Here is a 57671-nt window from a genome sequence, read left to right as displayed (position 1 = left end):
CGCATCAACGACGACGCTCACCAGTGGGGCTGGATCGGTGAGGTCGTCACCGGCGACCCCCGCGTCCACGGCCGTGTCTACCTCGGCACCAACGGCCGAGGAATCCAGTACGGGGAGCCCATCTGATGCCCAGGGACAGGGAACCGACGCCCACGCGCAAAGACCGGGCACCGACGAAAACGGATCCGACGCCCACGCGCAAAGACCGGGCGCCGACAAAAATGGATCCGACGCCCACGCGCAACGCGCCGAGCCTCGCCGACGCCACCCGCGGCCGCATCCTCTTCGGGGGCGACTACAACCCCGAGCAGTGGCCCGAGGAGACCTGGCAGGAGGACGTACGCCTCATGAAGGAGGCCGGCGTCAACTCCGTCACCGTCGGCGTCTTCTCCTGGGCGAAGCTCGAACCGCGCCCTGGAGCACGGGAGTTCGGCTGGCTGGACCGGCTGATGGACCTGATGCACGAGCACGGCATCGGGGTCGTCCTCGCGACCCCCACGGCCTCACCCCCGCCCTGGATGGGCCGGCTGCACCCCGAGACGCTGCCCCGCGACGAGGACGGACGCGTCGAATGGTGGGGTTCCCGCCAGCACTTCTCGCACTCGAGCGCCGCCTACCGCCGCCACGCCGCCGCCCTCACCGAGGACCTGGCCGCCCGCTACGGCAGCCACCCGGCGCTCACGATGTGGCACATCAACAACGAGTACTGCACCTTCGACTACGGCGACGAGGCGGCCGCCGCCTTCCGCCGCTGGCTCCAGGACAAGTACGGCACCGTCGAGGCGCTCAACAGGGCCTGGGGAACAGCCTTCTGGAGCCAGGGCTACGACGGCTGGCACGAGGTACTGCCACCGCGCCACGCCCACTACATGAAGAACCCGACGCACGTGCTCGACTTCAAGCGCTTCACCTCCGACATGCTCCTGGAGTGTTACGCCGCCGAGCGGGACATCGTCCGCCGGCACACCCCGCACATCCCGGTCACCACCAACTTCATGCCGCTGTGGGTGGGCCAGGACGCGTGGAAGTGGGCCGCCGAGGAGGACGTCGTCTCCGTCGACAGCTACCCCGACCCGCGCGACCCCCTCGGCGCCCAGGACAACGCGCTGCTCCAGGACATGACGCGCTCCCAGGCCGCGGGCGGCCCCTGGATGCTGATGGAGCAGGCGGCCGGACCGGTCAACTGGCGCGGCGTGAACCACCCCAAGCCGCGCGGCCTCAACCGCCTCTGGTCCCTGCAGGCCGTCGCGCGCGGCGCCGACGCCGTCTGCTACTTCCAGTGGCGGCAGTCCCGGCAGGGCGCGGAGAAGTTCCACTCGGGGATGGTCAGCCACGCGGGGGAGCGGGGCCGCACCTTCCAGGAGGTCAAGCGGATCGGTGCCGAACTCGCCCGTATCGGCACCGAAGTGACGGGGACGCCCGTGCTGTCCGACATCGCGATCCTGCACGAGTGGAACTCCTGGTGGGCGGGCGCGCAGGACGGCCGCCTCTCGTCCGAGGTCGACTACGCCGAGGTCGTACGCGCCTGGCACCGCGCCCTGTGGGAGGCCCACCTCACCACGGCCTTCGCTCACCCGGAGCACGACCTCACCGGGTACCGCCTCGTGGTCGTACCGCAGCTGTACCTGCTGACGGACGCGGCGATCGACAACCTCCTCGCGTACGTACGCGGCGGGGGCACCCTCGTCTGCGGATTCCTCACCGGAGTCGCCGACGAGGACGACCGGGTCCGGCCCGGCGGCATGGACGCGCGGCTGCGCGAACTGTTCGGCATCCGCACCCTGCACGAGTGGTGGCCGTTGGACGCGGGGTCGACCGCCGAGTGCGAGGGCTTCCGCGGCACTCTGTGGTCCGAGGAGATCGAGGCCGAGGACGGCGTCGCGGCGGCCCGGTACGAGGGCGGCGAGCTGCACGGGCTGCCGGCCGTGCTCCGCAGGGGCGGTGCCTGGTACGTCTCCACGCTTCCCGAGCCCGAGGCGCTGCGCGACCTGCTGGCCCGGATCGCGGAGGACGCGGGGGTCCGGCCGCCGCTGGACGGCCTTCCCGCCGGTGTGGAGGCCGTACGCCGGGGCGGGCTGCTGTTCCTCCTCAACCACGGGCGGGACGCGGTCACCGTCTCGGTGCCCGGCCGCCTTCGCGACCTGCTCACCGGCGCCGACGTCGCCAAGACCGTGGAGCTGGGCCGGTACGGCGTGGTCGTACTGGAGGAAGCCCCATGAGCGCGCCCGCCCGCGGCACCTGGGAGCCACTGCCCGCCGCCCGCTGGGAGGACGCCTTCCTGAGCGGGAACGGCACCCACGGCGCCATGGTGTTCGGTGATCCGAACAGTGACCGCGTCATCGTCAACCATCACCGTCTGGTCTGTCCGAACGGCAGCGCGCAGGCGCGCCCACCCGCTCTCGCCGGGCGGCTCGCCGAAGTTCAGGACCGGTTGCTGGCCGGAGACGTCACGGCGGGGGAGGATTTCACCGACGGGCGGCCGCTGCTGTGGGTGCAGCCCTACCACCCCGCCTTCCAGGTGCGACTGCGCCGTCCGGCCGCGGAGTGGTCCGGGTACCGGCGCGAGGTCGACTTCAGCACCGGCGTCGTCGGCGCCGAGTGCGGCAGCTGGCGCAGCGAGGTCTTCGTCTCCCGCGCCGACGATGTCGTGGTCCAGTACGTGACGGAGTCCGACCTCACCGTCGAGGTGACGCTCGACCACCGGCTGCCGGGTGCGCCCACCGGTCTGACGGTGGGGCACAGTGCCGTCCTGGCCCCGGACGGCGCCCTCCTCACGCTGCGCGCCCGCTACCCGGACAGCGGCCTGGCGTACACCGGAGTGACGCTGGTCGTCACCGACGGACCGACCCGGGCCGCGCTCCCCGGCGTACGGGTCGAGGGCGCGCGCTCGCTGCTCCTGCTCACGCGGGTACGGCGGCACGCCGGGGAGCTGGACGTCCTGGCCGAGGCCCGCGCACTGCGCGCCCTGCTGCCCCGGCGCGACGGCCACGCCGGCACCGACCCCGGCCCCGACGCCTTCGGCTACGCCCGTCTCCTCGCCCGCCACACCGCCCTCCACCGCTCCGCCTACCTCCGCACCGCCCTCGACCTGCACGCCGACGACGCCGAACGCGCGCTCCCCGGCTCGGAGTTGCTCCGCCGGCCCAAGAGCCCCGCCCTCCTGGAGCGGCTCTTCGCGGCGGGCCGCTATCACCTGCTGTCCGCCGCCGGGACGCTGCCGCCGCGGCTGACCGGGCTGTGGACCGGTGACTGGGACACGGCATGGTCCGGGGCGTTCACCACGGACGCCAATCTCAACCTCCAGACCGCGTCGGCCGCCGCAGCCGCACTCCCGGAGGTCACCGAGGCCCATGCCGCCCTGATCCACGGCCAGTTGACCCACTGGCGCGAGAACGCCCGCACGGTCTTCGGCACCCGTGGTGTCGTCGCTCCCGCGCACACCGACGGCGAGTCCGCTCTTGTCCACCACCTCAGCCGTGAGTACCCGCTGCACGTGTGGACCGCCGGCGCCGACTGGCTCCTCAAGCCTCTCGTGGACCACGACGAGACCGGCGGCGCACGCGACCCGCGCCTCGGCGCGGCCCTCGCCGAAGTGGCGTACTTCTACGAGGACTTCCTCACCCGCACCGACGACGCCGGCCAACTCGTGATCGTGCCGTCGTACTCCCCGGAGAACCGGCCCGCGAACGCCGGCTGGGTCACCCTCAACGCCGCCATGGACCTCTCCGCGGCCCGGCACGCGCTGCGCACCGCGGCCGGCTACCACCCCGGAACCGAGGACGCCGAGCGCTGGCGCGCGCTCGCCGGCCGGCTGCCGCCGCACCGCGTCAACGCCGAGGGCGCCCTCGCCGAATGGGCCTGGCCCGGCCTCGACGACACCTATGACCACCGGCATCTCAGCCACCTCTACGGCGTCTGGCCGCTCGACGAGATCAACCCGTACGACACCCCGGAGCTCGCCGCGGCGGCCCATCGCGCGCTCGAGCTGCGCGGCACCGAGAACGACTCCGCGCACGGTCACCTCCACCACGCCCTGGTGGCGGCCCGGCTCAGGGACGGGGCCCGGGTGGCGGGAGCCCTCGACAACGTCCTGGCCGGGGACTACTTCCACACTTCCCTGATGAGCGCGCACTACCCGAACCGGCACGTCTACAACGCGGACGCCGCCCACACGTTGCCCGCCGTGCTGATCGAGATGCTCGTCCAGTCGACGCCCGAACGGCTGGTGCTGCTGCCCGCGCTTCCGGCGGCGTACCCGACGGGCCGGCTACGTGGCGTCCGCACGCGGTTCGGGGCGGAGATCGACCTCACCTGGAGCCCGCGCGAAGCCACCGCGGTCATCCGCCCCGCCCGTACCCACCGCATCGAAGTCCGGACTTCCCTCGGCGCCGCACCACTCGACCTCGTCGCCGGAGAAGACCACGTCCTCACCCTGGGGGCGTGGTGACCCCCGCAACTCCCCCCACCCATGGAAGGGACACCATGGCAACACGCACGCTGAGCAGGATCACCAAGGCGATGCTGGCCCCCGCCCTCGCGTTGGGCGCCACCGTCGGCCTCGCCTCCGCCCCCGCCCAGGCGGCCGTCTGGAACTCCTGCGACCAGTGGGGCAACACCACCCTGAACGGCTACACGCTCTACAACAACATCTGGGGCTCCGGCGCCGGCAGCCAGTGCATCTGGGCCAACTCCGGAACCAGCTGGGGCGTGTGGGCGAACCACCCGAACACCGGCGGCATCAAGTCCTACCCCAACTCCAAGAAGGTGATCAACAAGTCGATCACCTCACTCGGCTCGCTCTCCAGCAGCTACAACGTCACGGTCCCGTCGTCCGGCGCGTACAACACGTCGTACGACATCTGGGACACGGACTATGACTACGAGATCATGCTCTGGGTCAACAGGACCGGCGCCGTCGGACCCCTCGGCACCTCGCAGGGCAACGTGACGCTGGGCGGTCACACCTGGACCGTCTACAAGGGCGACAACGGTGCCAACGAGGTCTTCTCCTTCGTGCGCACCTCGAACTCCAGCTCCGGCACGGTGAACGTCCTGCCGATCCTGAAGTGGATCAAGGACACCAAGGGCTGGTTCGGCGACGAGACCATCGGCGACGTGCAGTTCGGCTTCGAGATCACCTCGTCCTCGGGCGGCCTCGACTTCGCCGCCAACAACCTGACGGTCAGCAGCAGTTGATCCGCGGATGAGAGTGCGGCCAGCCCCTCACGGGGGACCGGCCGCACTCGGCTATTCGGCCACGGGCAGCCGCGCCCCGTCCCGCAGGAACAGCGGAATGCGGTCCAGCGGGGCGTCGACCGTCACGGCCGAGCCGCCTTCGTACGTCTCACCCGTCCACGCGTCCGTCCAGAACGAGCCCGCCGGGAGGTACGCCGTGCGGGCCGTCGCGCCCGCGGTGAGGACCGGCGCGACGAGGAGGTCGGGGCCGAAGAGGTACGCGTCGTCCACCGGCCAGGCGGCCGGGTCGTCCGGGAACTCCAGGAACAGCGGCCGCAGCACCGGAAGTCCCTCCTCGTGGGCCTCCCGCATCACCTTCAGGACGTACGGCTTCAGGCGCTCGCGCAGCCGCAGGTACTTCTCCAGGATGGCGCCGGCCTCCTCGCCGTACGACCAGACCTCGTTCGGGCCGCCGGTCATGTCGGGGCCGAGTGGCATGCCGGGATCGCGGAAGCCGTGCAGGCGCATCAGCGGGGACAGCGTGCCGAACTGGAACCAGCGGACCATGACCTCGCGGTAGGCCGGATCGTCCGGGTCGCCGCCGTGGAAGCCGCCGATGTCGGTGTTCCACCAAGGGATGCCGGAGAGCGCGGTGTTGAGGCCGGCGGCGATCTGGCGGCGCAGGGTCGCGAAGTCGGTGCCGATGTCGCCGGACCACAGGGCGGCGCCGTAGCGCTGACTGCCCGCCCACGCCGAGCGGTTGAGCGTGACGACTTCGCTCTCCCCGGCGGCCAGCAGGCCCTCGTAGAAGGTGCGGGCGTTCTCGCGGGGGTAGAGGTTGCCCACCTCCAGGCCCGGGCCCCCGTGGTAGCGCAGGTTCTCCTGGAAGCCCGGTTTCAGCTCCGGCTCGCAGGCGTCCAGCCAGAAGGCCGTGATCCCGTACGGGTCGAGGTAGTTGTCCTTCACCCGCGACCAGAGGAAGTCGCGCGCCTGCGGGTTCGTCGCGTCGTAGAAGGCCACCTGGACGGTGGAGGCGACCTCTTTGTCGGGCCAGTCGGCGTGCGCCATCGGCCCGTACTCGGTGCCGATGAAGTAGCCGCGCTGTTCCATGAGGTGATGGTTCTCCGAGAGGGGGGACACCGACGGCCAGACCGACACGACCAGCTTGACGCCGAGTTCCGCCAGCTCCCGCCGCATCGCCGCCGGGTCCGGCCACTCCGCCGGGTCGAACTTCCAGTCGCCCAGGTGGGTCCAGTGGAAGAAGTCGCAGACGATGGCGGACAGCGGCAGGCCCCGGCGTCTGTACTCGCGGGCCACGCCCAGCAGTTCGTCCTGGGTGCGGTAGCGCAGCTTGCACTGCCAGAAGCCGGCCGCCCACGCGGGCAGCATCGGCGTACGGCCGGTGACGGCGCTGTAGCGGCGCTGACCGTCGGCGGGGGTGCCCGCCGTGATCCAGTAGTCCAGCTGACGAGCGGAGTCGGCGACCCAGCGGGTGCCGTTGCCCGCGAGTTCCACCCTGCCGATGGCCGGGTTGTTCCACAGGAAGGTGTAGCCGCGGCTGGAGACGAGCACCGGGACGCTCACCTCGGCGTTGCGCTGGACCAGGTCCAGGACCGCGCCCTTCTGGTCGAACAGCCCGTGCTGGTGCTGCCCGAGCCCGTACAGCTTCTCGCCCTCGTACGCCGCGAAACGCTGCTCCAGACGGTGGTGGCCGTTCCCGGTGGGCGTGTAGAGGCGCGCGCCCGGCCACCAGAAGTGGGCGCGTTCCTCGGCGAGGATGTCCGTGCCGTCCGCCGTGCGGACGAAGCGCAGCTGTCCCTCGGCACTGACGCACACGGTCAGCGCGCCGACCGTCAACTGCCCCTGCCCGTCCTCGATCTTGACGGTGTACGAGGTCGAGGGGGGCTCGTCGAGGAGCGCGCCGGGGAGTGCTTCGAGCACCGGGCCGCCGAGGCGCGCGCGGACCCGGACCGCGTCCGGCCCCCACGGCTCGACGCGGACGGTCTCCTGACGGCCGCTCCACTCCAGTGCGCCGTCCCGCTCGCGGAACGTGCCGAGGGTCGGGGAGGACTGCGCGAGGCTGACCGCGCCTTCAGCGGACTGGTTTTCGGCAGGCTGATTCACGTGGGGTGCTCCTGGAGTAAGGAGTGGCGAAGTGACCCGGCGCGGCTCTGGCGGGCCGGGACAGGGTGGGTGCCCTCAGGTGCCCTCACCCGAAGGGCGCGGCTCATCGGTGCCGGACCCTTGGAAGGACGTACGGCTCGGTGTACGGCGCCCCGCGGCGGGGCGTTGGACGTGGTGGGTGGCGTGGTGGGGTGTCGTGGTGGGTGGCGCGTGGTGGGCGGCGCCCCGTGGCAGGGCGTACGACGTGGTGTGCCGCGTGTTGCGCGGTCTGGCGTTGCGGCGCCCCGGGGCGGGTGCCGGGTGTCCGGCGGCGCGGCGCCCACGGCGGGGCGCCGAGGGTCAGACGGTCGGAGCCGGGCCCGTGCTCGCCCGGACCGTCAACTCGGGGGCGATCAGCACGACGTCGTCCTTGCCGTGCCCGTCGAGCTTGGCGATCAGCTGCTCCACGGCGTGCCGGCCCATCTCCTGCGCGGGGATGGCGACCGAGGTCAGCCGCACCGAGGCCTGGGTGGCGACCTGGTCCGGGCAGATCGCGATCACCGACACGTCCTCGGGCACGGCGCGGCCCTGCCGGCGCAGCAGCGCGAGCAGCGGCTCGACCGCGGACTCGTTCTGCACGACGAAGCCCGTGGTGCCCGGACGCTCGTCGAAGACCCGGGCGAGCGTCAGGGCCATCGCGTCGTACCCGCCCTCGCAGGGGCGGTGCAGCACGCGCAGGCCCAACTCCCGTGAACGGGACCGGAGTCCTTCGAGCGTGCGCTCGGCGAATCCGGTGTGCCGCTCGTAGACCGCGGGCGCCTCGCCGATGACAGCGATGTCACGGTGGCCGAGCGTCGCCAGATGGTCGGCGCACAGCGCGCCCGTCGCGCCGAAGTCGAGGTCGACACAGGTCAGTCCGGAGGTGTCGGCGGGCAGCCCGATGAGTACGGACGGCTGATCCGTCTCGCGCAGCAACGGCAGCCGCTCGTCGTCGAGTTCGACGTCCATCAGGATCATCGCGTCGGCGAGCCCGCTGCCGGTGACCCGGCGGACCGCGTCGGGACCCTCCTCGCCGGTGAGCAGCAGCACGTCGTACCCATGGGTGCGGGCGTTGGTCGCCACCGCGATGGCGATCTCCATCATCACGGGTACGTACATGTCGGTGCGGAGCGGAATCATCAGCGCGATGATGTTGGACCGGCTGCTCGCCAGGGCCCGGGCGCCCGCGTTCGGGTGGTAGCCGAGCTCCTGGATGCTCCGCTCGACCCGCAGCCGGGTGCCCGCGGAGATGGACCGCTTGCCGCTGAGGACATAGCTCACCGTGCTCGCCGAGACTCCGGCGTGCTGGGCGACCTCGGCGAGGGTGACCATCCGGCTCTCCAAGCTTGTGAAGCGCTTCGACAGTGCGCGTATTGCGGACAGGGGCGAGTGAGGGTGGCTCGACACTAGCTCGGTGGAGGAAGTCGTGTCCATAGTTGTCGAAGCGCTTCGACAACGAAATTCTTGAAGGCTCGGGGCGTCCTTCCGGGGGACGGTCGGTGGCCACTGAGGGGCGCGCCCACCGACCGTCCCCCGGAAGGCCCCCCGACGCAACACCGTCGTCCGCGCCTCTCCGAGCAGGCGAAGACGACGGCCGCCTCCACGCTCGCCCTCGCGGCCACCACGCGTCACGATCGCCAGGGCGGCCGAGGACAGCGGGCGACACCGGCCGGAAGGTGTACTCCTTCGTCCGCCGTGCGCACACCACCGAGGTCGACCTCGATCTGGACGACTTCACCCAGGCCCTGGTCCGCCGCAGGCTTTGACCCTCAGGGGGCGCGCATTGGGCCGAACGCTGCGCGAGGACTGGTGGGGTCACCCCGAATCGGGTACATACGATCGAGTAGCACCGGTCGGTAACGATCGCGCCGGAGAACGGCGTACGAGCCCAAGATCCCTATTCGCGGCGAGGTGAGCCTCATGTCCGCAACACCCCACCAGCCCACAGTCACCGAACGTGAGGCCCGACAGGTCGCCGAGGCAGCGCGCGAACAGGACTGGCGCAAGCCCAGCTTCGCCAAGGAGCTGTTCCTCGGCCGCTTCCGGCTTGATCTGATCCATCCGCACCCGATGCCGGCCGACGAGGCCGCGCAGCGCGGCGAGGAGTTCCTCGCCAAGCTGCGCGACTTCTGCGAGACGAAGATCGACTCGGCCCGCATCGAGCGCGAGGCGCAGATCCCCGACGAGGTCATCGACGGGCTCAAGGAGCTCGGCGCCCTCGGCATGAAGATCGACACCAAGTACGGCGGCCTCGGCCTCACCCAGGTGTACTACAACAAGGCGCTGGCCCTGGTCGGCTCCGCGAGCCCGGCGATCGGCGCGCTGCTGTCCGCGCATCAGTCGATCGGCGTACCGCAGCCGCTGAAGCTCTTCGGCACCCCGGAGCAGAAGGACACCTTCCTGCCGCGCTGCGCCCGCACCGACATCACGGCCTTCCTGCTGACCGAGCCGGACGTCGGCTCCGACCCGGCACGGCTCGCCACGGCCGCCGTGCCGGACGGCGACGACTACATCCTCGACGGAGTGAAACTCTGGACGACCAACGGCGTCGTCGCGGACCTCCTCGTCGTCATGGCGCGCGTCCCGAAGTCCGAGGGCCACAAGGGCGGCATCACGGCGTTCGTGGTGGAGGCCGGCTCCGAGGGCGTCACCGTCGAGCACCGCAACGCCTTCATGGGCCTGCGCGGTCTGGAGAACGGCGTCACCCGCTTCCACCAGGTCCGGGTCCCCGCCGCGAACCGCATCGGCCCGGAGGGTGCGGGTCTCAAGATCGCCCTGACCACCCTCAACACGGGCCGGCTCTCGCTGCCCGCGATGTGCGTGGGCGCGGGCAAGTGGTGCCTGAAGATCGCCCGCGAGTGGTCCGCCGCCCGCGAGCAGTGGGGCAAGCCGGTCGCCTTCCACGAGGCCGTCGGCTCGAAGATCTCCTTCATCGCCGCCACCACCTTCGCGCTGGAGGCCGTCCTCGACCTGTCCTCGCAGATGGCCGACGAGGACCGCAACGACATCCGCATCGAGGCCGCCCTCGCCAAGCTGTACGGCTCCGAGATGGCCTGGCTGATGGCCGACGAACTGGTCCAGATCCGCGGCGGCCGCGGCTTCGAGACCGCCGAGTCGCTCGCCGCGCGCGGGGAGCGGGCGGTCCCGGCCGAGCAGATCCTGCGCGACCTGCGCATCAACCGCATCTTCGAAGGCTCCACGGAGATCATGCACCTGCTGATCGCCCGCGAGGCCGTCGACGCCCATCTCTCGGTCGCCGGTGACCTCATCGACCCCGACAAGTCCCTCTCGGACAAGGCGAAGGCGGGCGCGAACGCCGGAGTCTTCTACGCCAAGTGGCTGCCGAAGCTGGTGACAGGGGCGGGCCAACTCCCGCGGTCGTTCCACGAGTTCAACCAGCAGGTGGACCTCTCCCCGCACCTGCGCTACGTCGAACGCAGCGCGCGCAAGCTCGCCCGCTCCACCTTCTACGCCATGTCGCGCTGGCAGGGCCGGATGGAGACCAAGCAGGGCTTCCTCGGCCGGATCGTCGACATCGGTGCCGAACTCTTCGCGATGAGCGCGGCCTGTGTCCGGGCCGAACACCTGCGCACCACCGGGGAGCACGGCCGCGAGGCCTACCAACTCGCCGACGCCTTCTGCCGGCAGTCCCGCATCCGCGTCGACGAACTCTTCGCGCGCCTGTGGACCAACACCGACGACCTCGACCGCAAGGTGGTCAAGGGCGTCCTGTCGGGCACGTACACCTGGCTGGAGGAGGGCATCATCGACCCGTCCGGAGAAGGCCCGTGGATCGCCGACGCGACGCCCGGCCCGAGTAAGAGGGAGAACGTCCACCGCCCCATTCGCTGACCCTTCTGCCAGGAACGCGCTGCCGTCCCCGCGCCCATTCCGCCGTCTGCCGCGCCGAAGTCGTGCGTCACCGGTGAGCGGAACGGCGACGGGGACGGCGGAGTGCGCCGTCTTGAACCTCGGCGCCACGGCGCCGGGCGCGGAGACGGGGCGTGCGCCCACCCGCCCGAGCGGCACGGCGGCGCGCGTCCTGGCAGGTCCAAGGCGCTGCGCCGCCGCAGGAGCTGACCGGGGGTCAGCAGTACTTGTCGCTCGGATCCCGCGTCGTCCACGAGCACGAGTCGACCTTGGAGCCGCTCGCCCTGGTGAGCGTGGCGGTGTCGCTGGTGTTGTTCCAGACGTACGCGCGGCGGCCCTGGTACTTGTTCGACGCGGTGTCCGTGCCGCTGCCCGTGTGCACCTTCATCGTCTTGCCCGCCCCGATCTTCACGTTGGGGAAGGTGTACTTGTGGTTCGCGAGGTCCTTCAGGATCCAGCCCTTGAGCGAGATCGCCGAGGAGCTGGTGTTCTTGATCTGCACCCACTCGCCGTTGAGGCTCGAGTTGGAGCGGTTGTCCGAGCCCGGGCTGTCGAACCAGACGTGGTAGATCGTCACACCGCCGGCCGCCTGAGCCGGAGTGCTGAGAAGAAACGTGCCCGTCAGTGCCACGGCGCCCGCGAGCGCGGGCAGGGCAGCGCGTATCCGCATGAGAACCCCCCAGGGTGTCGTCCACCGGCCGGTCGTCCACCGGCCAGGGATGAAGTGTTATCACATGATCTTCACGCCGGATTCACAAAGGGGGATGTTGCCTCCCCTGGTGCCTCGGGGTGGTAATGCGAGAGAGCTCGGAGCGGGAATGCGGCGAGAAAAGGGGAGCCCTGTCCTGCCGGGGACGCGCTACGGCCACAATGGGGGGATGAGCGACAGTCCAGCCCCCCTCGCTGATCCGCATCTCGTCTTCGACCCCGTGGACGGAGTCCGGGATGTCGTGATCCTCGGCTCCACCGGCTCGATCGGCACCCAGGCCATCGACCTCGTGCTGCGCAACCCCGACCGGTTCCGGGTCACCGGGCTCTCCGCCGCCGGCGGCAGGGTGGGACTCCTCGCGGAGCAGGCCCACCGGCTGCGGGTGCGAACGGTCGCCGTCGCGCGCGAGGACGTGGTCCCGGCGCTGCGCGAGGCCCTGACAGCGCGGTACGGAGCGGGGGAGCCGCTCCCGGAGATCCTTGCCGGGGCTGACGCCGCCACCCAGGTCGCCGCCTCCGACTGCCACACCGTGCTGAACGGCATCACCGGTTCCATCGGCCTCGCGCCCACCCTCGCCGCCCTGGAGGCGGGCCGCACCCTCGCGCTCGCCAACAAGGAGTCGCTCATCGTCGGCGGCCCGCTGGTGAAGGCGCTCGCCAAGCCGGGCCAGATCATCCCGGTCGACTCCGAGCACGCCGCCCTGTTCCAGGCGCTCGCCTCGGGCACCCGCGCCGACGTGCGCAAACTCGTCGTGACCGCCTCCGGGGGCCCCTTCCGGGGACGTACGAAATCGGAACTGGCCCATGTCACCCCCGAGGCCGCCCTGGCCCACCCCACCTGGGCCATGGGACCGGTCATCACCATCAACTCCGCCACCCTGGTCAACAAGGGACTGGAAGTCATCGAGGCGCACCTCCTCTACGACATTCCCTTCGATCGGATTGAGGTGGTCGTGCACCCGCAGTCGTATGTCCACTCGATGGTGGAATTCACGGACGGATCGACGATCGCCCAGGCGACGCCCCCCGACATGCGCGGGCCGATCGCCATCGGCCTCGGCTGGCCCGAGCGCGTCCCGGACGCGGCGCCCGCGTTCGACTGGACCAAGGCGTCGAGCTGGGAGTTCTTCCCGCTCGACACCGACGCGTTCCCCTCGGTCGGGCTCGCCCGGCACGTCGGGCGGCTCGCGGGCACGGCTCCGGCAGTGTTCAATGCGGCCAACGAGGAGTGCGTGGACGCGTTCCTGAACGGCACCCTGCCGTTCAACGGGATCATGGAGACCGTGACACGGGTGGTCGAGGAACACGGCACCCCGGACACGGGAACTTCTCTGACCGTCGCGGACGTCCTCGAAGCGGAGACCTGGGCGCGCGCCCGGGCCCGGGAACTGACGGCACAGACGACAACCGCGGAGGCTCGTGCATGACGACCCTGATGATGATCCTCGGCATAGTCGTCTTCGCGGTCGGCCTGCTCATCTCGATCGCCTGGCACGAGCTGGGACATCTGTCGACGGCCAAGCTCTTCGGCATCCGCGTGCCGCAGTACATGGTCGGCTTCGGGCCGACCATCTGGTCGCGCAAGAAGGGCGAGACCGAGTACGGGGTGAAGGCGGTCCCGCTCGGCGGCTACATCCGCATGATCGGCATGTTCCCGCCCGGCCCCGGCGGCAGGATCGAGGCCCGGTCGACCTCCCCCTTCCGCGGCATGATCGAGGACGCCAGGTCGGCCGCCTTCGAGGAGCTCAAGCCCGGCGACGAGACCCGCCTCTTCTACACGCGCAAGCCGTGGAAGCGCGTGATCGTGATGTTCGCGGGCCCCTTCATGAACCTCATCCTCGCCGTCGCGATCTTCCTCGGCGTGATGATGACGTTCGGCGTCCAGACCCAGACCACCACGGTCGGCAAGGTCTCGGACTGCGTCATCCAGCAGAGCGAGAACCGCTCCAAGTGCGAGTCGAGCGATCAGGCCGCGCCCGCCAAGGCCGCGGGCCTCAAGGGCGGCGACAAGATCGTCGCGTTCAACGGCAAGGCGGTCGACGACTGGTCGACCCTCCAGTCCGACATCCGCGCCAATCCCGGCAAGGACGTCACCATCACCGTCGAGCGCAAGGGCCAGAAGGTCGACCTGACCGCCCACCTGATAAAGAACCAGGTCAGCAAGACCGACGGCAACGGCGGCTATGTCGAGGGCAAGTACGTGTACGCCGGCTTCCTCGGCTTCACGCCCGCCTCCGGCATCGTCCAGCAGTCCCTCGGGCAGTCCGTGAACCGCATGGGCGACATGATGCAGAACGGCGTCGAGTCGCTGGTCGCGCTGCCCGGCAAGGTCCCCGACCTGTGGAACGCGGCCTTCGGCGACGGCCCGCGCAAGGCCGACTCCCCGATGGGCGTGGTCGGCGCGGCCCGCGTCGGCGGCGAGGTCTTCACCCTCGACATCCCGCCCTCGCAGCAGGTCGCGATGATGCTGCTGCTGGTCGCCGGCTTCAACCTCTCCCTCTTCCTGTTCAACATGCTCCCGCTGCTCCCGCTCGACGGCGGGCACATCGCGGGGGCGCTGTGGGAGGCGCTGCGGCGCAACACGGCGAAGGTGCTGAGGCGGCCCGACCCCGGTCCGTTCGACGTGGCGAAGCTGATGCCCGTCGCCTACGTGGTGGCCGGGATCTTCGTCTGCTTCACGATCCTGGTGCTCATCGCGGACGTGGTCAACCCGGTGAAAATCTCCTAGCAAGGCACTGTTTTCGGCGGCCGGGCACCCTGGGTGTCCGGCCGCCTTCCATTGGGTGGGTTTAGGGGCGGGATGTGCTCGCGCGTGTGCCCGTGCCGTAATCTCGAAGCCTGGAGCCCACGATTCCGGGACCTTGATCCACAACTTGGGGTTGCACAGCAGATGACTGCGATTTCTCTCGGCATGCCGTCCGTTCCGACCAAGCTGGCCGAGCGCCGCAAGAGCCGGCAGATCCAGGTCGGAACCGTGGCCGTGGGTGGAGACGCACCCGTCTCGGTGCAGTCGATGACGACGACGCGTACGTCGGACATCGGGGCCACGCTCCAGCAGATCGCCGAGCTGACCGCGTCCGGCTGCCAGATCGTCCGCGTCGCCTGCCCCACGCAGGACGACGCCGACGCCCTCGCGACCATCGCCCGCAAGTCCCAGATCCCCGTCATCGCCGACATCCACTTCCAGCCGAAGTACGTCTTCGCGGCGATCAAGGCGGGCTGCGCGGCCGTCCGCGTCAACCCCGGCAACATCAAGCAGTTCGACGACCAGGTCAAGGAGATCGCGCGGGCCGCGAAGGACACCGGCACCCCGATCCGGATCGGCGTCAACGCCGGCTCACTCGACAGGCGACTGCTCCAGAAGTACGGCAAGGCGACGCCCGAGGCGCTCGTCGAGTCCGCCCTCTGGGAGGCGTCCCTCTTCGAGGAGCACGACTTCCGCGACATCAAGATCTCGGTCAAGCACAACGACCCGGTGGTCATGGTCAACGCGTACCGTCAGCTGGCCGCCGCCTGCGACTACCCCCTCCACCTGGGCGTGACGGAGGCAGGCCCCGCCTTCCAGGGCACGATCAAGTCGGCCGTCGCCTTCGGCGCCCTGCTCTCCGAGGGCATCGGCGACACGATCCGGGTCTCCCTCTCGGCGCCGCCCGCCGAGGAGGTCAAGGTCGGCCTCCAGATCCTGGAATCCCTGAACCTCAAGCAGCGCGGCCTGGAGATCGTCTCCTGCCCGTCCTGCGGCCGCGCCCAGGTCGACGTGTACAAGCTGGCCGAGGAAGTCACCGCCGGCCTCACCGGCATGGAGGTCCCGCTGCGCGTCGCCGTCATGGGCTGCGTGGTGAACGGCCCCGGCGAGGCCCGCGAGGCCGACCTCGGCGTCGCCTCCGGCAACGGCAAGGGCCAGATCTTCGTCAAGGGCGAGGTCATCAAGACCGTCCCCGAATCGAAGATCGTCGAGACCCTCATCGAGGAGGCGATGAAGATCGCCGAGCAGATGGAGGCGGAGGGAATCGCTTCGGGCGAGCCCTCGGTGTCGGTGGCCGGCTGAAGATCTTCGGCCCGTCCGGCGTTCGCGGACGAGGCAGTTCAGGCCGATGGCGCGGGTTCTGGGGGCGGCAGTTCCCCAGGTGTACGGGACGGGCAGGGGCGGAGGGGGCGAAGAGACCCCGTCCCGCCCAACCGGCGGCGCGGCCCAACCTCGCCAGGTACAGTGCGGAGATCAGCAGACCGTATGGTGAGGCCCCCGCACGTGTTGACCCAGACCACCACCAGGGTCCTCGAACCGAGTGACCTGGACGCCGCGCTCGCCGTCCTCGACCGCGAGCCGGTGGCAAACGCCTTCGTCGCTTCCCGGGTACAGATCGCCGGCCTCGACCCCTGGCGGCTCGGCGGCGAGATGTGGGGCTGGTACGAGGACGGCATGCTGCGCTCCCTGTGCTACGCGGGCGCCAACCTGGTTCCGATCTGCGCCACCCCCCGTGCCGTGCGCGGTTTCGCCGACCGGGCGAGAAGGGCCGGCCGGCGCTGCTCCTCGATCGTCGGCCCCGCCGAACCCACCACCCAGCTCTGGCGGCTGCTCGAACCGAGCTGGGGCCCGGCCCGCGAGGTCCGCCGCCACCAGCCGCTGATGATCACCGACCGGCTCCCCGCCGACATCGCACCGGATCCCTACGTCCGCCGCATCCGCAAGGACGAGATGGAGACGATCATGCCGGCGTGCGTGGCGATGTTCACCGAGGAGGTCGGCGTCTCGCCGCTCGCCGGCGACGGTGGGCTGCTCTACCAGGCACGGGTGGCCGAACTCGTCGGCGCCGGACGGTCGTTCGCCCGTCTCGACCAGAACGGCAAGGTCGTCTTCAAGGCGGAGATCGGCGCCGCCACCACACAGGCCTGCCAGATCCAGGGCGTCTGGGTCGCGCCCGAGTACCGGGGCCAGGGCCTCGCCGCCCCCGGCATGGCCGCCGTCATGCGGTACGCGCTCGCCGATGTCGCCCCCGTGGTCAGCCTGTACGTCAACGACTTCAACACGGCGGCCAGGGCGACTTACCGCCGCGTGGGCTTCCAGGAAGTCGGTGCGTTCATGAGCGTGCTCTTCTAGCCGCCCGTTCGAAGGGCCGCTCAGACGCTCGGACATGACCTGTAGTCTCCCGGCATGGTGCGCTTTCCCGGTCAGGGCCCCCGCAACCCCGACAACGTGGTCGTCGGCCCGCTGGATCTCGCCGCGCGCGTCGACGAGGCACTTGCCGTTCAGGCCCTCGCCTTCGGACTCGGCGCCGACGAGATCGCCGTACGCCGTCATATCGTGCTGCGCCACCTCGCCTACCCGGGAGCCCGCGCGCTCGGCGCGACGACGGTCGACGGACGGCTCGTCGGCTTCGTCTACGGCATGCCCAACGACCGTACGCACTGGTGGTCCACCGTCGTCGAGCCGTATCTGCGCGCTCAGGGCCGCGACGGCTGGCTCGACCACTCCTTCGTGATCACCGAACTGCACGTCCACCCCCACTACCAGAATCACGGGATCGGCCGCGGCCTGATCACCGGCATCACGGACACCGCCGCGGAACCCCGCTCGATCCTCTCCGCGATCGACACCGACAGCCCGGCCCGCGGTCTCTACCACTCGCTGGGCTACGAGGACCTCGCGCGGCAGGTCCTCTTCCCCAGCGCGCCGAAGCCGTACGCCGTCATGGGCGCCCCCTTGCCGCTGCGCAGACGTTGACCCCGTGCGGGGTGCCTCCTGGCCCCTCCCACGCGCCAACCGATTTCCACCGGGATGGACCGCCCGGCTAACCTCGCTCCCATCACCCTTACGCAGCAGGAGTCGAGAACCATGGCCCAGGTCCAGCGCATGTCCCGTTTGATGGTCAAGACACTGCGTGACGACCCGGCAGACGCCGAGACGCTCAGCCACAAGCTGCTCGTCCGCGCCGGCTACGTGCGCCGCAACTCCGCGGGCATCTGGACCTGGCTGCCGCTGGGCAAGAAGGTCCTCGACAACATCTCCCGGGTGGTCCGCGAGGAGATGGACGCGATCGGCGCCCAGGAAGTCCTGCTGCCCGCCCTGCTCCCCAAGGAGCCGTACGAGGCGTCGGCCCGCTGGGAGGAGTACGGCGACCTCCTCTTCCGCCTCAAGGACCGCAAGGGCGGCGAGTACCTGCTCGGCCCGACCCACGAGGAGATCTTCACCCTGGTGGTGAAGGACCAGGTGGCCTCGTACAAGGACCTGCCGGTCATGCTCTACCAGATCCAGACCAAGTACCGCGACGAGGCGCGTCCCCGTTCGGGCGTCCTGCGTGGCCGCGAGTTCCAGATGAAGGACTCGTACTCCTTCGACACCACGGACGAGGGCCTCGCCGAGTCGTACGCGCTGCACCGCGCCGCCTACCAGAAGATCTTCGCCCGCCTCGGCCTCGACTACCGCATCGTGTCGGCCGTCTCGGGCGCCATGGGCGGCTCGGCCTCCGAGGAGTTCCTGGCCCCCGCCGCCGCCGGTGAGGACACCTTCGTCGACTGCCCGGCCTGCGACTACGCGGCCAACACGGAGGCCGTCACCTTCAAGCTGACGCCCGTGGAGGCCGAGCACGGCCCGGTCGAGGAGCTCGACACCCCCGACACCCCGACCATCGAGACACTCGCCGAGCACCTCGCTGTCCCGGCCTCCGCCACCCTCAAGAACCTCCTGGTCAAGGTCGACGGCGAGATCGTCGCCGTCGGCGTCCCCGGCGACCGCGAGGTCGACCTCGGCAAGCTGGGCGAGCACCTCGCCCCCGCCGTCGTCGAACTCGTCACGGCCGAGGACTTCGAGGGCCGCGACGACCTGGTACGCGGCTACGTGGGCCCGCAGGGCCTGGAGAAGGTCCGCTACATCGCCGACCCGCGCGTCGCGCCCGGCACGGCCTGGATCACCGGCGCCAACAAGGTCAACACGCACGCGAAGAACGTCGTCGCCGGCCGGGACTTCGAGGTCGACGACTACCTGGACGTCGTCGTGGTGGAAGAGGGCGACCCCTGCCCCCAGTGCGGCACCGGCCTCAAGCTGGACCGCGCCATCGAGATCGGCCACATCTTCCAGCTCGGCCGCAAGTACGCCGACACCTTCCAGCTCGACGTCCTCGGCCAGCAGGGCAAGCCGGTCCGCGTGACCATGGGCTCGTACGGCATCGGCGTCTCCCGCGCGGTGGCCGCGCTGGCCGAGCAGTCGGCGGACGAGCAGGGCCTGTGCTGGCCCAAGGAGATCGCTCCGGCCGATGTCCACGTGGTCGCCGCGGGCAAGGCCCTGCAGACCGAGCTGGCGCTCGATGTCTCGGAGAAGCTCGGTGCCGCGGGCGTACGCGTCCTGGTGGACGACCGCGCCGGTGTCTCCCCGGGCGTGAAGTTCACGGACGCCGAACTCATCGGCGTACCGAAGATCCTCGTCGCGGGCCGCCGCTCGGCCGAGGGCGTCCTGGAACTGAAGGACCGCCGCACCGGTGAGCGCGAGGAGCTGACCGTCGACGAGGCGATCGCCCGCCTGATGGCGTAGCCGCAGCACCTCTCCTCCTCTCGCATGCTGCTCCCGGCCGTAGGACGTGACAGAGCGTCATCCGGCGGGGAGCAGCCGTGGCAGGCGGCAAGCGCGGGGGCCGCCACGGCGGTCCGCGGAGGGGCGCGGCGTACGGCGGCAGCGGGGCGGTGACGCCGGCGGTGGGGCGGTGACGTGTGCGGCGGCCGGGCTGTGCGCCCTGGTGGGTTCGATGCCCGCAGCCGTAGCCGCAGCCGCGGTTGTAGCCATAGCCGCAGCGGCAGCGGCAGCGGCAGCGGTAGCCGTACCCGTAGCCGCAGCTCCCGACCCGACGTCGTGGTGCAGCACGGGTTCATTGAGACCGACCGGAGCCCGCTGCCCGGCCGTGGCCGTGGCCCTCGCCCTCGCCCTCGCCCTCGCCCTCGAACACGAACTCACTGGACAGCGGGCTCGCGACAAGGCCGTCATAGCCAGCCGGCGAACTCCAGCAGCAGCTCCGCGTCCCGTGGTCGCCCGACCCGGCGCGCCCGTACCCCCGACTCGACCGCCCGGAACAGGGTCCAGCCGCGCAGCCGCTCCTGGTCCACGTCCAGGGACTCGGCGAGCCGCTTCACCCGCCTCCGGGTGATCGACGAGCCGGAAGGGGAGGCGATCAGGTCCTCCACCCGGTCGCGGACCAGCCGGGCCAGATCGAAGGCGCACTCGCCGACCACCGGGTCGGGGCCCACGGCCAGCCACGGCATCCGCTCACCGGCGAGGACCTTGCTCTGCCGGAAGGTGCCGTGCAGCAGCCGCTCCTCGGGCGGCTCGGCGATCAGCCCCTCGCGGGCGGCGAGCGCCGCCTCCACCAGGGCGCCGACCTCGGCGTCGGCGCTCGCGCTCGCCCGCATCGCCTCGGCCTGCCGTCCGGTCCGCTCGGCCACGGTTTCGAACACATGGGCCGCGGGCGGCTCGACCCACAGCCGCCGCAGCGTCCCCGCCGCCTCCAGCAGCGCCTTCGCCTCCGGCAGCGAGCGCACGGACATGTCCGGGTGGAGCCGCTCCAAGAGCAGCACGCCGTGCGTGTCGCCGGGGTTGAGGAGACGGACCGCGCCGCGTCCGTCCCAGTGGGCGAGCGCGGCCCGCTCGCTCTCCGGACGGGCCCGTTCGGGCGCCAGCTTCAGCACCGCGGGCGTCCCGTCGACCTGCCGTACGAGCACGACCAGGCTGCTGCGTCCGCCCGGTGCCTGCACCCGCTCCACCGTCAACTCGCGTAGATCGACGGCCTGTTGAGCCAGCTCGGACACCTTGTCCAGCCAGTCGCCGGCCCCGCCGCCTCCGTTGTGCCGCGTCTCGTTCTCGCCGAGCGCCCGCACGAGGCGCTGCGGCGGTTCGAAAGCCATACGCGAGGTGTTCCCTTCCAGGTCGCGTTACGTCTGCGGGGGTGCCGACGCGGACGGGGTGGCCGCCCGTTCGGCGAGCCCAGGGAAGGCTACGCTCTCGCCGCGCCAGCGCACCGCCCGCACCGCCGCCTCCCGCAGCGCCTCGGCGGCCGTACGCCGCCGGTCGCCCGAGGAGGCGCGGACGAGGTCGGAGTACACCCCGGCGACGCGCTCCTCCAGCTCGGCAGCGAGCCGCACCGCCGTGGCGGAGTCCTTCACGGCGAAGGGCAGCGCGTACGCCGCCGCCGATGCCTCGGGCCGGCCGCCCAGGTCCCGCACGGCCCGCACCAGCTCGTCCCGCCGCGCCCGGTGGGCGTCGTACGCCGTCCGCGCCTCGTCGCGCCGGGCCTCGGCGATCTTGCCGCCGACGACGCCGTATCCGTAGACGGCGGCGTGCTCGGCGCTCAGCGCGGCCTGCAGGGCCTTCAGCTCGGCTTCCTCGGCGCTCTTGGCTTCTCCCGCGCCTTTGGCATCTCCCGCGCCTTCGGTCGCTCCGGCGCCCTTGGTCGCTCCTACGGTCCCGCTCACTTGGCCCCCTCCGTCAGCAAGTACACGTGCGCGGCTCCGGCCGCGGCCACCGAGGCCAGCAGCCTGGCCAACTCGCCGGGCACGTCCAGCAGGGCCTTCGCGCGTGCGTCCGCCAGCGTGCGCTCGGCCGCGGCGAGACCGGCGAGGGCGTCCTTCTCGTGGACGGGGACGGTGGGGGAGGCGCTCGGGGAAGCAGAGGCAGAAGTAGAGGCGGAGGCCGACGGGGACCCCGCCGGAGCGGCCGCCCCGCTCGCCCCGCTTGTGCCGCCGAACGCCTCCGCGTGGCGTACGACCTCCGCCCGCAGCGGCCGCAGCCGCTCCGCCAGTGCCGGATGCGCGGTGATCACGGCGGCGTACCGCTCCGCGAGCGCCCCGCTGTCGCGGGCCGCACGCGCGCGTGCCCGGTCGGCGGCCGAAGGGCTTCCGCCGGTCGTGTCGGTGGACGACTCGTGGGCGGAACAGCCCACGAGCACGAAGGCGCCCGCGGCCGACGCGAGCAGGCTCCTTCGGCGCGGCCCCGAGGGGGTGCGCGGCAGCAGGGGGTACGGCACGGCAGACGTCCTCGGAAGGCTCGTACGAAAGGAAGGGCGAGACGCCCGTGATCACGGTACCCGCGCCGGAGGCGATCGCCTGCCAGCGGCTCTCCTGTGCAGGGGCCCGGACGGGGTTTTCGCCCGCTCCGCCCCTTCCCGTCAGGGTACCCGGGGGCGCCGCCCCCGGACTCCCGCCAAAAGATCCCGCCGTTCCCCGCGCCCCTGAAGACCGCACTCCGGTGGACGGCAACACCCTCCGCGACCGGATACCCTTTGACCTGACGCGCGACCAACCCACAACAGCACACGCGGCCGAGGAGTCACCCGGATGAGCACCACCCAGAGCGAGAGGCTGCGAGAACTGCTGGAACCGCTCGTCAGCTCCCAGGGACTCGATCTCGAAGAGGTCGAAGTGGACTCGGTCGGACGCAAGCGTGTGCTCCGCGTGGTCGTCGACTCCGACGAAGGTGCAGACCTGGACGCGATCGCCGATGTGAGCCGCGCGCTCTCGGCGAAGCTCGACGAGACGGACGCGATGGGCGAGGGCGAGTACACCCTCGAGGTCGGAACCCCCGGTGCCGAGCGCGAGCTCAAGGAGCACCGTCACTACGTACGCGCCACCGACCGCCTGGCGAAGTTCCAGCTCGGCGACGGCGCGGAGCTGGTCGCCCGGATCCTGGCCGTGGACGATGCCGGTGTCGACGTCGAAGTGCCCGGCGTGAAGGGGCGCAAGCCCACCGCCAAGCGGCTCGCCTTCGAGGACATCGCCAAGGCGCGCGTCCAGGTCGAGTTCAACCGTAAGAACAAGAACGAAGAGAACGCAGAGGAGGCGTAGCCGTGGACATCGACATGAGTGCCCTGCGGGGTTTGGTACGGGAGAAGGAGATCTCCTTCGACCTGCTGGTCGAGGCGATCGAGTCGGCCCTCCTCATCGCCTACCACCGCACCGAGGGAAGCCGCCGCCACGCGCGCGTGAAGCTCGACCGGGACACCGGCCATGTGACCGTGTGGGCGAAGGAGGACCCCGAGGACCTGGAGGAGGGGCAGGAGGTACGCGAGTTCGACGACACTCCGTCGGGCTTCGGGCGTATCGCCGCCACCACCGCCAAGCAGGTGATCCTGCAGCGACTGCGGGACGCCGAGGACGACGCGACGCTGGGCGAGTACGCCGGGCGTGAGGGCGACATCGTCACGGGTGTCGTGCAGCAGGGGCGCGACCCCAAGAACGTGCTCGTGGACATCGGCAAGCTGGAAGCCATCCTGCCGGTGCAGGAGCAGGTCCCCGGCGAGACCTACCAGCACGGCCTGCGCCTGCGCTCGTACGTCGTACGGGTGGCGAAGGGCGTGCGCGGTCCGTCCGTGACCCTCTCCCGTACGCACCCCAATCTGGTGAAGAAGCTCTTCGCGCTGGAGGTGCCGGAGATCGCCGACGGGTCCGTCGAGATCGCCGCCATCGCGCGCGAGGCCGGCCACCGTACGAAGATCGCCGTACGGTCCACCCGCAGCGGTCTGAACGCCAAGGGTGCCTGCATCGGCCCCATGGGCGGGCGCGTCCGCAATGTGATGGCGGAGCTGAACGGCGAGAAGATCGACATCGTCGACTGGTCGGACGACCCGGCCGAGATGGTGGCGAACGCGCTCTCTCCGGCCCGGGTCTCCAAGGTCGAGGTCGTCGACCTCGCGGCCCGCTCCGCGCGCGTGACGGTCCCCGACTACCAGCTGTCGCTGGCGATCGGCAAGGAGGGCCAGAACGCCCGCCTCGCCGCCCGCCTCACCGGCTGGCGTATCGACATCCGCCCGGACACCGAGCAGCCCCAGGAACAGGCCGGGGAATAGATCCAAGCCGCAGGTGGCTCAGATCACGACAGTTATCTGCGCGACAACTGTTCGATTCATGCCCCAAAGGGGTGAGGTCGGTACGGGGAGGTAGACTTAAGAGTGTCTGGCCGGACGCGAGCCCGCGCATGCCCTGAACGCACCTGTGTGGGGTGCCGGGAGCGAGCGGCCAAGAAGGACTTGCTGCGCATCGTGGCGGCCGAGGGCGAATGCGTCCCCGATCATCGCGGTACGCTGCCCGGCCGGGGTGCGTATGTGCACCCCGCCCTGGTCTGTCTCGACCTGGCGGTTCGCCGCCGGGCGATCCCACGGGCGCTGCGTGCCCCGGGACCGCTCGACACCAAGGCGTTGCGCCTCTATGTCGAGCAGGCAACACCGTAAGGAGTGTCGTACGGAACCCCCGTGCGGCCCTGGTACCCGCGAGTTGGAAGTAGGTCGAGATTGCGATGAGCACTCGATGAGCACGCGATGAGTACGCCCATGAAGTAGCGACGGTCCGGACGCAACCCGGACCTAAAAGGAGCGAAGTGGCTAAGGTCCGGGTATACGAACTCGCCAAGGAGTTCGGGGTTGAGAGCAAGGTCGTCATGGCCAAGCTCCAGGAGCTCGGTGAATTCGTCCGTTCGGCTTCCTCGACGATCGAGGCGCCCGTAGTACGCAAGCTGACTGACGCCCTCCAGCAGGGCAACGGAGGCGGCAAGCCCGCCGCCGCACGCAAGGCTGCCCCGGCGAGGCCGGCAGCCCCCTCTCCCGCGCAGGCCGCCCGTCCGGCTGCCCCGCGCCCGCCGGCCCCGAAGCCGGCCGCGGCCGAGAAGCCGGTGGCCGCTCCGGTCACCCCGGCTGCTGCGGGCCCGCGTCCGACCCCGGGTCCCAAGCCCGCGCCGAAGCCCGCTCCGGCGTCTCCGGCTCCGGCCGCCCCCGAGTTCACCGCGCCCCCGTCGGCTCCCGCGGCTCCGGCCGCAGGTCCCCGTCCGGGCGCTCCGCGTCCCAGCGGCCAGGCTCCGCGTCCCGGTGCCCGTCCGGCCGGTCCCGGCCAGGGCGGTCAGGGTCGTGGCGACCGTCCCGAGCGCGGCGACCGTCAGGGCGCCCCGCGTCCCGGCGGCCAGGCTCCGCGTCCCGGCGCCCGTCCGGCCGGACCGCGTCCGGGCAACAACCCGTTCACCTCTGGTGGCTCCACCGGCATGGCGCGCCCGCAGGCGCCCCGTCCGGGCGGTGCCCCGCGTCCCGGTGGCGCAGGCGCCCCGGGCGGTCCGCGTCCGCAGGGCGCAGGCCAGGGTGGTCCCCGTCCCCAGGGTGGTCCCGGTGGCGCTCCGCGTCCCCAGGGCGGTCCGGGCGGTGCCCGTCCGACTCCGGGCGGTATGCCCCGTCCGCAGGGCGGTCCCGGTGGCGCTCCGCGTCCCGGTGGCGGCCCCGGTGGTAACCGTCCCAACCCCGGCATGATGCCGCAGCGTCCGGCTGCGGGCCCGCGTCCCGGCGGCGGTGGCCCCGGTGGCCGCGGTCCCGGCGGTGGCGGCGGTCGTCCCGGTGGTCCCGGTGGCGGCGGCGGTCGTCCGGGCGGCGGCGGCTTCGCCGGTCGTCCCGGTGGCGGCGGCGGTGGCGGCTTCGCGGGTCGTCCCGGTGGCCCCGGTGGCGGTGGCGGCGGTTTCGCCGGCCGTCCGGGTGGTCCCGGTGGCGGCGGCGGTGGCCGTCCCGGCTTCGGCGGTCGTCCGGGTGGTCCCGGTGGCCGTGGTGGCACGCAGGGCGCCTTCGGCCGTCCCGGCGGTCCCGCGCGTCGTGGCCGTAAGTCGAAGCGGCAGAGGCGCCAGGAGTACGAGGCCATGCAGGCCCCGTCCGTCGGCGGCGTGATGCTGCCTCGCGGCAACGGACAGAGCGTCCGCCTGTCGCGCGGTGCGTCCCTCACCGACTTCGCGGAGAAGATCAACGCCAACCCGGCGTCGCTCGTCGCCGTGATGATGAACCTCGGCGAGATGGTCACTGCCACGCAGTCCGTCTCCGACGAGACCCTCCAGCTGCTCGCCGGCGAGATGAACTACGTCGTCGAGATCGTCAGCCCGGAGGAGGAGGACCGCGAGCTGCTCGAGTCCTTCGACATCGAGTTCGGCGAGGACGAGGGTGGCGAGGAGTTCCTCGTCGCGCGTCCGCCGGTCGTGACCGTCATGGGTCACGTCGACCACGGTAAGACCCGCCTCCTCGACACCATCCGCAAGACGAACGTCGTCGCGGGCGAGGCCGGCGGTATCACCCAGCACATCGGTGCGTACCAGGTCACGACTCAGGTCAACGAAGAAGATCGCAAGATCACCTTCATCGACACCCCGGGTCACGAGGCGTTCACCGCCATGCGTGCCCGTGGTGCCAAGTCGACCGACATCGCGATCCTCGTGGTGGCGGCCAACGACGGTGTGATGCCCCAGACGATCGAGGCGTTGAACCACGCCAAGGCGGCCGACGTGCCGATCGTGGTCGCGGTCAACAAGATCGACGTCGAGGGCGCCGACCCGACGAAGGTGCGCGGTCAGCTCACCGAGTTCGGTCTGGTGGCCGAGGAGTACGGCGGCGACACCATGTTCGTCGACATCTCCGCCAAGCAGGGCCTCAACATCGAGGCTCTCCTGGAGGCCGTGGTCCTGACCGCGGACGCCTCGCTCGACCTGCGGGCCAACCCGGAGCAGGACGCGCAGGGTATTGCGATCGAGTCCCACCTCGACCGTGGCCGCGGTGCCGTCGCGACCGTCCTGGTCCAGCGAGGCACCCTGCGGGTCGGCGACACCATGGTGGTCGGCGACGCGTACGGCCGTGTCCGCGCGATGCTCGACGACAAGGGCGAGAACGTGGAAGAGGCGGGTCCCTCGACCCCGGTCCTCGTCCTCGGTCTCACCAATGTCCCGGGCGCCGGCGACAACTTCCTGGTTGTCGACGAGGACCGCACGGCGCGTCAGATCGCCGAGAAGCGGGCGGCGCGCGAGCGCAACGCCAACTTCGCCCGCCGGGGTGTCCGGTTCTCCCTGGAGAACCTGGACGAGGCCCTCAAGGCCGGTCTGGTGCAGGAACTCAACCTCATCATCAAGGGCGACGCGTCCGGTTCGGTGGAGGCTCTCGAGTCCTCGCTGCTCCAGCTCGACGTCGGCGACGAGGTCGACATCCGTGTCCTGCACCGCGGTGTGGGTGCGGTCACCGAGTCGGACATCAACCTGGCGACCGGCTCCGACGCCATCGTCATCGGCTTCAACGTCCGCGCTGCGGGCCGCGCGGCGCAGATGGCGGAGCGCGAGGGCGTCGACGTCCGGTACTACTCGGTGATCTACCAGGCCATCGAGGAGATCGAGGCGGCCCTCAAGGGCATGCTCAAGCCGGAGTACGAGGAGGTCGAGCTCGGCACGGCGGAGATCCGCGAGGTCTTCAAGTCGTCCAAGCTGGGCAACATCGCCGGTGTCCTGGTCCGCTCGGGCGAGGTCAAGCGCAACACCAAGGCGCGCCTCATCCGCGACGGCAAGGTCATCGCGGAGAGCCTCAACATCTCCGGGCTGCGTCGCTTCAAGGACGACGTCACCGAGATCCGCGAAGGCTTCGAGGGTGGTATCAACCTCGGAAACTTCAACGACATCAAGGTCGACGACGTCATCGCGACGTACGAGATGCGGGAGAAGCCGCGCTCGTAAAGCGACTGTGTGAGCTGGCCGGCGGTGACAAGTCACCGCCGGCCAGCTCGCCGCTTTTAGGGGCGCGGGGAACTGCGCGACAAGCCCCCACCGGCCGACGGCCGAAGGACAACCCAGGGGGCCTGGGGCGCAGCCCCGGAAGGACGGGACGGGTAGGGGCGGCGGGGGCGAAAACCCCGTCGAGCGAGCCGGGCGTTCGTTGTACGGTTCTGATGTCCCCGCCAAGCATTTGGCTGGGCCATCTACCCCGTACCGGCGGGACATCCGGATACACCTATGTACGTGGGGACACTGTCCTTCGACCTGCTCCTCGGCGACGTCCACTCGCTCAAGGAGAAGCGCTCTCTCGTCCGGCCGATCGTCGCCGAACTCCAGCGGAAGTACGCGGTGAGCGTCGCGGAGACGGGCAACCAGGACCTGCACCGCAGGGTCGAGATCGGCCTCGCGGTGGTCTCCGGAGACACCGAGCACCTCACCGACGTACTGGACCGGTGCGAGCGGCTCGTCGCCGCGCGACCGGAGGTGGAACTGCTCTCGGTACGACGCAGGCTCCACAAAGACGAAGACTGATCGAACAAGCAAGGCGAAGAAGGAGACGGACCAGTGGCCGACAACGCGCGGGCTAAGAGGCTGGCGGACCTCATCCGAGAGGTGGTGGCCCAGAAGCTGCTGCGCGGGATCAAGGACCCGCGGCTCGGCACCCACGTCACCATCACGGACACCCGGGTCACCGGGGACCTCCGGGAGGCGACCGTCTTCTACACGGTGTACGGGGACGACGAGGAGCGCGCGGCAGCGGCCGCGGGCCTGGAGAGCGCCAAGGGCGTGCTCCGCTCGGCCGTCGGCGCGGCGGCGGGCGTGAAGTTCACGCCGACGCTGACCTTCGTCGCGGACGCCCTGCCGGACACCGCCAAGACCATCGACGACCTGCTCGACAAGGCTCGTGCCAACGACGCCAAGGTGCGCGAGGTCTCGGCGGGCGCCACCTTCGCCGGCGAGGCGGACCCGTACAAGAAGCCGGGCGAGGACGACGAGGACGACGCCGCCGAATGACGCAGAAGCACCGGACGCCCGACGGGCTTGTCGTCGTCGACAAGCCGTCGGGCTTCACTTCGCACGACGTGGTCGCCAAGATGCGCGGGATCGCCAGGACCCGCCGCGTCGGACACGCGGGCACCCTCGACCCCATGGCGACGGGCGTGCTCGTGCTCGGCGTCGAGAAGGCGACCAAGCTCCTCGGGCACCTCGCGCTCACCGAGAAGGAGTACCTGGGGACCATCAGGCTCGGGCAGAACACGCTCACGGACGATGCCGAGGGAGACCTCACGTCGTCCACGGACGCCTCCGGCGTCAAGCGCGACGCCATCGACGCCGGGATCGCCAAGCTGACCGGCGCCATCATGCAGGTGCCGTCCAAGGTCAGCGCCATCAAGATCGACGGGGTCCGCTCGTACAAGCGGGCGCGCGAGGGCGAGGACTTCGAGATCCCGGCCCGCCCGGTGACCATCTCGTCGTTCGCGGTCTACGACATCCGGGACGCCGTCGCCGAGGACGGCACGCCCGTCCTGGACCTGGTCGTCTCGGTGGTCTGCTCGTCCGGCACGTACATCCGGGCGCTCGCCCGCGACCTGGGCGCGGACCTGGGCGTCGGCGGTCATCTCACCGCCCTGCGCCGCACCCGCGTCGGCCCCTACAAGCTCGACTCCGCGCGCACCCTCGACCAGCTCCAGGAGGAGCTGACCGTGATGCCGATCGCGGAGGCCGCCGCGGCCGCCTTCCCGCGCTGGGACGTGGACGCCAAGCGGGCCCGGCTGCTGCTCAACGGCGTACGCCTGGAGATGCCCGAGGAGTACGCGGGCAAGGGCGCGGTCGGTGTCTTCGACGCCGAGGGCCACTTCCTCGCGCTGGTGGAGGAGCAGAAGGGCAAGGCGAAGAGCCTGGCCGTGTTCGGCTGACCCCCTGAGCGGGGCCGGGGGCCGGAAGAGTCCGCCCGTGGAGCGGCGGTCACGGGGTTTCGTGTCCGCCGCTCCACGGTCCCCCCTCGGTTCCCCCACCCAAGGGTGTATCCATCCGCCCTCGTCTATTCACCCCTTCGGGCAGGCGCTCGGAGTGAATCGAGGGAGTGGAAGGGGGCGCGTTCGTCACGCGATCTGTCCCGCTGATCATCCCGCGCCTACCGTCGGAAGCAGGAGCACGGCGGGGAGGTTCGAGCATGGCGGGACGGGGCCCGCGGACCGGGGGCCGACAGGTGACCGACGATACCCGGGACACACGTGACGAGGCGCTGGTACGCGTCTGCGACCTGGCGGGCCGCCCGCGCGGCACGGGTTTCGTCGCCGATCACCACGGCACGGTGATCACCAGCCACGAGTCGGTCGACGGCCTCGCCTGCCTCGTCCTGCACGCCCCCGGCGACCGCACCTGCGTGGTCACCGCCGACGCCGTCACGCCCCTGCCCGACGCCGATCTGGCCCTCGTACGCACCGAAGGTCTCGGCCTCGACCCGCTCCCCGTCACCGTGCGGGACCGCGTCGAGACCGGCACGTACGTACGGATCGCCGCCGGCGGCTGGCGCGAGGCGCGTGTGCTCGGCACCTCCGACGTGACCTACACGGCGACCGACCGCTTCCATCTCCTGGGCGACGCCCTGGAGTTGGCGATCGGGACGGCGGGCGCGGACGCGCTCCGGCTGGGCGGCGGGGCGGCCGGCGGACCTGTCCTCGACGCCTCGACCGGGGCCGTGGTGGGCGTCCTCGGCACGGCGCTGAACACCGCACACCGGGCAGCGGGGTTCGCCGTCCCGCTGCGGGGCGTGCCGGGACCCCTGGCCGAGCTGCTCGACCGCAACGCTGCGACCGTCCCCGCGTACGGGGCCGATCTGAACCTGGCGGGGGTCCTGGAGCTCACGGCGACCTCGGTGGGCTCGGACGGCCCCGGGGCGGCGACGGCGGTGGGACCCGGCGGCCCGGCCTCCGGACCGGTCGAACGCGCCGCCGTCGTCCGGGAGTTCGCCGCCTTCGAGAACGGCCCGGCCGCCGTCCTCGGTCTCGTCGGGCCGCCCGGCAGCGGCCGTACGACGGAACTGGCGGCCCTTGCCGCCCGCCGCACCCGGGGCGCCGAACCGGCCCCCACGCTGTGGCTGCGCGGCGCCGACCTCCGCACCACGGACACCTCCGTGGCGGACGCGGCGACGCGTGCGCTGGAGCGGGCGGGGCGGATCGTGGCGTCGTCGGGGGAGGCTGCGGGAGAGGCGTCCGGGGCGGATGTGCTGCCCCCCGCCGGCTACGACGGTGAGCTGGGGGACATCGGTCCCGAGCGGTTGGCCCGGGTGGCGCGGGACGCGGGGCGGCCGCTGCTGCTCCTCCTCGACGGTCCCGAGGAGATGCCGCCCGCTCTGGCCCACCGGCTGCCCGAGTGGACCGAGGGGACGGCCGGCTGGCTGCGGGAGACCGGGGCGCGGCTCGTCGTCGGGTGCCGGGCGGAGTTCTGGGAGCGGGCCGGGGCGTCGTTCCCGGGGGATCTGCTGCACCGGGCCGAGGGCGGCTCGGAGCCGTTGATCCCCTCCTGTGTGTGGCTGGGGGACCTGACCGAGGAGGAGGCCCGGCGGGCCCGGTCGCGCGCCGGGATCCCCGAGGGCGCGCTCGCGGAGGCGGACGCGCGGCACCCCCTGACGCTGCGGCTGCTCGCCGAGGTGCGGGCCGCGCTGCCGGACGCCCCCGCGGAGCGGCTCGACCGGGACGAGGTCTTCGCGGCGTACCTGGACCTGATGTGCCTGCGCGTCGCCGTCCGGCTCGCCGCGGCGAGCGGGCTGCGCGGGACTGCCGTACGACGGCTCGCCGCCCGGGTCTCCGGCCAGGTGCACGAGGCCGCGCGCCGGTGCCTCGGCCCGGGGCAGGGCGAACTGGACCGCGCGTCCTTCGAAGCCGTCTTCCCGTGGGGTCCCGCCCAGGGGCGCCGCCTCGCCGGCACCACGGGCTGGGCCTCAGCCGTCCTCACCGAGGGCCTCCTGGTCCCCGCGGGCAACGGCTACCGCTTCGCCCACGAGGAACTCGCCGACTGGATCCAGGGCACCCACCTGGACCTGGACGCGGCGCTGCACGCGTTGGTCCATCGCGAGCGCGGCCCGGACACCGGGCGGGTGGCTTCGGCCTCGCGGGTGCGGGCCGCCCGGCGCTCCCGGTCCGACGCCGGGTCCTCCCCGGCGCCCACCCTCTCCGTCCCCCGCCACCGCATCGGCCCCGTCGTCGAGACCCTGCTCCTGATGGCCCGTCAACAGGGCACCGCGGAGCTTGCCCTCCGTCTGGAGGACCTGGTCCATGCCGTGGACGACCTGCTGCCGGAGACGCCCGGCCCGCTCGGTGACCCCGCCTGGTGGGCGACCCATCTCTGCGTCGACGTGCTGCTGCGGGTGCCCGACGCCACGCCGTACGTCGGTGTGCTGCGGCTGCTCGCCGAGCGGGTCGCGCGGTGGCGGGAACGGGGGAGGGGTGTGCCGGGCGAATTCGGGCCGTCCTTCTGGGAGTCGACACCACTGCCGGAGACTGAACGGATCGACCTGCTGAGGCGCTTGGTGGTCGCCGACGAGGCACGGCGTACCGCGGACACGGCACACGGTCACGCGGCACGGCATGCGGCGGACGGTCGGGAGGCGCGGCATGTGGCGGACATGGCGCACGGTCATGAGGCGCGGCATGCGGCGGACGCGGCGCACGAGACCGGCGGCTCCGGCGCGCACCGGGTCCCCGAGCCTCGTACGCCAGAGGCGCCTGACGGCTCCGGTGGGGTCCGGTTCCGTTCCGGAGACCCCGCCGACGTCTCCGGTGAGGTCCGGTTCCGTTCTGGAGACCGCGCCGACGCCTCCGGTGGGGTCCGGTTCCGCGCAGGAGACTCCGCCGGCGCCTCCGGCGCGGACCCCGTTCGAACCCGAGCACACCCCGCCGCGTCGGCCGGCCCGACTGCCCCCACCACCCCCCGTTACCTGGACGCCGTGGCCCGTCTCCTCGTCGCCCGCCCCGCTGCCGTACAACATCACCTCACGCACTGGTTCGACGACGAGCGGCCGCTCCCGGCGACCCCGCACGCGACCGTGGCCACGGCCGCGCAGGCGTTGCTGTACGCGCATCGGCGGCAGGCGCTGGACGATCTCGCGGAAGCGTTGGTGGACAGCGCGCACCGGCGGGGTGACGAACTGCTCGCCGTACTCGCCGAGGAAGAGCCGTCGGCCATGTGCCGGGCGGTGGACCGCTGGGCGCACGACGAGCGGCCGGCCCGGCGGGTGGCGGCGGTGGCGTACGGGTTGCGGGCCGCCCCCTTCGTACGGACCGAGGCCGACCGGGAGCTGCTGCGCTACGCCGCGCTCGCGCTGCTGGCCCGCCCCGCCGACTGCACCCTGCACGGCGGAGCGCTCGGCCTCCTCGTCCGGGATCCGTGGACGCGCGCCCGGTATCTGCCGGGGGCCCTGGAGCGCTTCACGGCCGGTGACCCCCAGGTGCCCGCGAGCGCCCTGGTCGCCGCGCTCACCACCCACCCGGACCCGGTGCTCGCCGCCTTCCGGACCCGGCTGCGCACGCCCGGCCCGGACACGGACGAGGTGCTGCGCACCCTCGCCGACGTCACCACGCCCGCGCTCGCCCGGCGCGTCGCCGCGCTGGTGCGGGAAGTCGTGGAGCTGCGTCCGGAAGCTGCCGCGGACGTGGCTGCCTATGTCGATCGGCGCCTCGCCTACGGGTCTGCCGCACGCTCGGTGCTCTTTCCACTGGTCAGCGGTCTCGTGGAGGGCTGCCCCGCGCCGGTGCGGGCGGCGCTCGCGGCCGTGCTGGCGGCGCCGGGCGGCCGCGCCTCGCGCCCGCTGCGGCGCGAGCTGCTGGATCTGCTGCTCGCGCACGAGCGGGATCCGGCCGTCCTGGACACTCTCCTGAAGGCCGCCGCGGACGGTCTGGAGCGCAGGGGCGAGGAGCCGACGCGTGAGCTGGTGCACCGCGCGGGCCTCCTCCTCGTCCGTACCCCGGCCGGAGCCACGGGCTTCGACCGCGGTCTCGTCGACCTCGCCCGCCACGTCCCGGGCTTCGCCACCCTGGTGGCCCGCTGGCTGAACGGCGCGCCCGAGGAGTGGGCCGCGGTGGTCGGCCCGAGCACCCGCCGCATGATCGAGAACCTGGCCGGGGTGCGGGTCCCCGCCTGAGCCGGGGCCCCCGGCCGAGGGATGCGTCACAGGTCGATGCCGATGCAAGCCGAGCGCACGCGGCATGGCACCCTTAGAGCTGCGAATGAGGCAATCACGGACACGGGTTCGACAAGGAGCGGTCACAGTGCAGCGCTGGCGTGGCTTGGAGGACATCCCCGAGGACTGGGGGCGCAGCGTCGTCACCATCGGTTCCTATGACGGGGTGCACCGCGGACACCAGCTGATCATCAAGCACGCCGTGGACCGCGCCCGTGAGCTGGGCGTGCCCTCCGTCGTCGTCACCTTCGACCCGCACCCGAGCGAGGTCGTGCGCCCTGGCAGCCACCCTCCGCTGCTCGCCCCGCACCACCGCCGCGCCGAACTGATGGCCGACCTTGGCGTGGACGCCTTGCTCATCCTCCCCTTCACCACCGAGTTCTCGAAGCTGTCGCCCGCCGACTTCGTGGCCAAGGTCCTGGTCGACAAGCTGCACGCCAAGGCCGTCGTCGAGGGCCCCAACTTCCGTTTCGGCCACAAGGCCGCGGGCAATGTCGACTTCCTGCGCGAGCAGGGGGAGACGTACGACTTCGAGGTCGAGGTCGTCGACCTGTATGTGACGGGTGACGCCGGGGGCGGCGAGCCCTTCTCCTCCACCCTCACCCGGCGGCTCGTCGCCGAGGGCGATGTCGAGGGCGCGCGCGAGATCCTCGGGCGCCCGCACCGCGTCGAGGGCATCGTCGTACGCGGCGCCCAGCGCGGCCGTGAGCTGGGCTTCCCCACGGCCAACGTCGAGACCCTCCCGCACACCGCGATCCCGGCCGACGGGGTCTACGCCGGCTGGCTGCACGTCCAGGGCGAGGCCATGCCCGCCGCGATCTCCGTCGGCACGAACCCGCAGTTCGACGGCACCGAGCGCACGGTGGAGGCGTACGCCATCGACCGCGTCGGCCTCGACCTGTACGGCCTGCACGTCGCCGTCGACTTCCTCGCCTACGTCCGCGGCATGGCCAAGTTCGACTCCATCGAGGCGCTCCTCGAGGCCATCGCCGACGACGTGAAGCGGTCGCGCGAGCTGATCGAGGCGTACGACGGGGAGTACCAGGGGGAGTGATCCTCTCCGCTACGGCGATGGGGGCGGCCCGCGCCCAGTGGCAGGCCACCTGCGTCCCGCCGCCCCCGTCGAGGACCTCCAGGTCGCGGCCCCGGCACGCGTCCGCGACGCCCGCCCGTTCCGCCTCGCCGCTCGCCAGGATCTGGCAGCGGGCGTGGAAACGGCAGCCGGAGGGGATGCGCGAGGGGTCCGGGGGTTCGCCGGTCAGCACGACCGGATCGCCGGGCGCCTCCGGGAGAACGGACAACAGGGCCTGGGTGTACGGGTGTTGCGGTGCGGTCAGTACCTGCTCGACCTCGCCGGTCTCCACGATCCGGCCGAGGTACATCACCGCGACCCGGTCGGCGATGTTCCAGGCCAGACCCAGGTCGTGGGTCACCACCAGTGCGGACAGGCCGAGTTCGGCGCGCAGGCGCAGCAGCAGGGCCAGGATCTCGCCGCGTACCGAGGCGTCCAGGGAGGCCACCGGCTCGTCGGCGACGATGAGTTCCGGCTCCAGGACGAGCGCGCCCGCGATGACGACGCGTTGCCGCTGGCCGCCGGACAGCTCGTGCGGGTAGCGCAGGAAGAAGCGCTCGGGAGGACGAAGGCCGGCCCTGGAGAGGGCTTCCGCCACCGCTGCCCGCTCGTCGCCGCCGTACCCGTGGATGCGCAGGCCTTCGGCGACCGCGTCGTACACCGTGTGCCGGGGATTGAGTGAGCCGCTCGGATCCTGGAGGACCAGTTGAACGCGTTTGCGGTAGGCCTTCAGCGCGCGTGAGGAGTAGTCGAGCGGCTTTCCGTCGAAGGTGACGTCGCCACCGGTCGGCGGGACGAGGCCGAGGAGCGAGCGGGCCAGCGTCGTCTTGCCGCACCCCGACTCGCCGACCAGCGCCACGATCTCGCCGGGCCGGATGTCGAGGTCGACGCCGTCGACGGCACGGGCCCGGGCGGCGCCGTGCCGGCCGGGGAAGGAGACGTGCAGGCCCCTCGCGCTGAGGAGAGGCCCGTCCGACACGGGCGTGGCCGCCGTCATGGGCGTGGTCGTCGTCATGAGGTGCCGCTCCTCGCCTCTTCGGTGCCCACCGGGGTGGCCGGCGCCGGGACATGGACACAGGCCGCCCACCGGCCCGCCCCAGCGTCCCGCAGCGCCTGGTCGTCCGTCGCGCAGGCGCCCAGCGCCACCGGACACCGGGGATGGAAGGTGCAGCCCGACGGCAGCGCCGACGGATCCGGCGGGTCGCCCGGCAGCCCGCGCGGCGCGAACCGCGACGCCGTGTCGCCGATGCGCGGGAAGGCGGCCGACAGCGCCTTGCCGTAGGGGTGTCGGGCATCCTCGTACACCTGCTGGGCCGGGCCCTCCTCGACGACGCGGCCCGCGTACATCACGGCGAGCCGGTCGCAGGTGTCGGACAGCACCGCGAGGTCGTGGCTGATCATGATCAGCCCCAACTCCTGCTCGGTGACCAGTTGTTGGATCAGGCGCAGGATCTGTGCCTGGATCATCACGTCGAGCGCGGTGGTCGGTTCGTCGGCGATGACGAGCTGGGGGTCGCAGGCCAACGCCATGGCGATCATGACGCGTTGCCGCTGGCCGCCGGAGAGTTCGTGCGGGTAGGCGTCCGCACGGGCGGCCGGCAGGCCCACGTGTTCCAGCAGATCGCCCGTCTTCCTCCTCGCGCCCGCCGCGGTCGCCTTCTTGTGCAGCAGGATCGGCTCGGCGATCTGGTCGCCGATGCGGTGCACGGCGTTCAGGGAGTGCATCGCGCCCTGGAAGACAATGGAGGCGCCCGCCCAGCGGACCGCCCGGACCCGGCCCCACTTCATCTTCAGAATGTCCTCGCCGTCGAGCAGGACCTCCCCGCTCGTACGCGTGCCGGCGGGCAGCAGCCGCAGCAGCGCGAGCGCCAGGGTTGACTTGCCGCAGCCGGACTCGCCCGCGATACCGAGCTTCTGGCCCGCGTCGAGGGAGAGGTCCACACCGCGCACGGCGGCCGCACCGCTCGCATACGTCACTTCGAGGTTTCTGACCTCCAGCAGCGTCAACGTGCCACCCCCAGCTTGGGGTTGAGGACCGACTCGACCGCGCGCCCGCAGAGGGTGAACGCCAGCGCCACCACCGCGATGGCGACCCCCGGCGGCACCAGGTACCACCACTTGCCGGCGCTGACCGCCCCGGCCTCCCGCGCGTCCTGGAGCAGCCCGCCCCATGACACCACCGTCGGATCGCCCAGGCCGAGGAACGCGAGCGTCGCCTCGGCGAGGATCGCGGAGGAGATGATCAGGGTCGTCTGGGCCAGCACCAGCGGCATCACATTGGGCAGCACATGCCGGGTCATGATGTGCCAGTGGCCGCCGCCGAGCGCCTTGGCCCGCTCGATGTACGGCCGCGACTCCACGGCAAGGGTCTGCGCCCGCACCAGCCGGGCCGTCGTCGGCCAGGTCGTGACGCCGATCGCCAGGATGATCGTGCCGAGCGAGCGGGTCATGACGGTCGCCAGCGCGATCGCGAGGACCAGGGTCGGCATGACCAGGAACCAGTCCGTGATCCGCATCAGCACGGTCGCGTACCAGCCGCGGAAGTGCCCGGCGGTGATCCCGATGAGCGCGCCGATCGCGACGGAGAGCACGGCCGCGAGCAGCCCGACGAGCAGCGAGACCCGGGCACCCCAGACCACGAGACCGAGCAGAGTGCGCCCGAACTGGTCCGTGCCCAGCGGGAATTCGGCGCTCGGGCTCTCCAGCGGCCGCCCCGGCGCGTTCGTCACGCTCTGCACGTCGGAGCCGACGGTCAGCGGCGCGGTGAGCGCGATGAGCGCGAAGAGGCCGAGCGCGGCGAGCCCGAAGACGCCCGCCCGGTGGGTACGGTACTGCCGCCAGAAGCGGGCGGCGGAGTGGCGGCGCCGCTGCCAGGCGAGAGTGCGCGGACTGGCGGCGGCCACCGGCGGAGTTGCTTCCGTCGTCATCGGCCCGTCCGACTCGGTCGTGGTCATCGGCCCACCCGGGGGTCAAGCAGCGGATAGATCAGATCGGCCAGCGTGTTCATCACGATCACCGCCGCCGCGAAGACGAAGAACAGCCCCTGCACCAGTGGCAGGTCGGGCACGCTCAGCGCCTGGTAGAAGAGTCCGCCGAGGCCCGGCCAGGAGAACACCGTCTCGACGAGGATCACACCGGCGACCGTACGGCCGAGGTTGATGAAGATCAGCGTGACCGTCGGCAGCAGCGCGTTCGGCACGGCGTGCCGACGGCGTACGAGATCGTCCCGCAGGCCCTTCGCCCGGGCCGTCGTCAGATAGTCGCTGCCCATCTCGTCGAGCAGCGCCGAGCGCGTGACCAGCAGCGTCTGCCCGTACTCGACGGCGACCAGTGTCACCACGGGCAGGACGAGATGGTGGGCGACATCGACGACGTACGCGAAGCCCTCCTTGCCACCCGACTCCATGCCGCCGGTCGGGAAGAGACCCGGGATCGGGCCCATGCCCACCGAGAAGACGATGATGAGCAGCAGCCCGAGCCAGAAGGACGGGATGGAGTACAGGGTCAGCGCCAGACCGGTGTTGAGCCGGTCGCTCAGCCTGCCGTTGCGCCATGCGGAGCGGGTGCCGATGAAGATGCCGAGAGCGGTGTAGAGGACGAACGCCGTCCCGGTGAGGAGGAGGGTGTTCGGCAGCGCCTCGGTGATCTTGTCGATGACGGGCGCCCGGAACTGGTACGAGGTGCCGAGGTCACCGGTGAGCGCCTTGCCGCAGTAGTCCGTGAACTGCTCCCACATCGGCAGGTCGAGCCCGAACTCCTTGCGGTAGTTGGCGAGTTGCTCGGCCGACACCTGGCGGCCGCCCGTCATGTACTTGACCGGGTCGCCGGGGATGAGCCGGAAGAGGAAGAAACTGGTGACGAGGACGGCGAGCAGCGAGACGGCCGCGCCGCCCAGCTTGCCCGCCACATACCGCAGATAAGCGGTCCGGGTGCGCGCCCGTGGCCCGCGGACCGACGGCCCGGCATCGGCCGGACCGTCGGTCGCCTCGACCAGCGAGGGTGTTGCCTCAGCGGTCATGAACTACTCATTCGCTCGTACGTTCATGGGATCCCCTCGGTGGGGGCGTCCTGCGTGTCCTACTCGCGGTCCTCGGCCGTGGAGCGGCGGCGCATCGCGAAGAACGCCCCGGCGCCCGCGAGGACGACGACGCCCGCGACGATGCCGATGATGACGCCCGTCGAGCTCGAACCGTCGGAGGACGCACCGGAGGAGCCGGCCGGAACCGCCGACCACCAGCTCCAGTAACCGTCCTGGCCGTAGATGTTGCCCGCGGCCTTCGGCATCGTCTCGATCGACTTGATCTGGTCGGTGCGATACGCCTCGACCGCGTTCGGGTACGCCATGACGTTCATGTACCCGGTGTCGTAGAGCCGCGACTCCATCTGCTTGACGAGGTCCGCCCGCTTGGCGGAGTCGTACTCCGCGAGCTGCTGGTCGTACAGGTCGTCGTACTTCTTGTCGCAGATGAAGTTGTCCGTCGCGCCTGTGTCCTTGGGGGTCGCGGGCAGGGCGGCGCAGGTGTGGATGGACAGCACGAAGTCGGGGTCCGGGTTGACCGACCAGCCGTCGAACGCGAGGTCGTACGTGCCCGCCAGCCACGGGTCGGTCACGTTGTCCAGGCAGTTGAGGGTGACACCGATGCCGAGCTTGCCGAACCACTCCTTCAGGTACTGTCCGACCGCCTTGTCGTTCGGGTCGGTGGCATGGCACAGGACCCGGTAGTTGATCGGCTTGCCGTTCTTCTCGACGCGCTTGCCGTCACCGTTCTTCTTGTAGCCCGCCTCGTCGAGGAGCTGCGCCGCCTTCGCCGGGTCGTACGCGAGCTCCTGGCTCGCCGACGGCTTCCAGAAGTACGTGGAGAAGCGCGGCGGGATGTAGCCCTCGCCCTCGACGGCGTGGCCCTGGAACACCTTGTCGATGAGGGTGTTGCGGTCGATCGCCATGAAGAGCGCCTGGCGCACCTTCTGGTCGAGCAGCGACTCGGCTCCGTCACCGAAGTGCTTGCCGTTCTTCGCCTGGGCGCCCGGATTGGTGGCGAGGGCGTAGAAGCGGCGGCCGGGGGCGTCGTTGACCTTGATGTCGCTCTGGCTCTTGAGCGCGGCCGACTGGGCAGGCGTCAGGTTGGAGACGAAGGACACCTCGCCCTTCTGCAGGGCGGCGACGGCGGCGTCACCGTCCTTGTAGTACTTGAAGACCAGCTCGTCGAACTTGGGAGCCCCGCGCCAGAAGGTCTTGTTGGGCTTCAGGCGTACGTAGCTGTCGGCCTTGTAGTCCGTGAGGATGAACGGCCCGTTGCCGACGATCGGGAAGCTCTTGTCGTTGTTGAACTTCGAGAAGTCCCCGACCTTCTCCCAGACGTGCTTGGGCACGATCGGCACGTCGAGCGCGGCCATCGTGGCCTGCGGCTTCTTCAGTTCGATGACGAGCTTGGTGGCGCTGGGCGCGGTGACCTTCTTGAAGTTGCCGACGAAGCTGCCGTTGGCCGTGGCCGCGCCCGGGTCGGTCATCATCTTGTTGAAGGTCCACGCCGCGTCCTCGGCGGTGGCCTGCTGACCGTCGGACCACTTGGAGTTGGAGCGGATCGTGTAGGTCCAGGTGAGCTTGTCGGCGGACGGCTCCCACTTGGTGGCGAGGCCCGGGATCGCGTGGTTGTCCGCCGGGTCGTAGTTGGTCAGATACTCGTACATGAGCCGGTGAATGCTCGTGCTGACCAGCCGCGAGGCCAGGAACGGACTCAGCGAGTCGACGCTCTGCGCGACCGCGACGGTGAGGACCTTCTTGCTCTCCTTGGCCTGGGCCTGCTGGGGTGCCGGGTTGAGCGGGGTCGCGAGACCGGCGGAGAGGGTGAGTGCGGCGGCGCCCGCGACGGCGACGAGCCGGGGGAGTCGGAGACGGGTCCCGGGGCGCGGGTGCCCTCTGTCGTGTTGATCTTGTGTGTTCATGGGTCGGTGACCTCGCGTCATCGCTCGCATGGGGATGGCCTGTTGAACTACGTGATCGGGTGACTGGTGACGCCGGCGGGATTGATCTGTGTGTCTATCAGCGGCGGTCTGCACACGTCAACGGCGCGTGAACCCCATGTGGCCTGCGGAAATAACGAGTTGGCGCGGATTTCGCGCCCATTGGTCCAGACCGGTGACGCCTTCCTGGCCAGGGCTTGGCGCCCTGTTTCGTCCCTGGATACGCGAAGGCCCGCACCGTGACGGAACGGTGCGGGCCTTCGCGTGAATCGGCCCCTCGGAAGGGGCCGATCGGGTTACCGCTGTTACTGCTGAGGGGGCGCGGGCGGGGGCGGGTTCTGCCCCTGGTTCGGCTGGTAGGGCTGACCCGGTGCCGGCTGGCCGGGCTGGAAGGGGTGGCCGGGCTGGTTCGGCTGGAACGGCTGCCCGGGCTGGGGGTGCTGCTGCGCTTGCGGGGGCTGCGGCTGCTGGGGATATGCCTGGCCCGGCTGGGGGTAGGGCTGGCCGGGCTGCGGGTATCCCTGGCCGGGCTGCGGGTAGGGCTGGCCGGGCTGGGCGTACGGCTGTCCGGGCATCGGCTGCTGCGGGGCCTGGCCCGGAGCGGGCTGCCCGGGGACCGGCTGTCCCGGAGCGTACTGACCCGGCATCGGCGGGGCAGCCACCGGCGGCGGGTTGCCGTCGTTCGTCCACAGCCCGTGCGACTGCTGGTGCCGCGCGATGTCCTCGGCCACCATCGCGGAGAGGTTGAAGTACGCCTCCCGCACCTTGGGCCGCATCATGTCGAGGTCCACCTCGGCGCCCGCGGCCAGGTGCTCGTCGAACGGCACGACCACGACACCGCGGCAGCGCGTCTCGAAGTGGCTGACGATGTCGTCCACCTTGATCATCTTGCCGGTCTCGCGCACTCCGGAGATGACGGTGATGGAGCGCGACACCAGGTCCGCGTACCCGTGCGCCGACAGCCAGTCCAGTGTCGTACTGGCGCTGCTCGCCCCGTCGACCGACGGCGTCGAGATGATGATGAGCTGGTCGGCGAGGTCGAGCACGCCGCGCATCGCGCTGTACAGCAGACCCGTGCCGGAGTCGGTCAGGATGATCGGGTACTGCTTGCCGAGCACGTCGATCGCGCGCCGGTAGTCCTCGTCGTTGAAGGTCGTGGACACGGCCGGGTCCACGTCGTTGGCGATGATCTCCAGGCCCGACGGCGCCTGCGAGGTGAACCGCCGGATGTCCATGTACGAGTTGATGTACGGGATCGCCTGGACGAGGTCACGGATGGTGGCCCCGGTCTCGCGGCGCACACGGCGGCCGAGCGTACCGGCGTCCGGGTTGGCGTCGATCGCGAGGATCTTGTCCTGCCGCTCGGTGGCGAGCGTGGAGCCGAGCGCGGTGGTCGTGGTCGTCTTGCCCACACCGCCCTTGAGACTGATGACGGCGATCCGATAGCAGGAGAGCACCGGAGTGCGGATCAGCTCCAACTTCCGCTGCCGCTCGGCCTCTTCCTTCTTTCCGCCGAGCTTGAACCGGCCCCCGCCCGCCGCGGGACGGCCGCTCTTCGCCTTCTGCCTCTTGTTGTTGAGCAGCCGGTCGGAGGAGAGCTCCACCGCCGCCGTGTACCCGAGAGGGGCGGCACCGGGATTGGTGGGCTGCCGCTGGTCGTGCTGCACGGGCTGCGGCCAGGCGGCTCCGGCGCGCGGGTCGACGGGTGCCGTCGGGATGGCGGGCGGCTGCTGTCCGGGCTCCTGCCGGCCGGGCTGGGGGCCCGGTTGGCCCGGTTGAGGCTGCACCGGCGGCTGCGGCTGCGGCTGCTGCGCCTGCTGCGGGTACGGCGGGGACCCCTGTGCCGCGGGCGCGGGCGGCTGCGCCGGGTGGGGCGCGTGCGGCGGGAAGCCGTATCCCTGCTGCGGGGCCGGGGCTGGGGCGTTCTGCTGAGGGAATCCGTAGCCGGAGCTCTGCGCGGGCGGCGCGGGCGGGGTGACCGGCGCCGGTCCCGGGGCCGGCGCGCCGGGCTGCGGGAAGCCGTAACTGCCCTGCGGCGTGGGGCTCGGAGAGGGTGTGCTGGGCTGCGGGAAGCCGTAACTCCCCTGCGGTGCCTGGGGCGGGGTGCCCGGCTGCGGGAAGCCGTAGCTGCCGTGCGGTGCCTGGGGCGGGGTGCCGGGCTGCGGGAAGCCGTAGCTGCCCTGCGGTGCCTGAGCGGGAGCGTCGGCGTGTGGGGCGGGAGCCGGAACCACGGCAGCGGGAGCCGGTGCCGGAGCCGGAGCCGGAGGCGCCACGGGCTGGGCGGGCTGGACGGGCTGGGGTACCGGCCCCGGCCGCTGTGCCGGATCCGTCGAGACGGGCACGCCGGGGGAGGGCCACGCCGGAGGCGCGGGCGGCTGGAAGGGCTGTCCCGGCTGCGGTGCCGGCGGCTGGAACGGCCGGCCCGGGGCCACTACCGGCGGCTGAGCCTGCGGTGGCACCTGAGCCTGTACGGTTTCGGCCGGCACCGGCGTCGGCTCCGTGGACGCGGGCCACTGGGCCGCAGGAGCGGGCGCCGCGGGCTGGTAGGCGGGCGGCAGCGGCGGCAGCCCACCCTGCGGCAGCGGCGGCGGAGCCCAGGCCGGGGGCGCGTCCTGCACGGCCTCGGATCCCTCCGAACCGGCCCCGGGAACCGCGTCCTGCGGCTCGCTGTCCTGAGGCTCACTCTTCTGAGGCGCGGCGTCCTGAGGCTCGCTGTCCCGGGCCTCGGTTCCCGCCGGCTCCGCGTCGAGCGCGGCGGATGCGGAGGGAGCCGGCACCGCATCGCTGACGTCGTCCCGCGGCTCGGGTTCGACGGCGACCCCGTCGGAGGCATGGCTCAGCTCATCGGCGGAATCCGAACCGGGCGAATCGGCACCGGCGGAGGCCAGTTCGGCCGCTGCTTCTTCCGGCTCTGCATGTACGACGTCGGCGGCGGCGTCAGAAGAAGCCTCCGCGGACTGGTGCTCGGACTCGGACTCGGACTTGAACTCGGACTCGGACTCGGTCCGGGGCTCGCCCTCGACCTCAGGGTCGACCACGGCTACCTCAGCAGGGGCCTCGGCTCCCGCTTCCGCGGCCTCCGTGGCTTCCGAGGCCGCGGTCTCCGCAACCTCCGCAACCTCCGAGGCCGCGGCCGCCCGCTCGGCGAACTCCCGCTTCAGAGCGACAGCGGAGATCCGCATGGTCGCGCCACTCTCCAGATCCCCGTTTCCGGACTCCGCCTCCTCGTCAGCGGCGACCGGCGGGACCGGGCCAACCGGAGGAGCGATCGGGGGAACAACCGGAGCGAGAGGAGTCGGAGGAGCCGGAGCGGTCGGAGGCGCCGGCGGAGCCGGAGGAGTCCACTGCCCCTGAAACCCGCCCACGGAAAAGTTCGGCAGAGCCGTAGGACCGCCCGCGGCGGCGACGGGCGCCACGGCCGGAGCCTCCGAAGAGGCAGCCGCTTCCGAAGTCCCCGCAGCCGCCCCGGACTCCGAGGACGCGTCCCTGGAGTCCGCGAATCCGGACGAGTCCCCGGAATCCCCGGAATCTCCCGCAGCCGCAGAACCCTCGGTATCGTCCGAACCCTCGGTATCGTCCGAACCCTCGGTATCGGCCGAATCTCCAGAATCCGCCGAACTCCCGGACGCGTTCTGCGTGTACCAGGCGGGCGGCGCGTAGTCGATGGTGAACTCGCCCGTCGTCTCGACGGCGGACTCCGCGTCGGACTGGTCATCGCCGGGTGTGGCCCAGCCCCCGCGGATCCCGTCCCGATCGCTGTTCACAATTCCTCCTGGTGTGGTCGAGCACCCTCAAGCCGTGCCGGGGCGACCGTTTCCTGTCGTCCGTAGACGCCTGTAGTCGTCCGTAGTCGTTCGAGGTCGTCCGAAATGCACCGGCTCCCCCCGGGATGCGGCCGACCCGTCCACGGGTTCTGGCGTCGCGCCCGGCCCCAGCCTAATCACCATGACTGTCACTGGGGCAGGCCTGTCCACCCCACCGCGACTGCCCGCTACGTCACACCCTGCCCAGAAGTGGCCTACGCACGCCCACCATTGACCATCAAAGCGGGCAAACAGGTCCATGGGGGCAGCTGCGTTGGCCCCTGCATGTACACGATCAGTGAGCGGGCATAGTAGGGAGCTCCCCCGCCAAGACCGAACGGCTCCCACCGAAAGGACTCCCGCGCGTGAGCTTCGGCCCGCCCCCGTCCCCGTACACCCAATCCGCCTTGGCGGCGGACAACGAGCGAAGAAAGCGTCGTACGAAACTCTTCGGCGTCGTGGCCGCCGTGCTCGTCGTGGTGTTGTGCGCGGGCGGGTGGCTTCTCATGTACGCGACCGGTGACGGCACCCCCGCCAACAGCGCGCCGAAGGCCGCCCCACAGGCCCCGGACGAGATCAGGGAGACGGTCGAGAAGGTGCCGAGCACGCCCGAGGGCAAACTCGTCATCGACTTCGACGAGGAGAAGTTCACGGACGACGAGACTCGGTACGCCCCCGGCACCTGGGCGACCGACAAGATCTTCGCCAAGGGCATCAAGAACACCATCACGGGGTTCAAGTTCGGCGTGGACAAGGCGGCGTGGACCATCAAGCTGGACGGCCACATCTGTGCCACCACCAAGCACGTCACCGCGGACGGCCGCACCGCCGTCGTCGTCCAGCCGCGCAAGCGCAAAGGCACCAAGGACGCGGGCATCTGCGACGAGGTGGTCTTCTTCGACCTCGACACCGGCAAGCAGCTGTGGCGGACGACCATGCCCGACGCGAAGACCGCGTACGTGACGAACATCAATCTGAGCATGGCGCGCGGCACGGTCGCCGTGGCATGGGGCAACGGTTCCGTGGCCTACGACATGAGCGACGGCAAGCAGCTCTGGAAGAGCACCGCCGTCTCCACATGTGAGGACGTCGGCTTCGCGGGCGGCCGCAGTCTGCTGGTCCTGCTCCGGTGCGGCGAGGAGTCCACGCACGCGTACCGGGTGCAGAAGATCGATCCCCGTACGGGCAAGCCCCGGTGGACGTACAAGCTCAAGGACGGCATCTCGGGCGTCTACATGCCCTCTTCCGATCCGCCGGTGCTCGCCGTCGGGGCGGGGGACTACGGCGTGACCGATCTGATCACCCTCGACGACCAGGGCCGGCACAGCGCCACCATCTCCATGCAGGGTGGGCGCTTCGACCCCATGTGCGGTGATTCGTTCGACGGGACGCAGTACTTCGGAGTGATGGAGAACTGCTACGCGATGGTTGTCGGGCAGGACCAGATCTTCGTCGCGAGCAAGGCGGACGGCGACATCGACCAGCCGGAGAACTGGATCGTGGCCTTCGACGTGAAGACGGGCAAGACCCTGCGCAAGTTCGACGGACGGCCCCAACAGGCGGTCTGGCCCGTGAAGATGAGCGGGGACAAGCTCCTCGTCTACCGGCCGAGCGCCGACTACGTCGGACCCGCCGCCATCGTGAGCATCGACCCCGCGACCGGCAAGGAGACGCCGTTCCTCTTCTTCGGCATGCCGAGCGGCGCCGATCGCATGGAAACCCCCGAGTGGTCCGACATCCTCGTGGAACACGGCAGGGCGTTCTTCTCACCCCGCCAGCTCTCGGCGCCCCTCTCGAGTCCCCACGATCCGGTGCTGGCCGCGGTGGGGATCGAAAGCGTGCACTGACACGGCGGGTGCGTGGACTGGCACAGCGGATGCGTGCACTGACACGGCAGAAGCCTGCGCCGGCACAGCATGAGGGGGCCGCCGCGGAAAGATCTCCGCGGCGGCCCCCGCCGTTCTCGCTCCGAGGCGTCGCCGCTTTCCTCCGGCCTGATCCGCCGGACGGGCCTAGTCCGCCGCGAGCCCGCCGTTGTGCGGCGCCGGCTCCAGATCGAACTCCCCGTCCCGGGCCCCGAGCACGAAGGCCCGCCACTCGGCCTCCGTGTATCGCAGGACCGTGCCCGGGTCGAGGGACGAACGCATGGCCACCGCGCCCTCGGGCAGATACGCGATCTCGACCCGCTCCTCGTGCTCCTCCGTGCCCGGCGCGCTCTGCCACTCGACGCCAGAGATGTCGAGGGCGTAGAGCTCGTCCTTCTCCCGCTCCTTGCGCGCCTTGACGTCCTTGTCCGCTTCCTCGGCCATGTTCCGGCGGCCCCTTCCCCGCGTACGAATGAGCTGTGCCGTCACCCTAGTGGCCAGGTCCGCGCCGTTCGGCGGGTTCGGAGACCCGGACAGACGCGTCCGCCCAGGCTGGTATCCTGTGTAACGGCCGTTTGTGTACGCACCCCCGGAGCACCGCTCTGGAGGTCGCGCCCAGCGGATCCCCGCCTCCCGAGTAACGGAAGCTCCCCTGAGATGTGGACCAGGGGCACTCGGTGGCACACATGAGACTACGAGGAGTACGCGTGTCGCTCGACGCCGCTACGAAGAAGCAGATCATCGGCGAGTTCGGCCAGAAGGAGGGCGACACCGGCTCCCCCGAGGTCCAGGTCGCCATGCTCTCGCGCCGCATCTCGGACCTGACCGAGCACCTCAAGACCCACAAGCACGACCACCACTCCCGTCGTGGTCTGCTGATCCTGGTCGGTCAGCGCCGCCGGCTGCTGCAGTACCTGGCCAAGAAGGACATCCAGCGCTTCCGTACGCTGGTCGAACGCCTGGGCATCCGCCGCGGTGCGGCGGGCGCCAAGTAAGACGCCGTGAAGGGAGCGGTTCCCACTTCTTTGGGGGCCGCTCCTTTTGCTGTATGTGCTGCTGTACGTCTCTGTACGTGCGGAGTGTCACTGACGCTTTGTAGTGTGGTAGCACAACGCAATACGCAGGACACAGCACGTACGACACAGAGTGATGAGGCGCTACCCGCCGGGTAGGGCACCTTCACGACAACGAACGAGGAGAAGCGCGCCTCGCCGCCGCCGGTCCTCGGTAGTGGCCCCCGGGGGATTGTGAGCCCCGGGTGCTTCGATCGAAGACCGGCCCGCACCAGAAGGCCGCGCCTCTCCGCCACCGTCCCCCTGCCACACGGGCAGGACGGGACGAAGACGAGGAGAAAACGCTAGTGGAGAACGAGACCCACTACGCCGAGGCCGTTATCGACAACGGTTCCTTCGGCACCCGCACCATCCGCTTCGAGACGGGCCGCCTGGCCAAGCAGGCCGCCGGCTCCGCCGTGGCGTACCTGGACGACGACACCATGGTGCTGTCGGCCACCAGTGCTTCCAAGAAGCCCAAGGACAATCTCGATTTCTTCCCCCTCACGGTGGACGTCGAGGAGCGGATGTACGCCGCCGGCAAGATCCCCGGCAGCTTCTTCCGCCGTGAGGGCCGTCCCTCCGAGGACGCCGTCCTCACCTGTCGTCTGATCGACCGCCCGCTGCGCCCGTCCTTCAAGAAGGGCCTGCGCAACGAGATCCAGGTCGTCGCCACGATCATGGCCCTCAACCCCGACCACCTGTACGACGTCGTGGCGATCAACGCCGCCTCCGCGTCCACGCAGCTGGCCGGTCTGCCCTTCTCCGGCCCGGTCGGCGGCGTGCGCGTCGCGCTGATCAACGGCCAGTGGGTCGCCTTCCCGACGCACACCGAGCTCGAGGAAGCCGTCTTCGACATGGTCGTCGCCGGTCGCGTCCTGGAGGACGGCGACGTCGCGATCATGATGGTCGAGGCCGAGGCCACCGACAAGACCATCCAGCTGGTCAAGGATGGCGCCGAGGCGCCGACCGAGGAGGTCGTGGCCTCCGGCCTCGACGCCGCGAAGCCCTTCATCAAGGTCCTGTGCAAGGCGCAGTCGGACCTCGCCGCGAAGGCCGCCAAGCCGACCGCCGAGTTCCCGATCTTCCTCGACTACGAGGACGACGTCCTCGAGGCCCTGACCGCCGCGGTCAAGAGCGAGCTCGCCCAGGCGCTCACCATCGCCGGCAAGCAGGACCGCGAGGCCGAGCTGGACCGCGTCAAGGAGATCGCCGCCGAGAAGCTGCTCCCGCAGTTCGAGGGTCGCGAGAAGGAGATCTCCGCCGCGTACCGCGCGCTGACCAAGAAGCTGGTCCGCGAGCGCGTCATCAAGGACAAGGTCCGTATCGACGGCCGCGGCGTCACGGACATCCGTACGCTCGCCGCCGAGGTCGAGGCCATCCCGCGCGTGCACGGCTCGGCGCTGTTCGAGCGTGGCGAGACCCAGATCCTGGGCGTCACCACCCTCAACATGCTCCGCATGGAGCAGCAGCTGGACACCCTTTCCCCGGTGACCCGCAAGCGCTACATGCACAACTACAACTTCCCGCCGTACTCCGTCGGTGAGACCGGCCGCGTCGGCTCCCCGAAGCGCCGCGAGATCGGCCACGGCGCGCTCGCCGAGCGCGCCCTCGTGCCGGTCCTGCCGACCCGCGAGGAGTTCCCCTACGCGATCCGTCAGGTGTCCGAGGCCCTCGGCTCCAACGGTTCGACGTCGATGGGCTCGGTCTGCGCCTCCACCATGTCGCTGCTGAACGCCGGTGTGCCCCTGAAGGCCCCCGTCGCCGGTATCGCCATGGGTCTGATCTCCCAGGAGATCGACGGCCAGACGCACTACGTCGCCCTCACCGACATCCTCGGTGCGGAGGACGCCTTCGGCGACATGGACTTCAAGGTCGCCGGCACCAAGGAGTTCGTGACCGCCCTCCAGCTGGACACCAAGCTGGACGGCATCCCGGCCTCCGTCCTGGCCGCGGCCCTCAAGCAGGCCCGTGACGCCCGCCTCCACATCCTCGACGTGATGATGGAAGCGATCGACACGCCGGACGAGATGTCCCCGAACGCCCCGCGGATCATCACGGTCAAGATCCCCGTGGACAAGATCGGTGAGGTCATCGGCCCCAAGGGCAAGATGATCAACCAGATCCAGGAGGACACCGGCGCCGACATCACGATCGAGGACGACGGCACCATCTACATCGGTGCCGCGCAGGGCTCGCAGGCCGAGGCCGCTCGCGCAGTGATCAACGGCATCGCCAACCCGACCATGCCGGAGGTCGGCGAGCGCTACCTGGGCACCGTCGTGAAGACGACGACCTTCGGTGCGTTCGTGTCGCTGCTCCCGGGCAAGGACGGTCTGCTGCACATCTCGCAGATCCGCAAGCTCGCCGGCGGCAGGCGCGTGGAGAACGTCGAGGACGTCGTCGGCGTGGGCCAGAAGGTCCAGGTCGAGATCGCCGAGATCGACTCCCGCGGCAAGCTCTCCCTGATCCCCGTGATCGAGGGCGAAGGCGACGACGAGAAGAAGGACGACACCGACAAGTGACGTCCAGTAGCTCCACGGCGACGGCCCGCACCACCTCGGAGGCGCGGGCCGTCGCCCGTACCCAAACCCTCATCAAGGGCCAGAACGGCATCGGGACGGTCCGCAAGACCACCCTCCCCGGCGGCCTGCGCATCGTCACCGAGACCCTCCCCTCCGTACGCTCCGCCACCTTCGGCATCTGGGCGCACGTCGGCTCCCGCGACGAGACCCCGACGCTGAACGGCGCCACGCACTACCTGGAGCACCTGCTCTTCAAGGGCACCTCCCGGCGCAGCGCCCTGGACATCTCCTCCGCCATCGACGCGGTCGGCGGAGAGATGAACGCGTTCACGGCCAAGGAGTACACGTGCTACTACGCGCGCGTGCTCGACACCGACCTCCCGCTCGCCATCGACGTCGTCTGCGACATGCTGACCGGCTCGCTGATCCTCGCGGACGACGTGAACGTCGAGCGCGGCGCGATCCTCGAAGAGATCGCGATGACGGAGGACGACCCGGGCGACTGCGTGCACGACCTGTTCGCGCACACGATGCTCGGCGACACCCCACTCGGCCGCCCGGTCCTCGGCACGGTCGACACGGTCAACGCCCTCACCGCGGACCGCATCCGCCGCTTCTACAAGAAGCACTACGACCCGACGCACCTGGTCGTGGCCTGCGCGGGCAACGTCGACCACAACAAGGTCGTACGCCAGGTCCGCGCCGCCTTCGAGAAGGCGGGCGCCTTCAAGGAGGCCGCCGCCGAGCCGATCGCCCCGCGCGACGGCCGCCGCGCCATCCGCACCGCGGGCCGCGTCGAGCTGCTCGGCCGCAAGACCGAGCAGGCCCACATCGTCCTCGGCATGCCGGGCCTGGCCCGCACCGACGACCGCCGCTGGGCCCTGGGCGTCCTGAACACCGCCCTCGGCGGCGGTATGTCCTCCCGCCTCTTCCAGGAGGTCCGCGAGAAGCGCGGTCTGGCCTACAGCGTGTACTCGTACACCTCGGGCTTCGCCGACTGCGGCCTCTTCGGCGTGTACGCGGGCTGCCGGCCGAGCCAGGTCCACGACGTGCTCAAGCTCTGCCGCGACGAGCTCGACCAGGTCGCCGAGCACGGCCTGTCGGACGACGAGATCGGCCGCGCCATCGGTCAGCTCCAGGGCTCCACCGTCCTCGGCCTGGAGGACACCGGCGCGCTGATGAACCGTATCGGCAAGAGCGAGCTGTGCTGGGGCGAGCAGATGTCGGTCGACGACATGCTCGCCCGGATAGCGTCGGTCACCCCGGACGAGGTCCGCTCGGTCGCCCGCGACATCCTGGGACAGCGGCCCTCGCTGTCGGTCATCGGCCCGCTCAAGGACAAGCAGGCATCCCGTCTGCACGACGCGGTCGCGTAATCCCCGTCTCTGCAAGGTCTCTGCAAGGTCTCTGTAAGGAACGAAGCAATGAGCAAGCTGCGCGTGGCGGTCCTCGGTGCGAAGGGCCGGATCGGATCCGAGGCGGTACGAGCCGTCGAGGCCGCCGACGACATGGAACTGGTGGCCGCGCTGGGCCGGGGCGACAAGCTGGAGACCTTGGTCGACGCCGGCGCCCAGGCCGTGGTCGAACTGACCACGCCCGCCTCGGTCATGGGCAACCTCGACTTCTGCGTACGGCACGGCATCCACGCCGTGGTCGGCACGACGGGCTGGACCGACGAGCGCCTCGCGCAGCTCAACACCTCGCTGGCCGCCTCGCCGGAGACGGGCGTGCTCATCGCCCCGAACTTCTCCATCGGCGCCGTACTGACCATGAAGTTCGCCGAGGTCGCCGCGCCGTACTTCGAGTCCGTCGAGGTCGTCGAACTGCACCACCCGAACAAGGTGGACGCCCCCAGCGGCACCGCCACGCGCACCGCCCAGCTCATCGCCGCGGCCCGGGAGCGCGCGGGCAGCGCCCCGCAGCCGGACGCCACGGTGACGGCCCTGGACGGCGCCCGCGGCGCGAACGTCGACGGCGTCCCGGTGCACGCGGTCCGCCTGCGGGGACTGCTCGCCCACCAGGAGGTGCTGCTCGGCGGTGAGGGCGAGACCCTCACCATCCGCCATGACTCCCTTCACCACAGCAGCTTCATGCCGGGCATCCTGCTCGGCGTCCGCCGCGTGGTGACCACGCCGGGCCTCACCTTCGGCCTGGAACACTTCCTGGACCTCGGCTGAGCCGGGGGACGTACAACAGATAGCCGGCAGACATGCGCGCGAAGATCACCTACGCCATCACGGCCGCCGTCCTGGTCGTCTACTTCGTCCTGGTCGGCAGCCGTGGCGTGCTGCTCATCCAGAACGGCACCCTGATCACCGTCACCTTCGGTGTCGCGGTGCTGATCCTGCCGGTCATCGGCATCTGGTTCCTCTGGAAGAACACCCAGTTCGTCCGGAAGGCCAACCGGCTGGCCGCCGAGCTCGACGCCGAAGGCGGCCTGCCCGTCGACGAGTTGAGGCGCACCCCGGGAGGCCGTATCGACCGCGACTCGGCCGACGAGGTCTTCGCCAAGCGCAAGGCCGAGACCGAGGACGCCCCCGACGACTGGCGCAGCTGGTTCCGCCTCGCGATCGCCTACCACGACGCCCGTGACACCCCACGCGCCCGCAAGGCGATGCAACGGGCGATCGCCCTGCGCGAGGGCAGACCGGTGGAGGCCTGATCGATTTCCAGGCCTGATCGGTTACGAGACCTAATCGGTTACGAGACCTGATCGGTACGCGTCCTGGTCGATACGAGACCTGATCGGTACGAGGCCTGGTCGGTACGAGGCCTGGTCGATGCGAGGCCTGGTCGGTATGACGAAGGGCCGGTCCGCGCTCCGCGGAACCGGCCCTTTCGGCTTGCTGTGACCGACGGGTCAGCCCCGCCCGTACTCGTCCGCCCACACCTCGACGCCGTCCGCCGCCCGGTCGAAGGCCTCCGCACGCGCCAGGAAGTCGGCATTGTGCGTGGTCAGCAGCGGCGGCACGTCCTCGGGGGCACGATCCCGGCGTACGAGGACCAGCGCCTGCCCCTGAACGGTGCGCGGCAGTGCGAGCCAGCGCACCGGCTGCTGCACCGTGCGGACCGCGACGACCTGGTCCCAGGGCGTCGTACTCGTCAGGAAGAAGCCCACCCGGCGCAGTCCTCGTGAACTCACCCACACGCCCACGCGCAGGAACCGCAGCGCGCAGAATATGGCGACCGCGGCGCCGCCGAGACAGGCCGCCGCGGCGGGCAGGGTCCCGGCGACCGCGATGATCACCGCGGCCACCAGCACGTAGGAAGCGAGCAGCAGGACGAGCGCGGCCGCGCCCACCCGCCAGGGGCCGGGCCGGTAGGGACGCCGCCAGCGGCCGCGGTCGTCGAAGGGCAGCGCGAGATCGTCCGAAGCCTCGTCAAAGGCGCGGTCCGCCGTCAGGAAGGGCAGGGGCACGACTGATCCTCACTCAATCCACGCATGGGCTGTGCCCGGTGAGGCTATCGAGCCGGGTGCCCGCTCACCACCCTTGGGGGTCCGGATGAGTCAGCGGCCGTTCGACGCTTCGGAATGCTGCGTCTTCGCAGGTGACTGATCCTGTGACAGGGCGGGCATGCCGAGGATCAGGGAGCCGGCGAGGCCCGCGACCACGGTGAGGCCTATGAGCCATCGACCGAGTATCTGTCCGGCGGTCGCCCGCTCGCGGGGTGGGGGAGTGACATTGCTGCGGAAGTTGTCGGCTTCGGCGATGAAGGCGAACGGTACGGGCTCGCGCCGACGGAACATGGGGGTCGCTTCTCCTCTGGAGGCTCGTGGGGCTGGATCGGTGTCCGGCGACCGACGACTCGAACGGAGCCGCCGTCACCAATACAGACGAGCGAATGCCCCAAGAGGTGCCCAGAATCACCGAATTCGCAGAAGTTCGCCGACGAATGTCGCGGCACGGCACCGAACGCCCCGTTGTCAGTGCCGGGCCGTAGAGTGGGCGCCGCCCGAGCCTGTGATGGGAAGGACCCTCCGCACCGTGACCGACACCCCCGCCGACGACCTCAAGCCCAGCTTCCGCAGCGACGTCACCGTCGAGCTGGTCAAGCACACGGCGTCCGACGCCGACGTGCTGTTCGCCGCCCGCGTCTCCACCGCAGGGGAGCAGTCCCTGGACGAGCTGCGGAAGGACCCGGAGCGTTCCAAGGGCCTGATCAACTACCTGATGCGGGACCGGCACGGCAGCCCCTTCGAGCACAACTCGATGACGTTCTTCATCAGCGCCCCGATCTTCGTCTTCCGCGAGTTCATGCGGCACCGCGTGGGCTGGTCGTACAACGAGGAATCGGGCCGGTACAGGGAGCTCCAGCCGGTCTTCTACGTCCCGGACGAGTCCCGCAAGCTGATCCAGGAGGGCCGCCCCGGGAAGTACGTCTTCGTCGAGGGCACCCAGGCGCAGCAGGAGCTCACAGGCCGTGTGATGGAGGACTCGTACCGCCAGGCGTACGAGGCGTACCAGGAGATGCTCGCCGCCGGCGTGGCCCGCGAGGTGGCCCGTGCGGTCCTGCCCGTCGGCCTCTTCTCCTCGATGTACGCCACGTGCAACGCCCGGTCGCTGATGCACTTCCTCGGCCTGCGCACCCAGCACGAGCTGGCCAAGGTCCCGTCCTTCCCGCAGCGCGAGATCGAGATGGTCGGCGAGAAGATGGAGGCGGAGTGGGCCAAGCTCATGCCGCTCACGTACGCGGCCTTCAACGCCAACGGGCGCGTGGCGCCGTAGCGCACTCCCGCACGCCTTCCGGCACTGATGTACGGATCAGCCGAGCGAAGTGTCCGTATTGCGGCATTTCGAGAAGTTCATCTAGCCTGATCAAACGGACCCGGCACTGCTTGAACCCCCGAGCAGGCAGTGCCGGGCTCCGCATTTGTCAGGCTTTGTCGTGTCCCCCGAGGGCAGACCACGCGTTGAGCAGCGAGTAGCGTGTTACCCATGGCTCCGACCTCCACTCCGCAGACCCCCTTCGGGCGGGTCCTCACCGCCATGGTCACGCCCTTCACGGCGGACGGCGCACTCGACCTCGACGGCGCGCAGCGGCTCGCCACCCACCTGGTGGACGCAGGCAACGACGGCCTGATCATCAACGGCACCACCGGCGAGTCCCCGACCACCAGCGACGCGGAGAAAACGGATCTCGTACGAGCCGTACTGGAGGCGGTCGGCGACCGCGCCCACATCGTCGCCGGCGTCGGCACGAACGACACCCACCACAGCATCGAGCTCGCCCGCGCCGCAGAGAAGACCGGCGCGCACGGCCTGCTCACCGTGACGCCGTACTACAACAAGCCCCCGCAGGAGGGCCTGTACCGGCACTTCTCGGCCATCGCCGACGCCACCGAACTGCCGGTGATGCTCTACGACATCCCCGGCCGCAGCGGCGTACCGATCAACACCGAAACGATCGTGCGGCTCGCCGAGCACCCGCGTATCGTCGCCAACAAGGACGCCAAGGGAGACCTCGGCCGGGCCAGCTGGGCCATCGCCCGCTCCGGCCTCGCCTGGTACTCCGGCGACGACATGCTGAACCTTCCGCTGCTCTCCGTGGGCGCGGTCGGCTTCGTCTCCGTCGTCGGCCATGTCGTCACCCCGGAGCTGCGCGCCATGCTCGACGCGTATGTCTCGGGCGACGTTCAGAAGGCCACCGAGATCCACCAGAAGCTGCTCCCGGTCTTCACCGGCATGTTCCGCACCCAGGGCGTCATGACGACGAAGGCCGCGCTCGCCCTCCAGGGGCTGCCCGCCGGACCGCTGCGCGCCCCGATGGTCGAGCTGTCGGCCGAGGAGACCGCCCAGCTCAAGATCGATCTTGCCGCGGGCGGGGTAGAGCTCTAACCACAGACTTCACAACTGAATACGCATGATCCGCAGGCCGTCGCGGTCTGCACCCCACACAGACAACTGCTACTGCACGAACGTCACGCGCGCCACGTGCCTTGCCAGGTACGTGGCGCGCGTGGTGAGGAGAGTCTTTTGAGTCATCCGCATCCTGAACTCGGCGCCCCGCAGGTCCTCCCGAAGGGTGGCCTGCGCGTCACCCCGCTCGGCGGCCTCGGTGAAATCGGCCGAAACATGACGGTCTTCGAATACGGCGGCCGCTTGCTGATCGTCGACTGCGGAGTGCTCTTCCCCGAGGAGGAGCAGCCCGGAATCGACCTGATCCTGCCGGACTTCACGTCCATCAGGGACCGCCTCGACGACATCGAGGGCATCGTCCTCACGCATGGCCACGAGGACCACATCGGCGGTGTCCCGTACCTCCTGCGCGAGAAGCCGGACATCCCGCTGATCGGCTCCAAGCTGACCCTCGCCCTCATCGAGGCGAAGCTCCAGGAGCACCGCATCCGGCCGTACACACTCGAGGTCGCCGAAGGCAACCGCGAGCGCATCGGCCCCTTCGACTGCGAGTTCGTCGCGGTCAACCACTCCATCCCGGACGCCCTCGCGGTCGCCATCCGCACCCCCGCGGGCATGGTCGTCCACACCGGCGACTTCAAGATGGACCAGCTCCCGCTGGACGGCCGGCTCACGGACCTGCACGCGTTCGCCCGCCTGAGCGAGGAGGGCATCGACCTTCTTCTCTCGGACTCCACGAATGCCGAGGTCCCGGGCTTCGTCCCGCCCGAGCGCGACATCTCGAACGTCCTGCGCCAGGTCTTCGCCAGTGCCCGCAAGCGGATCATCGTGGCGAGCTTCGCCAGCCACGTCCACCGCATCCAGCAGGTCCTGGACGCGGCCCACGCGAACGGCCGCAGGGTCGCCTTCGTCGGCCGTTCGATGGTCCGCAACATGGGCATCGCACGGGACCTGGGCTATCTGAAGGTGCCGCCGGGCCTGGTGGTGGACGTCAAGACGCTGGACGACCTCCCGGACCACGAGATCGTCCTCGTCTGTACGGGCTCCCAGGGTGAGCCGATGGCGGCGCTGTCCAGGATGGCCAACCGGGACCACCAGATCCGGATCGTCCAGGGCGACACGGTGATCCTGGCCTCGTCGCTCATCCCGGGCAACGAGAACGCGGTCTACCGCGTCATCAACGGCCTGACCCGCTGGGGCGCCAACGTCGTCCACAAGGGCAACGCCAAGGTGCACGTCTCCGGCCACGCCTCGGCCGGCGAGCTGCTGTACTTCTACAACATCTGCAAGCCGCGGAACCTGATGCCGGTCCACGGCGAATGGCGCCACCTGCGCGCCAACGCCGAGCTGGGTGCCCTCACCGGCATCCCGCACGACCGGATCGTCATCGCCGAGGACGGCGTCGTCGTCGACCTTGTCGGGGGCAAGGCCAAGATCTCCGGCAAGGTCCAGGCGGGATACGTGTACGTCGACGGCCTCTCCGTCGGTGATGTGGGCGAGCCCGCGCTGAAGGACCGCAAGATCCTCGGTGACGAGGGCATCATCTCGGTGTTCGTGGTGATCGACTCCAGCACGGGCAAGATCAACGCCGGTCCACATGTCCAGGCACGCGGGTCGGGCATCGACGACGCCGCCTTCGCCGACGTGATCCCGAAGGTCACGGAGGTCCTGGAGCGCTCGGCCCAGGACGGCGTGGTCGAGCCCCACCAGATGCAGCAGCTCATCCGCCGCACGCTGGGCAAGTGGGTGTCGGACACCTACCGCCGACGCCCGATGATCCTCCCGGTCGTCGTCGAGGTCTGACCCCTCGCACGCGCCAACCTGGAGCGGGGGGGGGGGGGGTTGATGTTTTTGGCGCCCCCCCAGAGGAAGAAAGCAGAGCAAGGAGGGGGAGGCCCCCAATCAACTCAGCGCGCACGCACCGCGCCGGCGGCCGGAT

General features: G+C 70.7%; 43 protein-coding genes and 1 pseudogene (1 of these 44 running past the window's edge). 29 read left to right on the top strand and 15 right to left on the bottom strand.

The window, feature by feature from the left end; all coding sequences use genetic code 11:
• From ACFVXA_RS20430 to ACFVXA_RS20415, 4 genes are all read left to right on the top strand, one after another.
• On the top strand, nt 1-126 hold the 3' end of the coding sequence (locus ACFVXA_RS20430; RefSeq protein WP_390025904.1) for a 1,4-beta-glucanase. The gene continues 2094 nt to the left of window position 1, outside the view; only the last 126 of its 2220 coding nucleotides appear in the window; its start codon lies beyond the left edge, outside the window; the stop codon is at nt 124-126.
• A gap of 95 nt (nt 127-221) precedes the next feature.
• Nucleotides 222-2219: a beta-galactosidase gene (locus tag ACFVXA_RS20425; RefSeq protein ID WP_390025902.1), complete on the top strand. Its 1998-nt coding sequence runs from the start codon at nt 222-224 to the stop codon at nt 2217-2219.
• Nucleotides 2216-4447, top strand: coding sequence for a glycoside hydrolase N-terminal domain-containing protein (locus tag ACFVXA_RS20420; protein ID WP_390025900.1), 2232 nt, complete (start codon nt 2216-2218; stop codon nt 4445-4447). Before ACFVXA_RS20425 ends, ACFVXA_RS20420 begins: the two co-directional genes overlap by 4 nt.
• Nucleotides 4448-4482: 35 nt before the next feature.
• Entirely contained in the window at nt 4483-5196 is a 714-nt protein-coding gene (locus ACFVXA_RS20415) for a hypothetical protein (RefSeq protein ID WP_362029194.1), read from the top strand.
• Between the two features lie 51 nt (nt 5197-5247).
• Here ACFVXA_RS20415 and ACFVXA_RS20410 read toward each other — a convergent pair whose 3' ends face one another.
• Complete coding sequence (locus tag ACFVXA_RS20410) at nt 5248-7299, bottom strand: glycoside hydrolase family 31 protein (RefSeq protein ID WP_362029191.1); 2052 nt, start codon at nt 7297-7299, stop codon at nt 5248-5250.
• 339 nt (nt 7300-7638) lie between these two features.
• The gene (locus ACFVXA_RS20405) at nt 7639-8649 is read right to left on the bottom strand and encodes a LacI family DNA-binding transcriptional regulator (protein WP_384403478.1); all 1011 of its coding nucleotides are present in this window, start codon (nt 8647-8649) and stop codon (nt 7639-7641) included.
• A 588-nt stretch (nt 8650-9237) separates the two neighbouring features.
• On the opposite strand from ACFVXA_RS20405, the gene ACFVXA_RS20400 reads away from it, so the two are divergent.
• Nucleotides 9238-11169, top strand: a complete 1932-nt coding sequence (locus tag ACFVXA_RS20400) for an acyl-CoA dehydrogenase family protein (RefSeq protein WP_383746177.1) — start codon at nt 9238-9240, stop codon at nt 11167-11169.
• 235 nt (nt 11170-11404) lie between these two features.
• Here the strand turns inward: ACFVXA_RS20400 and ACFVXA_RS20395 are convergent, their stop codons facing one another.
• Nucleotides 11405-11857, bottom strand: coding sequence for a lamin tail domain-containing protein (locus tag ACFVXA_RS20395; protein ID WP_362029182.1), 453 nt, complete (start codon nt 11855-11857; stop codon nt 11405-11407).
• A gap of 208 nt (nt 11858-12065) precedes the next feature.
• Between ACFVXA_RS20395 and dxr the strand changes: the two genes are divergently transcribed.
• The 6 genes from dxr (at nt 12066) to ACFVXA_RS20365 (ending at nt 19420) form a co-directional block, all read left to right on the top strand.
• Complete coding sequence (dxr, locus tag ACFVXA_RS20390; RefSeq protein ID WP_362029179.1) at nt 12066-13322, top strand: 1-deoxy-D-xylulose-5-phosphate reductoisomerase; 1257 nt, start codon at nt 12066-12068, stop codon at nt 13320-13322.
• Nucleotides 13319-14623: a M50 family metallopeptidase gene (locus tag ACFVXA_RS20385; RefSeq protein ID WP_390025897.1), complete on the top strand. Its 1305-nt coding sequence runs from the start codon at nt 13319-13321 to the stop codon at nt 14621-14623. Before dxr ends, ACFVXA_RS20385 begins: the two co-directional genes overlap by 4 nt.
• A gap of 162 nt (nt 14624-14785) precedes the next feature.
• The gene (gene ispG / locus ACFVXA_RS20380) at nt 14786-15943 is read left to right on the top strand and encodes a flavodoxin-dependent (E)-4-hydroxy-3-methylbut-2-enyl-diphosphate synthase (protein ID WP_362029173.1); all 1158 of its coding nucleotides are present in this window, start codon (nt 14786-14788) and stop codon (nt 15941-15943) included.
• 201 nt (nt 15944-16144) lie between these two features.
• Complete coding sequence (locus tag ACFVXA_RS20375) at nt 16145-16993, top strand: GNAT family N-acetyltransferase (RefSeq protein WP_383746183.1); 849 nt, start codon at nt 16145-16147, stop codon at nt 16991-16993.
• A 54-nt stretch (nt 16994-17047) separates the two neighbouring features.
• Nucleotides 17048-17617: a GNAT family N-acetyltransferase gene (locus ACFVXA_RS20370; protein ID WP_362029167.1), complete on the top strand. Its 570-nt coding sequence runs from the start codon at nt 17048-17050 to the stop codon at nt 17615-17617.
• A gap of 111 nt (nt 17618-17728) precedes the next feature.
• A complete protein-coding gene (locus tag ACFVXA_RS20365) occupies nt 17729-19420 on the top strand; it encodes a proline--tRNA ligase (protein ID WP_389749030.1) in 1692 nt (563 codons plus the stop codon).
• A gap of 443 nt (nt 19421-19863) precedes the next feature.
• On the opposite strand, the gene ACFVXA_RS20360 is transcribed toward ACFVXA_RS20365, so the two are convergent.
• The 3 genes from ACFVXA_RS20360 to ACFVXA_RS20350 form a co-directional block, all read right to left on the bottom strand.
• Nucleotides 19864-20781 (bottom strand): aminoglycoside phosphotransferase family protein, encoded by a 918-nt coding sequence (locus ACFVXA_RS20360; RefSeq protein WP_362029161.1) that lies wholly within the window; start codon nt 20779-20781, stop codon nt 19864-19866.
• 27 nt (nt 20782-20808) lie between these two features.
• Nucleotides 20809-21249 carry a ferritin-like domain-containing protein gene (locus ACFVXA_RS20355; RefSeq protein WP_362029316.1) on the bottom strand — a complete coding sequence of 147 codons (441 nt, stop codon included), beginning with the start codon at nt 21247-21249 and terminating at the stop codon, nt 20809-20811.
• 95 nt (nt 21250-21344) lie between these two features.
• The gene (locus ACFVXA_RS20350) at nt 21345-21899 is read right to left on the bottom strand and encodes a hypothetical protein (protein ID WP_390025895.1); all 555 of its coding nucleotides are present in this window, start codon (nt 21897-21899) and stop codon (nt 21345-21347) included.
• A gap of 310 nt (nt 21900-22209) precedes the next feature.
• Between ACFVXA_RS20350 and rimP the strand changes: the two genes are divergently transcribed.
• From rimP to ACFVXA_RS20305, 9 genes are all read left to right on the top strand, one after another.
• On the top strand, nt 22210-22716 hold the full coding sequence (gene rimP / locus ACFVXA_RS20345; RefSeq protein ID WP_383746188.1) for a ribosome maturation factor RimP: 507 nt from the start codon (nt 22210-22212) through the stop codon (nt 22714-22716).
• 2 nt (nt 22717-22718) lie between these two features.
• Nucleotides 22719-23717, top strand: coding sequence for a transcription termination factor NusA (nusA, locus tag ACFVXA_RS20340; protein WP_390025893.1), 999 nt, complete (start codon nt 22719-22721; stop codon nt 23715-23717).
• 102 nt (nt 23718-23819) lie between these two features.
• On the top strand, nt 23820-24098 hold the full coding sequence (locus ACFVXA_RS20335; protein ID WP_362029151.1) for a YlxR family protein: 279 nt from the start codon (nt 23820-23822) through the stop codon (nt 24096-24098).
• 146 nt (nt 24099-24244) lie between these two features.
• On the top strand, nt 24245-27376 hold the full coding sequence (gene infB, locus ACFVXA_RS20330; protein WP_384403484.1) for a translation initiation factor IF-2: 3132 nt from the start codon (nt 24245-24247) through the stop codon (nt 27374-27376).
• A 276-nt stretch (nt 27377-27652) separates the two neighbouring features.
• Nucleotides 27653-27946: a DUF503 domain-containing protein gene (locus ACFVXA_RS20325; protein ID WP_362029146.1), complete on the top strand. Its 294-nt coding sequence runs from the start codon at nt 27653-27655 to the stop codon at nt 27944-27946.
• 33 nt (nt 27947-27979) lie between these two features.
• Nucleotides 27980-28429, top strand: a complete 450-nt coding sequence (rbfA, locus tag ACFVXA_RS20320; protein WP_390025890.1) for a 30S ribosome-binding factor RbfA — start codon at nt 27980-27982, stop codon at nt 28427-28429.
• Nucleotides 28426-29331, top strand: a complete 906-nt coding sequence (gene truB, locus ACFVXA_RS20315) for a tRNA pseudouridine(55) synthase TruB (RefSeq protein ID WP_362029141.1) — start codon at nt 28426-28428, stop codon at nt 29329-29331. Before rbfA ends, truB begins: the two co-directional genes overlap by 4 nt.
• A 257-nt stretch (nt 29332-29588) precedes the next feature.
• Entirely contained in the window at nt 29589-33557 is a 3969-nt protein-coding gene (locus ACFVXA_RS20310) for a trypsin-like peptidase domain-containing protein (protein WP_390025888.1), read from the top strand.
• Nucleotides 33558-33684: 127 nt separating this feature from the next.
• On the top strand, nt 33685-34650 hold the full coding sequence (locus ACFVXA_RS20305; protein ID WP_362029135.1) for a bifunctional riboflavin kinase/FAD synthetase: 966 nt from the start codon (nt 33685-33687) through the stop codon (nt 34648-34650).
• A gap of 21 nt (nt 34651-34671) precedes the next feature.
• On the opposite strand, the pseudogene ACFVXA_RS20300 reads toward ACFVXA_RS20305, so the two are convergent.
• From ACFVXA_RS20300 to ACFVXA_RS20275, 6 genes and pseudogenes are all read right to left on the bottom strand, one after another.
• Nucleotides 34672-35683 (bottom strand): annotated as a pseudogene (locus tag ACFVXA_RS20300) (ABC transporter ATP-binding protein); the annotation flags it as partial.
• Nucleotides 35680-36675 (bottom strand): ABC transporter ATP-binding protein, encoded by a 996-nt coding sequence (locus ACFVXA_RS20295; protein ID WP_390025886.1) that lies wholly within the window; start codon nt 36673-36675, stop codon nt 35680-35682. The pseudogene ACFVXA_RS20300 and the gene ACFVXA_RS20295, both read right to left, overlap by 4 nt.
• Complete coding sequence (locus tag ACFVXA_RS20290; protein ID WP_383746199.1) at nt 36672-37622, bottom strand: ABC transporter permease; 951 nt, start codon at nt 37620-37622, stop codon at nt 36672-36674. Before ACFVXA_RS20290 ends, ACFVXA_RS20295 begins: the two co-directional genes overlap by 4 nt.
• Complete coding sequence (locus ACFVXA_RS20285; protein ID WP_383746201.1) at nt 37619-38686, bottom strand: ABC transporter permease; 1068 nt, start codon at nt 38684-38686, stop codon at nt 37619-37621. The genes ACFVXA_RS20290 and ACFVXA_RS20285 overlap by 4 nt, the downstream gene beginning before the upstream one ends.
• Nucleotides 38687-38745: 59 nt before the next feature.
• Nucleotides 38746-40611: an ABC transporter substrate-binding protein gene (locus tag ACFVXA_RS20280; protein ID WP_362033716.1), complete on the bottom strand. Its 1866-nt coding sequence runs from the start codon at nt 40609-40611 to the stop codon at nt 38746-38748.
• Between the two features lie 323 nt (nt 40612-40934).
• Nucleotides 40935-44393 carry an SCO5717 family growth-regulating ATPase gene (locus ACFVXA_RS20275; RefSeq protein ID WP_390025884.1) on the bottom strand — a complete coding sequence of 1153 codons (3459 nt, stop codon included), beginning with the start codon at nt 44391-44393 and terminating at the stop codon, nt 40935-40937.
• Nucleotides 44394-44797: 404 nt separating this feature from the next.
• Between ACFVXA_RS20275 and ACFVXA_RS20270 the strand changes: the two genes are divergently transcribed.
• Nucleotides 44798-46279 (top strand): PQQ-binding-like beta-propeller repeat protein, encoded by a 1482-nt coding sequence (locus ACFVXA_RS20270; protein ID WP_362033710.1) that lies wholly within the window; start codon nt 44798-44800, stop codon nt 46277-46279.
• A gap of 165 nt (nt 46280-46444) precedes the next feature.
• Here ACFVXA_RS20270 and ACFVXA_RS20265 read toward each other — a convergent pair whose 3' ends face one another.
• Complete coding sequence (locus ACFVXA_RS20265) at nt 46445-46741, bottom strand: DUF397 domain-containing protein (RefSeq protein WP_362033707.1); 297 nt, start codon at nt 46739-46741, stop codon at nt 46445-46447.
• 263 nt (nt 46742-47004) lie between these two features.
• Here ACFVXA_RS20265 and rpsO point away from each other — a divergent pair, with 263 nt between their 5' ends.
• The 5 genes from rpsO (at nt 47005) to ACFVXA_RS20240 (ending at nt 52536) form a co-directional block, all read left to right on the top strand.
• Complete coding sequence (rpsO, locus tag ACFVXA_RS20260; RefSeq protein ID WP_362033704.1) at nt 47005-47292, top strand: 30S ribosomal protein S15; 288 nt, start codon at nt 47005-47007, stop codon at nt 47290-47292.
• A gap of 365 nt (nt 47293-47657) precedes the next feature.
• Nucleotides 47658-49874, top strand: coding sequence for a polyribonucleotide nucleotidyltransferase (locus ACFVXA_RS20255; RefSeq protein ID WP_362033702.1), 2217 nt, complete (start codon nt 47658-47660; stop codon nt 49872-49874).
• Nucleotides 49871-51250: a M16 family metallopeptidase gene (locus tag ACFVXA_RS20250; protein WP_390025882.1), complete on the top strand. Its 1380-nt coding sequence runs from the start codon at nt 49871-49873 to the stop codon at nt 51248-51250. Before ACFVXA_RS20255 ends, ACFVXA_RS20250 begins: the two co-directional genes overlap by 4 nt.
• Nucleotides 51251-51298: 48 nt before the next feature.
• Complete coding sequence (dapB, locus tag ACFVXA_RS20245) at nt 51299-52051, top strand: 4-hydroxy-tetrahydrodipicolinate reductase (RefSeq protein WP_362033696.1); 753 nt, start codon at nt 51299-51301, stop codon at nt 52049-52051.
• A gap of 32 nt (nt 52052-52083) precedes the next feature.
• Complete coding sequence (locus tag ACFVXA_RS20240) at nt 52084-52536, top strand: hypothetical protein (protein WP_362033693.1); 453 nt, start codon at nt 52084-52086, stop codon at nt 52534-52536.
• 198 nt (nt 52537-52734) lie between these two features.
• Here ACFVXA_RS20240 and ACFVXA_RS20235 read toward each other — a convergent pair whose 3' ends face one another.
• Together ACFVXA_RS20235 and ACFVXA_RS20230 are read right to left on the bottom strand one after the other, a co-directional pair.
• Nucleotides 52735-53292, bottom strand: coding sequence for a hypothetical protein (locus ACFVXA_RS20235; RefSeq protein WP_383748456.1), 558 nt, complete (start codon nt 53290-53292; stop codon nt 52735-52737).
• 90 nt (nt 53293-53382) lie between these two features.
• A complete protein-coding gene (locus tag ACFVXA_RS20230; protein ID WP_362033687.1) occupies nt 53383-53622 on the bottom strand; it encodes a hypothetical protein in 240 nt (79 codons plus the stop codon).
• Between the two features lie 238 nt (nt 53623-53860).
• Here ACFVXA_RS20230 and thyX point away from each other — a divergent pair, with 238 nt between their 5' ends.
• From thyX to ACFVXA_RS20215, 3 genes are all read left to right on the top strand, one after another.
• Nucleotides 53861-54601, top strand: a complete 741-nt coding sequence (gene thyX, locus ACFVXA_RS20225) for an FAD-dependent thymidylate synthase (RefSeq protein WP_362033684.1) — start codon at nt 53861-53863, stop codon at nt 54599-54601.
• Nucleotides 54602-54811: 210 nt separating this feature from the next.
• Nucleotides 54812-55711, top strand: a complete 900-nt coding sequence (dapA, locus tag ACFVXA_RS20220) for a 4-hydroxy-tetrahydrodipicolinate synthase (RefSeq protein WP_362033681.1) — start codon at nt 54812-54814, stop codon at nt 55709-55711.
• Between the two features lie 138 nt (nt 55712-55849).
• Nucleotides 55850-57535 carry a ribonuclease J gene (locus ACFVXA_RS20215; protein ID WP_362033678.1) on the top strand — a complete coding sequence of 562 codons (1686 nt, stop codon included), beginning with the start codon at nt 55850-55852 and terminating at the stop codon, nt 57533-57535.
• Nucleotides 57536-57671: the final 136 nt, after the last annotated feature.

Source organism: Streptomyces sp. NPDC058246, assembly GCF_042881985.1.
Taxonomy (GTDB): domain Bacteria; phylum Actinomycetota; class Actinomycetes; order Streptomycetales; family Streptomycetaceae; genus Streptomyces.
The sequence above is the reverse complement of the archived record's forward strand: the minus strand, read 5'-3'. Positions and strand labels throughout refer to the sequence as shown.

Bases quoted from the DNA above. Each gene is read 5' to 3' on its own strand.
- ACFVXA_RS20425 (WP_390025902.1), top strand. From the start codon at position 222: ATGGATCCGACGCCCACGCGCAACGCGCCGAGCCTCGCCGACGCCACC.
- ACFVXA_RS20420 (WP_390025900.1), top strand. From the start codon at position 2,216: ATGAGCGCGCCCGCCCGCGGCACCTGGGAGCCACTGCCCGCCGCCCGC.
- ACFVXA_RS20415 (WP_362029194.1), top strand. From the start codon at position 4,483: ATGGCAACACGCACGCTGAGCAGGATCACCAAGGCGATGCTGGCCCCC.
- ACFVXA_RS20405 (WP_384403478.1), bottom strand. From the start codon at position 8,649: ATGGTCACCCTCGCCGAGGTCGCCCAGCACGCCGGAGTCTCGGCGAGC.
- ACFVXA_RS20400 (WP_383746177.1), top strand. From the start codon at position 9,238: ATGTCCGCAACACCCCACCAGCCCACAGTCACCGAACGTGAGGCCCGA.
- ACFVXA_RS20395 (WP_362029182.1), bottom strand. From the start codon at position 11,857: ATGCGGATACGCGCTGCCCTGCCCGCGCTCGCGGGCGCCGTGGCACTG.
- dxr (WP_362029179.1), top strand. From the start codon at position 12,066: ATGAGCGACAGTCCAGCCCCCCTCGCTGATCCGCATCTCGTCTTCGAC.
- ACFVXA_RS20385 (WP_390025897.1), top strand. From the start codon at position 13,319: ATGACGACCCTGATGATGATCCTCGGCATAGTCGTCTTCGCGGTCGGC.
- ispG (WP_362029173.1), top strand. From the start codon at position 14,786: ATGACTGCGATTTCTCTCGGCATGCCGTCCGTTCCGACCAAGCTGGCC.
- ACFVXA_RS20370 (WP_362029167.1), top strand. From the start codon at position 17,048: ATGGTGCGCTTTCCCGGTCAGGGCCCCCGCAACCCCGACAACGTGGTC.
- ACFVXA_RS20365 (WP_389749030.1), top strand. From the start codon at position 17,729: ATGGCCCAGGTCCAGCGCATGTCCCGTTTGATGGTCAAGACACTGCGT.
- ACFVXA_RS20360 (WP_362029161.1), bottom strand. From the start codon at position 20,781: ATGGCTTTCGAACCGCCGCAGCGCCTCGTGCGGGCGCTCGGCGAGAAC.
- rimP (WP_383746188.1), top strand. From the start codon at position 22,210: ATGAGCACCACCCAGAGCGAGAGGCTGCGAGAACTGCTGGAACCGCTC.
- ACFVXA_RS20325 (WP_362029146.1), top strand. From the start codon at position 27,653: ATGTACGTGGGGACACTGTCCTTCGACCTGCTCCTCGGCGACGTCCAC.
- truB (WP_362029141.1), top strand. From the start codon at position 28,426: ATGACGCAGAAGCACCGGACGCCCGACGGGCTTGTCGTCGTCGACAAG.
- ACFVXA_RS20310 (WP_390025888.1), top strand. From the start codon at position 29,589: ATGGCGGGACGGGGCCCGCGGACCGGGGGCCGACAGGTGACCGACGAT.
- ACFVXA_RS20290 (WP_383746199.1), bottom strand. From the start codon at position 37,622: ATGACCACGACCGAGTCGGACGGGCCGATGACGACGGAAGCAACTCCG.
- ACFVXA_RS20285 (WP_383746201.1), bottom strand. From the start codon at position 38,686: ATGACCGCTGAGGCAACACCCTCGCTGGTCGAGGCGACCGACGGTCCG.
- ACFVXA_RS20280 (WP_362033716.1), bottom strand. From the start codon at position 40,611: ATGAACACACAAGATCAACACGACAGAGGGCACCCGCGCCCCGGGACC.
- ACFVXA_RS20265 (WP_362033707.1), bottom strand. From the start codon at position 46,741: ATGGCCGAGGAAGCGGACAAGGACGTCAAGGCGCGCAAGGAGCGGGAG.
- dapB (WP_362033696.1), top strand. From the start codon at position 51,299: ATGAGCAAGCTGCGCGTGGCGGTCCTCGGTGCGAAGGGCCGGATCGGA.
- ACFVXA_RS20240 (WP_362033693.1), top strand. From the start codon at position 52,084: ATGCGCGCGAAGATCACCTACGCCATCACGGCCGCCGTCCTGGTCGTC.
- ACFVXA_RS20230 (WP_362033687.1), bottom strand. From the start codon at position 53,622: ATGTTCCGTCGGCGCGAGCCCGTACCGTTCGCCTTCATCGCCGAAGCC.
- dapA (WP_362033681.1), top strand. From the start codon at position 54,812: ATGGCTCCGACCTCCACTCCGCAGACCCCCTTCGGGCGGGTCCTCACC.